The 57,671-nt window shown below is 59.8% G+C and carries 46 protein-coding genes and 2 tRNA genes (1 of these 48 running past the window's edge); 34 read left to right on the top strand and 14 right to left on the bottom strand.

Annotated features, from left to right (window positions below):
• Both parC and ACSFE6_RS14105 read left to right on the top strand, forming a co-directional pair.
• Positions 1-2,126: the 3' portion of a DNA topoisomerase IV subunit A gene (gene parC / locus ACSFE6_RS14110; protein WP_435428183.1), read on the top strand. Its footprint begins 139 nt before the window's first position; 2,126 of the gene's 2,265 nt are visible here — the last part of the coding sequence; its start codon lies beyond the left edge, outside the window; it ends in the stop codon at positions 2,124-2,126.
• 186 nt (positions 2,127-2,312) lie between these two features.
• Positions 2,313-3,026 carry a PqiC family protein gene (locus ACSFE6_RS14105; protein ID WP_435428182.1) on the top strand — a complete coding sequence of 238 codons (714 nt, stop codon included), beginning with the start codon at positions 2,313-2,315 and terminating at the stop codon, positions 3,024-3,026.
• Between the two features lie 251 nt (positions 3,027-3,277).
• On the opposite strand, the gene ACSFE6_RS14100 is transcribed toward ACSFE6_RS14105, so the two are convergent.
• Positions 3,278-4,798, bottom strand: a complete 1,521-nt coding sequence (locus tag ACSFE6_RS14100) for an AhpA/YtjB family protein (RefSeq protein WP_435428181.1) — start codon at positions 4,796-4,798, stop codon at positions 3,278-3,280.
• 135 nt (positions 4,799-4,933) lie between these two features.
• On the opposite strand from ACSFE6_RS14100, the gene serB reads away from it, so the two are divergent.
• Positions 4,934-6,148 (top strand): phosphoserine phosphatase SerB, encoded by a 1,215-nt coding sequence (serB, locus tag ACSFE6_RS14095; RefSeq protein ID WP_435428180.1) that lies wholly within the window; start codon positions 4,934-4,936, stop codon positions 6,146-6,148.
• A 128-nt stretch (positions 6,149-6,276) separates the two neighbouring features.
• Here the strand turns inward: serB and asd are convergent, their stop codons facing one another.
• From asd to ACSFE6_RS14080, 3 genes are read right to left on the bottom strand one after another with little or no spacing between them, the layout of a single operon-like run.
• Positions 6,277-7,137 (bottom strand): archaetidylserine decarboxylase, encoded by an 861-nt coding sequence (gene asd / locus ACSFE6_RS14090; RefSeq protein WP_435428179.1) that lies wholly within the window; start codon positions 7,135-7,137, stop codon positions 6,277-6,279.
• Positions 7,138-7,154: 17 nt separating this feature from the next.
• Positions 7,155-7,970 carry a thiosulfate sulfurtransferase gene (gene rhdA, locus ACSFE6_RS14085; protein WP_435428178.1) on the bottom strand — a complete coding sequence of 272 codons (816 nt, stop codon included), beginning with the start codon at positions 7,968-7,970 and terminating at the stop codon, positions 7,155-7,157.
• A 42-nt stretch (positions 7,971-8,012) separates the two neighbouring features.
• A complete protein-coding gene (locus tag ACSFE6_RS14080) occupies positions 8,013-9,551 on the bottom strand; it encodes an HDOD domain-containing protein (protein ID WP_435428177.1) in 1,539 nt (512 codons plus the stop codon).
• Between the two features lie 166 nt (positions 9,552-9,717).
• Here ACSFE6_RS14080 and motA point away from each other — a divergent pair, with 166 nt between their 5' ends.
• From motA to ACSFE6_RS14055, 5 genes are all read left to right on the top strand, one after another.
• A complete protein-coding gene (gene motA / locus ACSFE6_RS14075; RefSeq protein ID WP_435428176.1) occupies positions 9,718-10,569 on the top strand; it encodes a flagellar motor stator protein MotA in 852 nt (283 codons plus the stop codon).
• A gap of 3 nt (positions 10,570-10,572) precedes the next feature.
• The gene (motB, locus tag ACSFE6_RS14070; RefSeq protein WP_435428175.1) at positions 10,573-11,595 is read left to right on the top strand and encodes a flagellar motor protein MotB; all 1,023 of its coding nucleotides are present in this window, start codon (positions 10,573-10,575) and stop codon (positions 11,593-11,595) included.
• A gap of 406 nt (positions 11,596-12,001) precedes the next feature.
• Complete coding sequence (locus tag ACSFE6_RS14065) at positions 12,002-12,277, top strand: hypothetical protein (protein WP_435428174.1); 276 nt, start codon at positions 12,002-12,004, stop codon at positions 12,275-12,277.
• A 310-nt stretch (positions 12,278-12,587) separates the two neighbouring features.
• A complete protein-coding gene (locus ACSFE6_RS14060; protein WP_435428173.1) occupies positions 12,588-13,568 on the top strand; it encodes an ImmA/IrrE family metallo-endopeptidase in 981 nt (326 codons plus the stop codon).
• Positions 13,569-14,222 (top strand): hypothetical protein, encoded by a 654-nt coding sequence (locus ACSFE6_RS14055; RefSeq protein ID WP_435428172.1) that lies wholly within the window; start codon positions 13,569-13,571, stop codon positions 14,220-14,222.
• A 126-nt stretch (positions 14,223-14,348) separates the two neighbouring features.
• Here the strand turns inward: ACSFE6_RS14055 and rsgA are convergent, their stop codons facing one another.
• On the bottom strand, positions 14,349-15,380 hold the full coding sequence (rsgA, locus tag ACSFE6_RS14050; RefSeq protein ID WP_435428171.1) for a small ribosomal subunit biogenesis GTPase RsgA: 1,032 nt from the start codon (positions 15,378-15,380) through the stop codon (positions 14,349-14,351).
• 107 nt (positions 15,381-15,487) lie between these two features.
• Here rsgA and orn point away from each other — a divergent pair, with 107 nt between their 5' ends.
• Positions 15,488-16,030: an oligoribonuclease gene (gene orn / locus ACSFE6_RS14045; protein WP_096513705.1), complete on the top strand. Its 543-nt coding sequence runs from the start codon at positions 15,488-15,490 to the stop codon at positions 16,028-16,030.
• A gap of 222 nt (positions 16,031-16,252) precedes the next feature.
• On the top strand, positions 16,253-16,864 hold the full coding sequence (locus tag ACSFE6_RS14040) for a trimeric intracellular cation channel family protein (protein WP_435428170.1): 612 nt from the start codon (positions 16,253-16,255) through the stop codon (positions 16,862-16,864).
• Here ACSFE6_RS14040 and queG read toward each other — a convergent pair.
• Positions 16,846-17,925, bottom strand: a complete 1,080-nt coding sequence (queG, locus tag ACSFE6_RS14035; protein WP_435428169.1) for a tRNA epoxyqueuosine(34) reductase QueG — start codon at positions 17,923-17,925, stop codon at positions 16,846-16,848. The two genes, ACSFE6_RS14040 and queG, sit on opposite strands and share 19 nt — an antisense overlap.
• 63 nt (positions 17,926-17,988) lie before the next feature.
• Here queG and ACSFE6_RS14030 point away from each other — a divergent pair, with 63 nt between their 5' ends.
• The 12 genes from ACSFE6_RS14030 (at position 17,989) to ACSFE6_RS13975 (ending at position 32,995) form a co-directional block, all read left to right on the top strand.
• Positions 17,989-19,488, top strand: coding sequence for an NAD(P)H-hydrate dehydratase (locus ACSFE6_RS14030; protein ID WP_435428168.1), 1,500 nt, complete (start codon positions 17,989-17,991; stop codon positions 19,486-19,488).
• Positions 19,476-19,946: a tRNA (adenosine(37)-N6)-threonylcarbamoyltransferase complex ATPase subunit type 1 TsaE gene (gene tsaE, locus ACSFE6_RS14025; protein ID WP_433738402.1), complete on the top strand. Its 471-nt coding sequence runs from the start codon at positions 19,476-19,478 to the stop codon at positions 19,944-19,946. Before ACSFE6_RS14030 ends, tsaE begins: the two co-directional genes overlap by 13 nt.
• Positions 19,947-21,377 (top strand): N-acetylmuramoyl-L-alanine amidase, encoded by a 1,431-nt coding sequence (locus ACSFE6_RS14020; RefSeq protein ID WP_435428167.1) that lies wholly within the window; start codon positions 19,947-19,949, stop codon positions 21,375-21,377.
• An 8-nt stretch (positions 21,378-21,385) separates the two neighbouring features.
• A complete protein-coding gene (gene mutL / locus ACSFE6_RS14015) occupies positions 21,386-23,284 on the top strand; it encodes a DNA mismatch repair endonuclease MutL (RefSeq protein WP_435428188.1) in 1,899 nt (632 codons plus the stop codon).
• Positions 23,284-24,255 carry a tRNA (adenosine(37)-N6)-dimethylallyltransferase MiaA gene (gene miaA, locus ACSFE6_RS14010; RefSeq protein WP_435428166.1) on the top strand — a complete coding sequence of 324 codons (972 nt, stop codon included), beginning with the start codon at positions 23,284-23,286 and terminating at the stop codon, positions 24,253-24,255. Before mutL ends, miaA begins: the two co-directional genes overlap by 1 nt.
• Before the next feature lie 94 nt (positions 24,256-24,349).
• Complete coding sequence (gene hfq, locus ACSFE6_RS14005; protein WP_007902656.1) at positions 24,350-24,610, top strand: RNA chaperone Hfq; 261 nt, start codon at positions 24,350-24,352, stop codon at positions 24,608-24,610.
• A gap of 12 nt (positions 24,611-24,622) precedes the next feature.
• Positions 24,623-25,924 carry a ribosome rescue GTPase HflX gene (gene hflX, locus ACSFE6_RS14000; protein ID WP_435428165.1) on the top strand — a complete coding sequence of 434 codons (1,302 nt, stop codon included), beginning with the start codon at positions 24,623-24,625 and terminating at the stop codon, positions 25,922-25,924.
• A 96-nt stretch (positions 25,925-26,020) separates the two neighbouring features.
• On the top strand, positions 26,021-27,193 hold the full coding sequence (gene hflK, locus ACSFE6_RS13995) for an FtsH protease activity modulator HflK (RefSeq protein WP_435428164.1): 1,173 nt from the start codon (positions 26,021-26,023) through the stop codon (positions 27,191-27,193).
• Positions 27,193-28,062 carry a protease modulator HflC gene (gene hflC, locus ACSFE6_RS13990; protein WP_435428163.1) on the top strand — a complete coding sequence of 290 codons (870 nt, stop codon included), beginning with the start codon at positions 27,193-27,195 and terminating at the stop codon, positions 28,060-28,062. The genes hflK and hflC overlap by 1 nt, the downstream gene beginning before the upstream one ends.
• Before the next feature lie 312 nt (positions 28,063-28,374).
• Complete coding sequence (locus ACSFE6_RS13985; RefSeq protein WP_435428162.1) at positions 28,375-29,562, top strand: ATP phosphoribosyltransferase regulatory subunit; 1,188 nt, start codon at positions 28,375-28,377, stop codon at positions 29,560-29,562.
• A 54-nt stretch (positions 29,563-29,616) separates the two neighbouring features.
• Positions 29,617-30,909: an adenylosuccinate synthase gene (locus tag ACSFE6_RS13980; RefSeq protein ID WP_435428161.1), complete on the top strand. Its 1,293-nt coding sequence runs from the start codon at positions 29,617-29,619 to the stop codon at positions 30,907-30,909.
• A 151-nt stretch (positions 30,910-31,060) separates the two neighbouring features.
• Complete coding sequence (locus tag ACSFE6_RS13975) at positions 31,061-32,995, top strand: methyl-accepting chemotaxis protein (RefSeq protein ID WP_435428160.1); 1,935 nt, start codon at positions 31,061-31,063, stop codon at positions 32,993-32,995.
• Positions 32,996-33,091: 96 nt separating this feature from the next.
• Here the strand turns inward: ACSFE6_RS13975 and ACSFE6_RS13970 are convergent, their stop codons facing one another.
• From ACSFE6_RS13970 to ACSFE6_RS13955, 4 genes are all read right to left on the bottom strand, one after another.
• Positions 33,092-34,648 (bottom strand): ABC transporter permease, encoded by a 1,557-nt coding sequence (locus ACSFE6_RS13970; protein ID WP_435428159.1) that lies wholly within the window; start codon positions 34,646-34,648, stop codon positions 33,092-33,094.
• Complete coding sequence (locus tag ACSFE6_RS13965) at positions 34,648-35,658, bottom strand: extracellular solute-binding protein (RefSeq protein ID WP_435428158.1); 1,011 nt, start codon at positions 35,656-35,658, stop codon at positions 34,648-34,650. Before ACSFE6_RS13965 ends, ACSFE6_RS13970 begins: the two co-directional genes overlap by 1 nt.
• 306 nt (positions 35,659-35,964) lie before the next feature.
• Positions 35,965-36,051 (bottom strand) — tRNA-Leu (locus tag ACSFE6_RS13960).
• A 181-nt stretch (positions 36,052-36,232) separates the two neighbouring features.
• Positions 36,233-36,319 (bottom strand) — tRNA-Leu (locus tag ACSFE6_RS13955).
• Positions 36,320-36,545: 226 nt separating this feature from the next.
• On the opposite strand from ACSFE6_RS13955, the gene rnr reads away from it, so the two are divergent.
• From rnr to ACSFE6_RS13900, 11 genes are all read left to right on the top strand, one after another.
• Positions 36,546-39,182, top strand: coding sequence for a ribonuclease R (rnr, locus tag ACSFE6_RS13950; protein ID WP_435428157.1), 2,637 nt, complete (start codon positions 36,546-36,548; stop codon positions 39,180-39,182).
• On the top strand, positions 39,179-39,946 hold the full coding sequence (rlmB, locus tag ACSFE6_RS13945; RefSeq protein ID WP_435428156.1) for a 23S rRNA (guanosine(2251)-2'-O)-methyltransferase RlmB: 768 nt from the start codon (positions 39,179-39,181) through the stop codon (positions 39,944-39,946). The genes rnr and rlmB overlap by 4 nt, the downstream gene beginning before the upstream one ends.
• Positions 39,947-40,251: 305 nt before the next feature.
• Positions 40,252-40,674 (top strand): 30S ribosomal protein S6, encoded by a 423-nt coding sequence (gene rpsF / locus ACSFE6_RS13940; protein ID WP_010450485.1) that lies wholly within the window; start codon positions 40,252-40,254, stop codon positions 40,672-40,674.
• A 28-nt stretch (positions 40,675-40,702) separates the two neighbouring features.
• Positions 40,703-40,933, top strand: a complete 231-nt coding sequence (gene rpsR, locus ACSFE6_RS13935) for a 30S ribosomal protein S18 (RefSeq protein WP_002551829.1) — start codon at positions 40,703-40,705, stop codon at positions 40,931-40,933.
• A 36-nt stretch (positions 40,934-40,969) separates the two neighbouring features.
• On the top strand, positions 40,970-41,863 hold the full coding sequence (locus ACSFE6_RS13930) for a hypothetical protein (protein WP_435428155.1): 894 nt from the start codon (positions 40,970-40,972) through the stop codon (positions 41,861-41,863).
• 19 nt (positions 41,864-41,882) lie between these two features.
• Complete coding sequence (gene rplI / locus ACSFE6_RS13925) at positions 41,883-42,329, top strand: 50S ribosomal protein L9 (protein WP_007939577.1); 447 nt, start codon at positions 41,883-41,885, stop codon at positions 42,327-42,329.
• 132 nt (positions 42,330-42,461) lie between these two features.
• Positions 42,462-43,859, top strand: a complete 1,398-nt coding sequence (dnaB, locus tag ACSFE6_RS13920) for a replicative DNA helicase (RefSeq protein ID WP_435428154.1) — start codon at positions 42,462-42,464, stop codon at positions 43,857-43,859.
• Positions 43,860-44,050: 191 nt separating this feature from the next.
• Positions 44,051-46,351: a YgiQ family radical SAM protein gene (locus ACSFE6_RS13915; protein ID WP_435428153.1), complete on the top strand. Its 2,301-nt coding sequence runs from the start codon at positions 44,051-44,053 to the stop codon at positions 46,349-46,351.
• A 376-nt stretch (positions 46,352-46,727) separates the two neighbouring features.
• A complete protein-coding gene (locus ACSFE6_RS13910) occupies positions 46,728-50,003 on the top strand; it encodes a DUF2126 domain-containing protein (RefSeq protein ID WP_435428152.1) in 3,276 nt (1,091 codons plus the stop codon).
• Between the two features lie 88 nt (positions 50,004-50,091).
• On the top strand, positions 50,092-52,578 hold the full coding sequence (locus ACSFE6_RS13905) for a circularly permuted type 2 ATP-grasp protein (protein WP_435428151.1): 2,487 nt from the start codon (positions 50,092-50,094) through the stop codon (positions 52,576-52,578).
• Positions 52,578-53,468 carry a transglutaminase family protein gene (locus tag ACSFE6_RS13900; protein WP_435428150.1) on the top strand — a complete coding sequence of 297 codons (891 nt, stop codon included), beginning with the start codon at positions 52,578-52,580 and terminating at the stop codon, positions 53,466-53,468. Before ACSFE6_RS13905 ends, ACSFE6_RS13900 begins: the two co-directional genes overlap by 1 nt.
• Before the next feature lie 156 nt (positions 53,469-53,624).
• Here ACSFE6_RS13900 and ACSFE6_RS13895 read toward each other — a convergent pair whose 3' ends face one another.
• Entirely contained in the window at positions 53,625-53,804 is a 180-nt protein-coding gene (locus tag ACSFE6_RS13895; protein WP_435428149.1) for a hypothetical protein, read from the bottom strand.
• 68 nt (positions 53,805-53,872) lie between these two features.
• Positions 53,873-54,460: a TIGR00730 family Rossman fold protein gene (locus ACSFE6_RS13890; protein ID WP_435428148.1), complete on the bottom strand. Its 588-nt coding sequence runs from the start codon at positions 54,458-54,460 to the stop codon at positions 53,873-53,875.
• 344 nt (positions 54,461-54,804) lie between these two features.
• Between ACSFE6_RS13890 and azu the strand changes: the two genes are divergently transcribed.
• Positions 54,805-55,251: an azurin gene (gene azu, locus ACSFE6_RS13885; protein ID WP_435428147.1), complete on the top strand. Its 447-nt coding sequence runs from the start codon at positions 54,805-54,807 to the stop codon at positions 55,249-55,251.
• 173 nt (positions 55,252-55,424) lie between these two features.
• Here azu and nadE read toward each other — a convergent pair whose 3' ends face one another.
• Both nadE and pncB read right to left on the bottom strand, forming a co-directional pair.
• Positions 55,425-56,252, bottom strand: a complete 828-nt coding sequence (nadE, locus tag ACSFE6_RS13880; protein WP_435428146.1) for an ammonia-dependent NAD(+) synthetase — start codon at positions 56,250-56,252, stop codon at positions 55,425-55,427.
• A gap of 4 nt (positions 56,253-56,256) precedes the next feature.
• Entirely contained in the window at positions 56,257-57,483 is a 1,227-nt protein-coding gene (gene pncB / locus ACSFE6_RS13875; protein ID WP_435428145.1) for a nicotinate phosphoribosyltransferase, read from the bottom strand.
• Positions 57,484-57,671 lie beyond the last annotated feature (188 nt).

Genomic DNA, 57,671 nt, shown 5'->3' with positions numbered 1-57,671 from the left:
CGGTACAGCGGCGCATCGTCTACGCCATGAGCGAGTTGGGTCTGGACGCTGATTCCAAGCACAAGAAATCGGCGCGTACCGTCGGTGACGTGCTTGGCAAGTTCCACCCCCACGGCGACTCGGCCTGCTACGAAGCCATGGTGCTGATGGCCCAGCCGTTCAGCTACCGCTACACGCTGGTGGATGGTCAGGGTAACTGGGGTGCGCCAGACGATCCCAAGTCCTTCGCCGCCATGCGATACACCGAAGCACGCCTGTCGCGCTATTCGGAAGTCCTGCTCAGCGAACTGGGGCAGGGGACTGCGGATTGGGGCCCGAACTTCGATGGCACCCTCGATGAACCGTTGGTGTTGCCGGCACGTTTGCCGAACATCCTGCTCAACGGGACCACGGGTATCGCCGTGGGCATGGCCACCGATGTACCGCCGCACAACCTGCGGGAAGTCGCCAGTGCCTGCGTGCGTTTGCTCGATGAGCCGAAGGCGACCGTCGAACAACTCTGCGAACACATCCAGGGTCCGGATTATCCGACCGAAGCGGAAATCATTACGCCGCGCGCCGACCTGCTGAAAATCTACGAATCCGGTCGCGGTTCGGTGCGCATGCGTGCCGTCTATCACGTAGAAGACGGCGACATCGTCGTCACGGCGTTGCCGCATCAGGTGTCCGGGGCCAAGGTCCTGGAGCAAATCGCCGCGATGATGCAGGCCAAACCGTCGAAAGCGCCCCAGGTCGCGGACTTGCGCGACGAGTCGGACCACGAAAACCCTTGCCGCATCGTGATCATTCCGGTCAACAGTCGCGTTGATCATGACGCGCTGATGCAGCACCTGTTCGCCACCACCGACCTGGAGTCCAGCTACCGGGTCAACGTCAACATCATCGGCCTCGATGGCAAGCCGCAGCTGAAGAACCTGCGCGCCTTGCTGGTGGAATGGCTGGAGTTCCGCGTACAGACCGTTCGTCGCCGCCTGCAATTCCGCCTCGATAAGGTCGAGCGTCGCCTGCACCTGTTGGACGGTTTGCTGATCGCCTACCTCAACCTGGATGAAGTGATCCATATCATCCGCACCGAGGAGCATCCGCGGGCCAAGCTGATCGAGCGCTTCGCCCTGAGCGAAATCCAGGCCGACTACATCCTCGACACCCGGTTGCGTCAGTTGGCGCGCCTGGAAGAAATGAAGCTGCGCGCCGAGCAGGATGAACTGCTCAAGGAACAAGCCAAGCTGCAAGCCTTGCTGAGCAGCGAAGCCAAGCTGAAGAAACTGGTGCGCAGCGAGCTGATCAAGGACGCCGAAACCTATGGCGACGACCGTCGCTCGCCAATCGTCGAGCGCGCCGAAGCCAAGGCGCTGACGGAAACCGAGCTGCTGCCCAACGAGAAAGTCACCGTTGTACTGTCAGAAAAAGGCTGGGTTCGTTCCGCCAAGGGCCACGAGATCGATGCCACCGGGCTTTCCTACAAGGCCGGTGACGGATTCAAGGCTTTGGCGGCAGGACGCTCCAACCAGTTTGCAGTGTTTATCGACTCCACCGGTCGCAGCTACTCGGTCGCCGCGCATACGTTGCCATCGGCCCGTGGCCAGGGCGAACCGCTGACCGGTCGTCTGACGCCGCCACCGGGCGCAAGCTTCGAATGCGTGCTGATGCCGGAAGACGATGCGCTGTACGTCATCGCTTCCGATGCCGGATACGGCTTCGTGGTCAAGGGTGAAGACCTGCAGGCCAAGAACAAGGCGGGCAAGGCGCTCTTGAGCCTGCCGAACAACGCCAAGGTGATCCTGCCGCGCCCGGTGGCTGATCGTGAGCAGAACTGGCTGGCATCGGTGACCACCGAAGGTCGCCTGCTGATCTTCAAAATCAGCGATCTGCCACAATTAGGTAAGGGCAAAGGCAACAAGATCATCGGGATTTCCGGTGAGCGCGTGGCCAGTCGCGAAGAGTATGTCACGGACATCGCCGTCATACCGGAAGGCGCCACGTTAGTGTTGCAGGCCGGAAAACGTACCTTGTCACTGAAAGCGGACGACCTCGAACACTACAAAGGTGAGCGTGGACGTCGTGGTAACAAGTTGCCACGTGGCTTCCAGAGGGTAGATGCGCTGCTCGTCGAAAACCTCAATTGATCTCAATTAGGCGTCCCAGAGCGCTTGATCTTCGATTTAACGCGTAGATCGACGCTTTGGCGCTGGAGTCGGAACGCATATTCACGGATGATATGGCCTTTCAAGCGCCGGCGTGGCCGAGCGTTCTTCATATTTATTGAGTATTTTCACTGTGATCAGCCTTGTGGCGATCACCTGGATGGGACGATGACTGCTCTGCGCCTTCCTTTTATTTTGATGCTCGCTGGCGTTCTTGGCCTGGCGGGTTGCAGCGTTCACCAGCCGGTGTCGCTGTATCAACTGGACAGCGGAAGTCCGGTTCAGCCTGCGCAAAGCGCGGGCATGGCTGTATTGCTGGGCCCGGTAACCGTTGCTGACTACCTGCAGCGCGAAACCCTGTTGCAACGTCAACCCGATGGCAGCCTGCAAGCCTCGGTTGACGGTCGTTGGGCGGGGAGCCTGTCTTCGGACATCGATCAGCTGTTGCTGCGTCAGGTCGCTGGGCATCTGGACAGCCAGCGCGTGGTTCTGGCACCGGCAACCACAGGCTTCACCCCGGATGTTCAGGTGCTGTTGACCATCACCCGCCTCGATTCGGGTGAGCAGCAACCGGCGATCCTCGATGCCCAATGGCGTCTGATCGACCGCCGTGGTCAGGTGCGCGATAACCGCATCATTCATCTTCAGGAGCAACACGCCGGCAACACGGCGGCCCAGGTTCAGGCCCAGGGTGTGTTGTTGCAGAAGCTCGCTGAGCAGTTGTCGGTCGCGCTTAAGCCACTGGCCAACCAGCCACCAATCGCCGAAGCCCCGAAAAAGCCTGCAGCCAAGCCCGCGGCACCTGCCGCGGGAGCGGAAAAGCAGCCGAAGATTCCGATGGCAGCACCGATTCGCACGGATATGGAAGTGTTCCGCTTCTAAGCCTGGATGGATTCAAAACAAGGCCCGCATTGATGCGGGCCTTGTTGTTTCTGCAGGATGAAATCTCTGGTGTCTGTCCTGGCCTCTTCGCGGGCAAGCCCGCTCCCACAGGGTTCCGGGTTGTACTCCAAATCTGAGAACGCCATGGTCCATTGTGGGAGCGGGCTTGCCCGCGAAGAGGCCGGAACAGGCAACAAAAAAGCCCGCAGACGAGTGAACATCTGCGGGCTTTTTTATTGTTGGGCTATTGGTTAAGCCCGGCGCTCATGCATCCGCGCCAGCTGCCGCTCCAGCATCGATGGATAAGGCTCCATCAAGCGTTCCACACAGCACGCGCCTTCAGGGCTGGCAATCGGCCGGATTCGTGCGCGTTGACGGATCAGCGCATCATCACTGATCTTGCGCTCCACCAGCAGCAGGTTGCGGCTGTGTTGCGACAAGGCCAGGGCGTCCTGGGCAGGGTCGGTCAGCAACAGGTCGATCTGGCTCAGGCCGAACAAATCGTCGCCCAGGGTCAGGCCCAGCTGCAATTGCAGGGTAATGCCGCTGTCGGCGACTTCAATCTGCAACTGATGGCCCAGCGCCCGCAGCAGTTCACCGCAGCAGATCGCGTTGGTCAGGTAGTCGTCGCCGCTGTCTTCGGTGTGGAACAGCATCAGCGTGCTGCCATCGTTCAGCGTGTGCAGTTCGCTCTGGTAGAGCGAGGCGGCCTGGTCGAGGCAGTCGCGGTAGCGCTTGAGCAGTTCTTCCAGTCGAGCACGGGGCAGGCGCCGCAGTTGTTCCTGGGAGCCCAGCTGAACAGCCAGAATCGCGCTGTGCTGCGGTACGTTGGGCACCACGGGTTTGCCCAATGGCTTTGAGGCGTTGTCCGGCGACTCATCGAGAAGATCAGCGAATGCATCGTCATCATCGTCTTCGGCGGTGCTGACCGTACGGCGTGGGGCTGCTTTCATTGCAGGCACCGGGCGGCTTTCGTCGAAACTCGGGTCCCGCAGGTTGCGTATTTCGAAGCCAGGTTCGGCATCGTCGTAATCGCCGTCGTCGAATTCGGGTTCCGGCACAGGCTCAGGTTCGGCCGGTTCTGGCGCGAAGTTGGTGTGCAGTTGGCGCGCCAGGTCGCCGATCTCGTCCTGACGGTCGGTGGCCGGGGTGTACTCGTCGATATTGCGCAGCCACACCCGCAATTGCAGGAGAGGCGTGGAGAGGTGTCGACCCAGGCGCAGGCTAAAGGCCAGGGACAAGGCCAGCAGAATGGCGCTCAGAATGCCCATGCTTTGCAAGCTGATGGTCATCGGCTGCTGGAACTGATCCATGTCGAGGCTGATGCGCAGTTGACCGGCGGTCACGTCCTGGAACGTGATCTTGCTCTGGTAGATGCCTTCAGCCTCGCCCAGCAGGCCGTGCTTGGGGCGCTGACCGGACTCGGCAAGGATGCGGTTGTCCATGCTGTAGATGGCCGCGTGGGCAACCAGCTTGTTCTTGGTCAGGTTGTTGAGCAGCACATTGAGGCTGAGGATGTCGTTGGACACCAACAGCTCGGTGGCCGACGTGGCGGTCTGCGTGGTCAGGCTTTCGCCCAGCGCATCCGCCTGCTCGTGCATGGCCTGCTTGAACTGCAGGCCCATCACGCCGGCATAGATGACCAGGGCCAGGGCGACCAGGATCACGTTATGGCTGGCGATGCGCAATGCAATCGGTACACGGCGATGGCGCAGTGCCCGGAAGATCAGCAGAAAGAAGTTATCGGTTTTTACTGGCGTGGGCCGGTTCACTTGAGCTCGGCTCTTTTGTCCGTGAAGTTGACGCGCAGTATAGCGACAGGCCCTAGACCGTCAAAGCGCTCACGGTGCCCGATGGTCACTGAAAGTGGGTAGAATGCGGTTTTTTTCCACCTGCGGGGGTGCGCCTTGCGCGAAATCGTCCTGATAAACATCACTGGTGAGGACCGTCCGGGTCTGACCGCGGCCATTACCGGCGTTCTGGCCCGGGGTGGTGTGAACATTCTCGACATCGGTCAGGCGGTGATCCACGACACGCTGTCGTTTGGCATCCTGGTTGAAATTCCTGACACCGAACAGGGCAAGTCGGTCCTCAAGGACATCCTGTTCAAGGGCTATGAGCTCGATCAACAGGTGCGTTTCACGCCGGTGTCCGAAGAGGATTATCGGCAGTGGGTGGGCAACCAGGGTAAAAAACGCCACATCGTGACCCTGCTGACCCGCAAAGTGACCGCCGGCCAATTGCAGGCCGTGAGCTCGATCACTGCCAAGTACGGCCTGAACATCGATCACATCGATCGTCTGTCCGGGCGCATGCCACTGGATACGCCGGCCGACAAAGGCAAGGGTTGCATCGAGTTTTCCGTGCGCGGCGAAGCGGCTGATCCGCAGGCGCTGCGGGCCGAGTTCCTCAGTGTGGCCCAAGAGCTGAACGTCGACATCGCCTTCCAGGAAGATTCGCTGTTCCGTCGCAACCGTCGTCTGGCAGTGTTCGACATGGACTCGACCCTGATCGAAGCCGAAGTCATCGATGAACTGGCCAAGGCCGCTGGCGTCGGCGACAAGGTGTCGGAAATCACCGAGCGGGCGATGGCCGGAGAACTGGATTTTCGCGCCAGCTTCAAAGAACGCCTGGCCTTGCTCAAGGGGCTGGATGTCGGTGTGCTGGATTCGATCGGCGCCTCGCTGCGTCTGACCGAAGGTGCCGAAACCTTGTTCGCCGAGCTCAAGCGTCTGGGCTACAAGACGGCCATTCTGTCGGGCGGCTTCACCTACTTCGCCAAGCAATTGCAAGCGAAGCTGGGCATCGATTATGTATTCGCCAATGAACTGGAAGTGGTCGATGGCAAGGTCACCGGCGTGGCGATCGAGCCGATTGTCGATGCGCAGCGCAAGGCTGACCTGTTAAAGGAGTTGGCGCACAAGGAAGGCTTGCGTCTGGAGCAGACCATTGCGGTCGGCGACGGCGCCAATGACTTGCCGATGCTGGCGATTGCCGGGTTGGGCGTGGCGTTCCGTGCCAAGCCGCTGGTCAAGCAGTCGGCCAAGCAGGCGATCTCCACCCTGGGGCTCGATGGCGTGCTGTATCTGCTGGGCTTCCGCGATCGCGACGGCCAGCTGTAACACCGCAAAACAACTGTAGGAGCGAGCCTGCTCGCGATGGTCGTCAACGATGACGCGGGGGTTCTGAATGCCCGCGTCGCTCTCAGGTTCATCGCGAGCGAGCTCGCTCCTACAGTGTCGGTGTTCTATCAGGCTTTTGGCGAGCCCATGCCCTGACCCATCCGCACCGGCGAACCTGCCGCCAGTTCTTCAGCCCATTTCACCTGATCCGGCCCGAACAGCACGACAGCGGTCGAACCCAGCTTGAAGCGTCCCAGTTCCGCACCTTTTTCCAGGTGAATCGGTGCACGGGCGGCTTCGTCGTAACGGAAGGTCTTCAGCTCGCGTTTCGGCGGTGTGACCAGGCCGGCCCATACGGTTTCGATCGACGCCACGATCATCGCGCCCACCAGCACCACGGCCATCGGCCCGCGCTCGGTGTCAAAAATGCACGCCACACGCTCGTTGCGGGCGAACAGTTCCGGTACGTTTTCAGCGGTGGTCTGGTTGACCGAGAACAGGCGGCCCGGGATGTAGATCATCTCGCGCAGCGTGCCGGCCAGCGGCATGTGCACGCGGTGGTAGTCCTTGGGCGACAGGTAAATGGTGGCGAAATCACCGCCCATGAACGGCGCGGCATTGGCCGCGTCGCCGCCCAGCAGTTCCAGCACGCTGAAGCTGTGGCCTTTGGCCTGGAACACACGACCATGCTCGATCGGACCAAGCTGGCTGACCGCACCGTCGGCCGGGCTGAGGATGGCGCCCGGGGTTTCATCCAGAGGGCGGGCGCCGTCTTTCAGGGCACGGGTGAAGAAGGCATTGAAGTGCTCGTAGGCGGTCAGGTCCTCGACCAGTGCCTCGGACATGTTCACCTGATAACGCTTGGCAAACCAGGCGGTGAAGGCATTCTTGAACCAGCGCACGCGGCATTCGGCGATGCAGCCGGCCAGTCGCGAGAGCAAGTTGTGTGGCAGCAGGTACTGGCTGACGATAAACAGACGCTTGTTCATTAACTGTCCTTAAAACCTTAATTCTCTACAGGGGTGTCGGGATGGTTGCCCCATTCGCCCCAGGAACCGGCGTAGCCTTTGACCCGCGGATATCCGAGGGACTTGGCCACCAGGTAGGTGAAGCCAGAGCGGTGGTGAGTCTGGCAGTGGGTAATCACTTCTTTGTCCTTGCTGATCCCCAGTTGTTCGAGGATCTGCGGCATGTCGGTACGGATGCGCAGGTTACGCGCCTTGTCCATGCCCGCGGTCCATTCGAAATTCACCGCACCAGGAATGTGCCCGCCCTTGGCCGCCAACACTTTCTCGCCGGAGTATTCCAGCGGTCCGCGTGCGTCCCAGATCGCCAGGTCGGCAGCGCCGAGACGGCTTTGCAGGTATTCACGGGTGGCGGTGGGTTCATCGTGCAAGGTCAATGCAACCGGGCCTCCCACAGCAGGCGGGATCTGGATCGACATGGGCGAACCTTCCGCAAGCCAGGCCGGCAGGCCGCCGTTGAGATAGTGGTACTTGCTGTGGCCGATGACATCCAGCAGCCAGATAAAACGCCCGGCCCAGCCGCCGCCTTCGTCGTCATACACCACGTAGACCGCGCCGGGGTTGTGTCCCAGCTCACCGAACAAGGCTTCGAGCGCCGCTTGCGGCGGCATCAGCCCCGGCGCGGGCGCCTGGCCGAGCTGCGTGCGTTTAGGATCGACAAACCGCGCACCGGGAATATGCCCTTCGGTGTAGCGAGCGCTGCTGGTCAGGTCCACCAGAATCAATTCGCGGGACTCGAGGCGAGGGAGCAAGTCGCTCGGTTCGATCACCAGCGGCAAGCCAGAGAAGTCAGACATGTGAGGTCTCCAGGGCACAAAAGGGAGGATTGTAGCGCAGCGCTATTGGCCGCGGCGGCTAAAGTTATGCAGGGCTTTCTCGATGCACTGCGCGGTTTTGCCAAAGGCTTGTACGGTAATGTCCGAAAACGGCCCGCCACCCTGATCTGCCACGACGATCATGATCACCCGGCCATTGTTGACCAGAGAACGCAGCATCAGGTGTTCGCCACTGAACTGCGAACGCAGGCTGTTGGGCAGCAGGGCGGAGAACTGAGCGTTATTGACCGGTGTCAGGCGCACCTGAGCCTGTTGCGCGAGCAAGCGCTGCAGGACGGTGCTCTGGTTGACCGCGAAATTCAGTCCGGCCACTTCCTTCGGCAGTCCGGCGGTCTGGTGTACCCGCAGATTGGCGTGAGTGCGGTCGGCCATCAGGATCATCACCCGACGCATGCCGCACGCGACCAGCGCATCCCGGGCGGAGGTGGTCAAGTGCATGGCGTTGGTGAAGCGACTGGGCTCGAGCAGCAGCTCGGCGCATTGTTTGCGCCATTTTGCCAGGTCTTCGGCGGTCGGCGCCGGGGCGGGCAGCAGGCCTGCGTGGATTCGGTTCGTGCCCCACGGCCAGATCAGCGCGACGGCCGGGTGCCACAGGTCGGGCATGGCATGATGGCGCGCACTGTTGGCCGCCTGTTGATGCAGTTGCTGCTGCACTTCGTCCATCGGCATTTGCAGATAAAGACTGGTCAGGTATTGCCAGCGCCGACTGTGTGGGCTGACCCAGGCTTGCTGTGCCGAGAGCGCCAGGCCGTTGGCCAGCAGCACCGTGTTGGCCGGCTGATTGAGCCAACGGCGCAGGGTCGGATCGTCGTCCAGGCGGTTCTGCTGGCGCAACGGATGCTCGCTGTCGCGGGCAATGCGCAGGACTTTCACCAGTTCACGTTGCTCGCTGAGCAGCAATCGATAGCCTTGCTGAACCCAGATCGGCAGGCACCAGAGATCCACCAGAGCCAGGCTGATGTCCAGCAGGCGCATGCCGAACAATTGCTTTTCAACTTTGTGCGCCGGCTCGCCTTTATGGATTACCCGCAGTTCCCAGTCTTCGAGCAGTTGCGGATGCGCCAGGGCCAAAGGCCATAGCGGCGACAGAAACAACAAGCTGCCCCAATGGATGTCCTGCCACAGGCGCGCCAGGCGGCTGGCAAAAAAACCGTTGGCCTGTTGAGTGGCGTGCTGGCTGATCATCTGCAACTGGCGCAGGGCTTTTGGAATCGCGTCCATGGACAAGACGGGCAGGCGCTCAAGCAATTCTTCGGTGCGCTTGAGGCCGAGGCGGTTGATCGCGATTTCAAGGTTTTCCGCAGGCTCGCTCATGCTGCCGTGGGTGTGCCGGTTGGCTTCACGAATCACGCTCAAGGCCAGGGCCGGACTGTCCTGCATCAATTCGGCGATGTCACGCAGTGAGCTGCGGCTGTCGCGTATCGCCCGGCAGACACGGTCGTGACTGTCCTGGGGAATCGGCAGGCGCACGCCATCCAGAAGCTTGATCCAGCCTTCGAGTGTGGTGGGTTTTGGAGTTGGGACGTTCGTTTCGTTAACCATGTCTGGAGGCGATCATCATCAACATTACCTGGGCCCGAAGTGGGTCAAATTGGCTTTTCGCCTGAACTGCCTTTAGTCTGGCGCAGTTTTGCCGATAAGTAGAAGAAGAGATTTATTAACTTCCGAATATGACCTTGAACCCGACTCAGTAAGTGCTCTCCTACCTATGGCTAAAATAATCGGCATCATCGTCGTATTCGCGAGCGTGCTCGGCGGATACGTGCTCTCACATGGCAAAATCGCCGCCCTGATCCAGCCCTTCGAGGTCATGATTATCGGTGGTGCGGCTCTTGGCGCATTCCTCCAGGCCAACCCCGGCTACATGACGATGCACGTGCTCAAGAAGTCCCTGAGCATGTTCGGTTCGCGCTTCAATCATGGTTTTTACCTGGAAGTGCTGGGCCTGATCTACGAGATCCTCAACAAGAGCCGCCGCGAAGGCATGATGGCCATCGAAGGCGACATCGAAGATGCCGCCGCGAGCCCGATCTTCGCCAAGTACCCGTCGGTCCTCAAGGACGAACGCATGACCGCGTTTATCTGCGATTACCTGCGCATCATGTCCTCCGGCAACATGGCGCCCCATGAGCTCGAAGGCCTGTTCGACATGGAGCTGTTCAGCCTCAAGGAGGAATTGGAGCACCCTTCCCATGCCGTCAATGGCATTGCCGATGGCATGCCCGGTTTCGGTATCGTCGCCGCGGTACTGGGTATCGTGGTGACCATGGCTTCCCTGGGCGATGGCGACCAGAAGTCCATCGGCCTGCACGTGGGTGCGGCTCTGGTCGGTACCTTCTTCGGTATTCTCGCCGCCTACGGCTTCTTCGGCCCGCTGGCCCACTCCCTGGCTCACGACGCCAAGGAGGAATTGAACATCTACGAAGCCATCAAGGCCTCGCTGGTCGCTTCGGCGTCCGGCATGCCGCCATCGCTGGCCGTGGAGTTCGGGCGCAAGGTTCTGTACCCGGCGCACCGTCCTAGCTTTGCCGAGCTGGAACAAGCGGTTCGTGGTCGTTAAGTCATGGAGAACAATCAGCCGATAATCATCAAGCGCGTCAAGCGCTATGGCGGCGGGCATCACGGGGGGGCGTGGAAAATCGCCTTCGCCGACTTCGCCACGGCGATGATGGCGTTCTTCCTGGTGCTGTGGCTGCTGTCCACGGCAACGCCGGAGCAGAAACTCGCCATCGCCGGTTACTTCAAGGACCCGATCGGCTTCACCGAAAGCGGCACGCCGTACATCATCGATCTGGGCGGCACGCCAGAGTTGGCGCCGGAAAACACCCTTAACCCAGAGGTGAAGTCCCAGCCACAACCGGACAAAGTGACCGTCGACGCGGAACAGGTCGAAGGCATGGCCGAAATGGTGGAGAAGGAGCGCCTCGAACTGTTGCTGCAAGAGTTGCAGAACAAGGTTGAAGAAAATCCGCAGCTGCAGAAATTCAAAGATCAGATCCTGTTCGAAATCACTCCGGACGGTTTGCGCATCCAGATCGTGGATGCCGAGAACCGGCCGATGTTCGACTCCGGCAGTGCACGCCTGAAACCGTATTTCGAAGACATCCTGCTGGCCATGGCCGACACCATCAAGGCGGTGCCGAACAAGATCAGCATCAGTGGTCACACCGATGCCAAGCCATATAGCGGCCAGGGTGATTTCGGTAACTGGGAGTTGTCGGCCAACCGAGCCAACGCCGCTCGCCGGGCGCTGGTGGCGGGCAGTTATCCGGATGCGCAAGTGGCGCGGGTGGTGGGTTATGCCTCGTCGGCCCTGTTTGATCGCGAGCATCCGTTCAACCCGGTCAACCGCCGTATCGACATCGTCGTGCTGACCAAGAAAGCCCAGCGTGCGATTGAAGGTTCGCAAGGCGCAGAACCTACTCCGGATACCCCACCTGCGGCTCCGGATGCGCCGCCGGCCACACCGGTAGATCCGAACGCGTTGCCGGCGGACAAGGAGCCACTGCCGGCTCACGAGCTGCGCGAACGGTTGAATCTGTTCGACGATCCGGCACCGAAACCGGCTGAAGCGCCCAAGCAGTGACCCATGAAAAAGCCGACAGTGATGTCGGCTTTTTTGTATCTGTAAGAAATGAAATTAAGTCCATTGATTGCGGTAAATATCAACGAATGAGGCCATGTCCGAGAAAGGTGTAGGAAGTCTCCGAGACGCATAAACCGGGTTTTGCTTCGCTGGAGGCTCGCTTATAGTTTGCCCGTCGCCGACGAATCGGCGATCGACTTTAGCCGGTCGTAACAGATGATGCACAAGCGCCCGTATAATCGCGGCGCTTTTTGCTGCCTAGAATCTACATGTCTATGGTGGCTGTGCGTGGGACACCTCCTGGTGTGCCGGGTTCATCTGTCCGGTCGGCTAACCCGCGTACAGCTACCACCTAATTCGTTTAGCCGCGAAAAGGTGGGGGCACTTATCAGATGAGATTCAAGTCATGCCCAAATACCATCCCCTGCAAGGCAACTTCAGTGTCGGCCCAACGCTGTATATCGACACCGAGGCCCGCGCTTCCGATCTTCTTGAAACCGCCGTTCACCGACTCAAAGCTGCACGTAATCTGCTCAACAGCGTCACCTGCCTATGCGTCAAAGAAGCCGAAGGACACGACCTGGAGCATTTCGCCAATGCTGCACACATGTTGATCCAAGATGGTTGTGACGCCTTGGATGTGCTGGGCTGGACGCTGGAAAAATCTGCAGGCTCAAAATGAGAGAGCCGCGATGCTCTGGCTTTTGTGGGCTGTGTCTCGTCCTGGATAAGGGTTGAACCTATTTCTGGGCGAGACACCGTGGTTGCCAGCGCATCTACCGGCTAAAAAGGGAGAGGTGCAATTTCAACTCGAAAAAAATGTGATCTGGTGGTGGCGCTGGCTGACTACGACGAGCGGCATGGCCCGCATCTCGCATACCTTGCAACTGCTACAAAGAATCTATACTGTCCCGTGAGTTTTGCGGCAAGACATGATGTCTACTGCTTGAGCGACCCATTTCATGTGATGCCATTCTAGGGAGGAGGGATCTATGACCACAGTTCAGAATCTTTACTCCGCCTTAGACAAGCAGGGCATTTCGAAAAGAAAGCTCGCTCTTCTGCTGCCTGACTGGTGGACAGATGAGGTCGAGGCGTCACCTTCAGGTGTGCAGCAGGCCAAGGTCTATTTAGCCAAAGCATTAAGTTTGCGTATGCGTCCTTTCAGCGAGACGCCTCCGCGGATTGAGTTCGACCTACCAGCGGATAAGCGATTCAAAAAGTCTGCCAAAACCTCTGAAGCAGATGTGAATCTTGCGGTTGCCTTAGCTCGCAGCGCCTCCCGCCTCGCGCTTGCTGCGCTAGACACTCAATTTGTTCCGCCTCCACCGGACGCACTGGCGATTCGCGAGCACTTGCTTTTGTCGGGCGCTCCTTGGGTAGGTTTGTCTGCGTTACTCGACTATTGTTGGAGCATTGGCATCCCCGTCATCCATTTGGCTACACCTCTGCTTGGCCGAAAAATGGATGGAATCGCCATGGCAATCAATGGCCGGCCATCGATTGTGCTTTCTAATAATCGAAAAAGCGGCTTCTTGCTTTTCCATTTGGCACATGAGCTTGGGCATATTGCCTTGGGTCATGTCGGTACAAATGGAACGATTGTCGATGATGAAATCAAGGAAGGCGACGGGCTAGACAAAGATGCCGATGAGCTTGCCGCCGACCAGTTCGCGATTCAGTTACTGACCGGCAATGCTCATGGCAATTTAAAGCTTCAGCAGCTGGTCAAAGCGCCTGTGCTGGCGCGAATGGCAATGCAGTATGGAAGAGATCATCAAATCGATCCTACGCATATCGTTTTGAACTGCGCCCATAACAACAAGAGCATTTTTGCTCTGTGTGTTTCTGCCGCAAACTTCATTGCTGGAGAAAGCACAGACCAGGCGATGGTTGCAGATTTTGTTTTTCGGCAGCTTCGAGAAAATCTCAAGGACGACAGCGAGCATTTACTGCGGAAACTGATCGCATAAATGATTCTCCTCACCGACAACGACATATTGGTAAAGCTAGCTCAATGTGACTTGATTGAAGAAGCTTTATCAGTTTTTCAGTGTGGGCTTGCTGATTGCTACGTTCTAGAGAGTGCCAAGCACTCTCTCTACCTAAATGATGTGGAAAAGTGCGTATCCAAGCGCGTGGGTAGCTACCAATCCTATGATCGACTTTGCAATCTCGTTCAATCATGCCGCGTGCTTGGAGCGGCCGATGAAGATTTGGACTTCATGGACGAGTTGCTTCAAATCGACAGTATCGACGATGGCGAGCTTTTGCTGTTGATGCATGCTTTCTCTCTCTTTCAAAATCAACAGCCCTACTCATTTACCACGGGTGACAAGCGCGCACTCGTCGGTATCTTGATGTCGCAGTCAGATAGAGCAAAGCAGATACTTTTCCAGCGGGTGGAATGTGTCGAGTCAATCATTCTGAAGGCGATTCGAATCTATGGCTTCACCCATATCAGCACGAAGCTCATCCAGGCTCAGGCTCTTGTTACTGCAGAAAAATATGACAAGGTTCTGAGAATGGCTTTCGGTGTCGGACGTGACGAGCATCACTCCAATACCTGCCTTTCCCAATACCTCGCGCCCGTCGGTCAGTTCATCAAACCCATGATTCATGCTTAAGCACTACGGCCCTCCAGAGCACCGTAATACTCAAGGAGGTCTACTTGATGTATGTATTCAATCAACATGATGACCCACAAAAAAAGCCGCGATGATCGCGGCTTTTTCATGTCTGCGGGAAGCGACTCAATAACCGTTTTCCGGCAAGCTGGCGATGATCGAGCGATAGCTGTTCATCCGTTGTTGCTGAACGCGGCCGTCTTCCAGGGCCTTGAGCAGGGCGCAGCCCGGTTCGCGATCATGCTTGCAGTCGCGGAAGCGACAGGTACCGAGCAGGTCATTGAACTCGATGAAGCCGGCTTCGACGTCGGCACGGCTGACATGGCCCAGGCCGAATTCGCGGATGCCCGGGGAGTCGATCAGTTCGCCGCCGCCGGGGAAGTGGAACAGGCGCGCGGTGGTGGTGGTGTGCGTGCCCTGACCGGACAGCTCGGACAGCGGGCCGACGCGGGTTTCGACGTCTGGTAGCAAGCTGTTGACCAGCGATGACTTGCCTACTCCGGACTGGCCGACGAATACGCTGATGCGCCCATCCAGTTGCTGCTGCAGTTGCTCCATGCCGTTGCCGTGGTGAGCCGACACTTCAAGCACCGGATAACCGAGCGTGCGGTAAACCGCCAGCAAGGCATTCAGCGCCGGGGCGTTGTTTTCGTCGATCAGGTCGAACTTGTTCAGCAACAGCAGTGGCTTGATCCCGGCGTGCTCGGCGGCCACGAGGTAGCGGTCGATCAGGTTGGCGTGGGGCTCGGGCAGCGGCGCGAAAACGATGACGATCATGTCGACGTTGGCTGCGACGGGTTTGAGCTGGCCGCGGCTGTCCGGGCGGCACAGTTCGGTGTTGCGCGGCAGTTGCGCGACAATCACGCCGATGCCCTGGTTGCCGGCACGCCAGACCACCTGGTCACCGGTCACCAGTGCCGGCAGGTTGGCGCGCAGGTGGCAACGGAACACCTGGCCGGCCAGCTCGCCATCGCGGGCCTCGACTTCGACCTGAACGCCGAAGTGCGCGATCACCAGGCCGTGCTGTTCCGGGCCGAGGTCGCCACCCTCGAGTGCCTGGACAGCCGAGGACTCGCGTTTGGCGGCGCGGGCAGCGCGTTCGCCCTGAATCTTTTCGATGCGCCAGTTTTGACGACGATTGAGTTGGCGTTTGGCCATGGGTGTTCCGTATCAAGAATGTAGCGATTAGGTAAAACGGCGGCGAGTTTAGCACGCCCGGCCACCGGGCTAGGCTAAACTGCGCAGCATTGCCTAGGAGCCGACACATGCAAAATTCGCAAAACCTGATCTGGATCGACCTGGAAATGACGGGGCTGGACCCGGACAACGACGTCATTATCGAAATGGCCACCATCGTGACTGACAGCGATCTGAACACCCTGGCCGAAGGCCCGGTGATCGCGATCCATCATAGCGACGAAGTGCTCGCTCGCATGGATGAGTGGAATACCCGCACCCACGGTAACTCGGGCCTGACCCAGCGCGTGCGCGAAAGCCGCATCAGCATGGCCGAAGCGGAAGCCGAAACCATCGCCTTCCTGGAAAAGTGGGTGCCGAAGGGCAAGTCGCCGATCTGCGGCAACAGCATCTGCCAGGACCGCCGTTTCCTCTATACGCACATGAAATCCCTGGAAAGCTATTTCCACTACCGCAACCTCGATGTATCGACCCTGAAGGAGTTGGCGGCACGCTGGGCGCCGGATGTGCGCGACAGCTTCAAGAAGGGCAGCACCCACCTGGCCCTGGACGACATCCGCGAGTCCATTGCCGAGTTGCAGCACTACCGCCAGCATTTCATCAAATCCTGATTCAGCTCGGCGAGGGCTTTTGTGGCGAGGGAGCTTGCTCCCGCTCGGCTGCGCAGCAGTCGCAAAGTCTGCGCGTGCGGTGTGGCTGAAGAGTGCGGGGGAGCGCTTCGCACTCCAGCGGGAGCAAGCTCCCTCGCCACGGTTTGGTGTTGGATGTTCTGCCCTCTTTTGGTGCCGACGCTAAATGGCTAGACTGCGCGCCCTCTTGCAAGGACCGCCACCATGTTGCTGATGCTTTACCTGATCGCCATCACCGCCGAAGCCATGACCGGAGCGCTGTCGGCGGGTCGTCGCGGTATGGATTGGTTTGGCGTGGTGCTGATCGCGTGTGTCACGGCATTGGGTGGCGGCTCGGTGCGCGATGTGTTGCTCGGGCACTACCCGCTGACATGGGTCAAACACCCGGAGTACCTGGTGCTGACAACCATCGCGGCGATGCTCACGGTGTTCACCGCTCGTTGGATGCGCCATTTGCGCTCGCTGTTCCTTGTGCTGGACGCGGTCGGACTGGTGGCCTTCACCCTGATCGGCTGCATGACCGCCCTGGAAATGGGGCACGGTATGCTCGTAGCGTCGGTCAGTGGTGTGATCACCGGGGTCTTCGGCGGCATCCTGCGCGATATTTTCTGCAACGACATTCCACTGATTTTCCGCCGTGAACTCTACGCTAGCGTCTCGTTCGCGGCGGCGTGGTGCTACATGTTTTGCCTTTGGCTGAACGTACCGGGAGAGCAGGCGATTCTGATCACGCTGTTCGGTGGTTTTTTATTGCGCTTGCTGGCGATCCGTTTTCATTGGGAAATGCCGAAGTTCGTCTACAACGACGAGGCCTGACGGTCGGCATGTTGCTGCAACGCCCATTCGACATGCTCACGCACCATCTCGGATGGACAATCGCGCCGCGCCTTCAATGCCTCCAGCACCGGAATCGTTGACGGCGCATTGCCCAGCCCGACGGCCAGATTGCGCAACCAGCTTTCGTAGCCTGCCCGTCTGAGCGGGGAGCCCTCAGTGCTGCTCAGAAACCTGGCTTCGTCCCACATGAACAGCTCAGCCAGATCGGCGTTGTCCAGGTTGTGCCGTGGTTTGAAGTCGCTTTCGCCGGACGGACGGGCGAAGCGGTTCCATGGGCAGACGATCTGGCAGTCATCGCAGCCGAACACCCGGTTGCCAATCAACGGTCGCAGTTCCTCAGGGATCGAGCCCTTGAGCTCGATGGTCAGGTAAGAGATGCAGCGTCGGGCGTCCAGCACATAGGGGCCGACAAAGGCGTTGGTCGGACAGATGTCCAGGCAGGCGCTGCAACGACCGCAATGTTCGGTGACGTGGGGCGGGTCTACCGGCAGCGGCAAATCAACGAACAGTTCGGCGAGGAAGAAATAACTTCCTGCCTTGCGATTCAAGATCAGGGTGTTTTTGCCGATCCAACCCAGGCCGGCCTGTTCCGCGATGGCTTTTTCCAGCACCGGGGCACTGTCGACAAAGGCGCGATAGCCGAACGGACCGATGTGCGCCTGAATTTTTTCCGCCAGTTGTTGCACGCGCTTGCGGATCAATTTGTGGTAATCGCGGCCCAAGGCATAGCGCGAGACGTAGGCTTTTTCCGGTTGGGCCAGCAATTGCGCCATTTTGGTGTCGCCCGACAGGTAGTCCATGCGCAGCGAAACGACGCGTAAGGTGCCCGGCACCAGCTCTTCCGGGTGTGAGCGTTTGCTGCCATGGGCGCCCATGTAGTCCATTTCGCCGTGGTAGCCGGCGTCGAGCCAGCGCTGCAGGTGCTGCTCATGCTCGGCCAGATCGAGACCGCTGATGCCGACTTGCTGGAAGCCCAACTCGCGGCCCCAGTCCTTGATGGATTGGGCGAGGGCGGGCAGGTCTGTGGTAATAGCGGGCATGAGGCGAGAGAAACCGAAGCTGAGGTGCGTATAATTCTGCCAGACATCGGAGCCCGAAGACGCATGCCGCACACTAAAGATGATTTACCCGACGCGCTGTACAGTGCCGCCCAGGTCCGAGGGCTCGATGCGAGCCTGATTGCGGCTGGCACACCGGGCTTCGAATTGATGCAGCGTGCAGCGCGGGCAACCTGGCGTGCGTTGGTCCGCCAGTGGCCGGCGGCGAGCGAATTGACGGTGGTGGCCGGTCACGGCAATAACGCGGGGGACGGCTATCTGGTGGCGGTGCTGGCCAAGCGCGCCGGGTGGTTGGTACGGGTTCTGGCGGCGGGCGATCCGCAGCAACTGCGCGGTGATGCGGCATCGGCCCATGCCGAGGCCGTGTCCGCATGCGTTTCCATCGAAGCCTGGACTGACAATTCCGAACTACGCGGTCTCGTGCTGGACGCCTTGCTCGGTACCGGTCTCAACGGTGATGTGCGTGAGCCATACGCCAGTGTCATCGCCGCGATTAATACCAGTGGGCTTGCAGTCATCGCGGTGGATATCCCGTCAGGCCTATGTACCGACACCGGTCGTATTCTCGGCTGCGCAGTGCGAGCTGATCTGACGGTCACGTTCATTGGCTTGAAACTGGGCTTGTTCACCGGCCATGCGGCAGACGTGGTGGGCGAACTGGTCTTCAACGACCTGCACGCTGATCCGCAATTGATTGGAGTCGCACCGACCAGTGCCCGTCGCTTGGCACCCGGCAATCTGCCGCGCTTGGCTTCCCGGGTGCCGACGTCTCATAAAGGTACGTTCGGCCATGTACTGCTGATCGGAGGAGATCGCGGTCTGGGTGGCGCGATCCTGCTAAGCGCACAAAGTGCGCTACGTAGCGGTGCCGGAATGGTGTCGCTCGCGACACGTCCGGAGCATGTTCCGGCGGCACTGGCGCGAATCCCGGAAGTCATGGCACTGGGAACGTCGTCGGCCAATCAGCTCATGGGGTTGCTGGAAAAGGTTTCCGTGCTGGTGGTCGGTCCGGGCCTGGGTCAAGGCGCTTGGGGGCGCAGCCTGTTGTCGGTCGCCGCCAACGCGTCGCTGCCGCAAGTTTGGGACGCCGACGCACTGAATCTGTTGGCCGAAGAGCATGTGAATTTGCCAAATGTCAGTGTGATCACTCCGCATCCGGGTGAAGCTGCCCGTTTGTTGGGCGTGAGTACTGCTCAGGTTCAGGCCGATCGTCCGGCGGCGGTCCGTGCGTTGAGCAAAAAATATACAGCAGTTGTGGTGCTCAAGGGCGCAGGTAGCCTGATCTCCAGTCCCGACGGACGGTTGGCGGTGTGTCATCAAGGCCATCCGGCCATGGCCACTGCGGGGTTGGGCGACGTGCTGGCCGGTCTTGTAGGCGCGCTGCTGGCCCAGGGCATGGACGCGTACGATGCGGCCTGTCTGGCGGTCTGGCTGCACGCCAATGCCGGCGAACAACAGGGTAAATTTGGCCGCGGGCTGGCGGCCAGTGATCTGATTCCAGCCATTCGTCAGTTGTTGGAGGAGCAAGCACCGTGTCTGAAGTAACCCTGTACCTGGCTGATGAAGAGGCAATGACGGCGTTTGGCGCCCGCATCGCCCAAACCACAAAAGGGCACGGCCTGATCTTTCTTGAAGGCAACCTGGGAATGGGGAAAACCACACTGTCCCGAGGCATCATCCGGGGGCTGGGGCATGTCGGGGCGGTGAAAAGCCCGACCTTCACCTTGGTCGAACCCTACGAGATTGGCGACATTCGCGCCTTCCATTTCGACTTGTATCGTCTGGTCGACCCGGAGGAGCTGGAATTTCTCGGTATTCGTGACTATTTCGAAGACGACGCCCTTTGCCTGATTGAATGGCCCGATAAAGGTGCAGGCTTTTTGCCAAAGCCCGACCTGACCATTACCATTAGCCCGCAAGGCAGCGGGCGTTCGCTGAAAATTTTATCCCAGGGCTCGCGTGGCGAGTCGTGGTGTGCCGCATTGGCATTGGAATCCAAATAGATGATGGGGTTAGGTATGCGCTTTCGCGCGTTGGTTGCTGCCGTAGGGGTGTTGTTTTTGGCGGTGACCGTCGACGCTGTGGCCGAGACGAAGGTCAACAGCGTTCGCTTGTGGCGGGCGCCGGACAATACACGGCTGGTGTTTGACCTGACCGGTCCCGTGCAGCACAGCGTCTTTACCCTGACAGCCCCGGATCGCCTGGTGATCGACATCAATGGCGCAACCCTGGGTGCACCGTTGAACGTCAATAGCGCCAATACGCCGATCACGGCCATGCGCTCGGCCCAGCGCACGCCGACTGACCTGCGGGTGGTGATCGACCTGAAAAAACCCGTCACCCCGAAAAGCTTCTCCCTGGCCCCCAATGCCCAGTATGGCAACCGGCTGGTGGTCGACCTCTTTGATAATCCGGCAGATGCCGCGCCGCCGCCAGCGCCGACGCCGTCGGTCGCTACTGTTCCGGCCGTGCCGGTCACCCCTGCCGAGCCGGCAATCAAGTTGCCGCCGGCGCCTGCGGGCAAGCGCGACATTATCGTGGTGATCGACGCCGGTCACGGCGGTGAAGACCCGGGTGCTTCCGGCTCCCGCGGCCAGCGCGAGAAAGACGTGGTGCTGCAGATCGCCCGCGAGCTGCAGCGTCAGGTCAATGGCATAAAAGGCTTCCGCGCCGAGCTGACCCGTACTGGCGACTACTTCATTCCGTTGCGCGGCCGTACCGAAATCGCCCGCAAGAAGGGCGCCGACCTGTTCGTCTCGATTCACGCTGACGCCGCGCCCTCAGCCGCCGCTTTCGGTGCTTCGGTGTTCGCCCTGTCTGATCGCGGTGCCACGTCTGAAACCGCCCGTTGGCTGGCGGACAGTGAAAACCGCTCCGACCTGATCGGTGGTGCCGGCAACGTCAGTCTCGACGACAAGGACCGCATGCTCGCCGGCGTGCTGCTCGATCTGTCGATGACGGCGTCCCTGACCTCCAGCCTGAACGTCGGCCAGAAGGTATTGAGCAACATCGGTCGGGTTACGCCGCTGCACAAACAGCGGGTCGAACAAGCCGGGTTCATGGTGCTCAAATCACCGGATATCCCGTCGATCCTGGTGGAAACCGGGTTCATCTCCAACGCCAACGAAGCCTCGAAGCTTGCAGCGACGAGCCACCAGCAGGCGCTGGCGCGCTCCATCAGCAGCGGTGTGCGGCAGTTCTTCCAGCAAAACCCGCCACCGGGCACTTACATTGCCTGGCTGCGCGACTCCGGGAAAATCGCTCAGGGGCCGCGTGACCACCGGGTAAGCCCGGGTGAGACGCTGGCGATGATCGCCGTGCGTTATCAGGTGTCGCCGGCCACGCTGCGCAGTGCCAACAAACTGGCGAGTGACGAGCTGAAAGTCGGTCAACATTTGACCATTCCTGGTACTGAACTGGCGGCCAAGGAATGAACCAGGTGCTGACCAATGCTGCTCGCATCGAGCTGCTCAGCCCACGGCTGGCGAACCAGATTGCCGCCGGTGAGGTGGTCGAGCGCCCGGCTTCGGTAATCAAGGAGCTGCTGGAAAACAGCCTCGACTCCGGTGCCAAGCGTATCGATGTCGATGTAGAGCAGGGCGGCGTCAAGCTGCTGCGGGTGCGCGATGACGGGAGCGGTATTTCTGCCGATGACCTGCCGCTGGCCCTGGCGCGACACGCCACCAGCAAGATCCGTAATCTGGAAGACCTCGAGCAAGTCATGAGCCTGGGCTTTCGCGGTGAGGCGCTGGCGTCGATCAGTTCCGTGGCACGCCTGACCCTGACATCCCGCACCCGCGATGCGGACCAGGCCTGGCAGGTCGAAACCGAAGGTCGCGAAATGGCGGCCCGGGTGCAGCCGGCAGCGCATCCGGTGGGTACCTCTGTCGAAGTTCGCGACCTGTTTTTCAACACGCCGGCCCGACGCAAGTTTCTCAAGACCGAGAAAACCGAATTCGATCATCTGCAGGAAGTGATCAGGCGCCTGGCCCTGGCGCGCTTCGATGTGGCATTCCATTTGCGCCACAACGGCAAGACCATCCTTAGCCTGCACGAGGCCCATGATGATGCGGCCCGTGCCCGGCGTGTATCGGCGATTTGCGGGCCCGGCTTCCTGGAGCAGGCGCTGCCGATCGAAATCGAACGCAATGGCTTGCATTTGTGGGGCTGGGTCGGGTTGCCGACATTCAACCGCAGTCAGGCGGACTTGCAGTATTTCTTCGTCAACGGCCGTGCCGTACGCGACAAGCTGGTAGCCCACGCGGTGCGCCAGGCTTATCGCGATGTGCTGTTCAATGGCCGGCACCCGACCTTCGTGCTGTTTTTCGAAGTCGACCCGGCGGGCGTAGACGTCAACGTGCACCCGACCAAGCACGAAGTACGGTTCCGTGACGGGCGCATGGTCCACGATTTTCTATATGGGACCTTGCACCGCGCCTTGGGTGACGTGCGGCCGGAAGATCAACTGGCTGCACCGGTCGCGACTGCCATTGTGCGGCCCACAGGTCTAGAGGCGGGTGAGTTCGGACCCCAGGGTGAAATGAGTCTGGCAGCCAATGCGCTGCTGGAGCAGCCTCAAGCGCAACCATCCTTCAACACGCCGTCGAGCTCCGGTTCTGGCGGGGGTTATCAGTATCAGTACACCCCGCGTCCGCAATCCGCGGTTCCCGCCGCTGAAGCCCAGGCTGCCTATCGCGAATTCTTTGCGCCGCTGCCCGAAGCCAATGCGACGGCATTGCCAGCCGGGCAGGGCGATATTCCGCCGCTGGGTTATGCGCTGGCGCAGCTCAAAGGTATCTACATTCTTTCGGAGAACGCCCAGGGCCTGGTGCTGGTGGACATGCACGCCGCTCACGAGCGGATCATGTATGAGCGTCTGAAAGTTGCCATGGCCAGCGAAGGTCTGAGCGGTCAGCCGCTGTTGGTGCCGGAGTCCCTGGCGGTCAGCCAGCGTGAAGCCGATTGCGCCGAAGAACATGTCGCCTGGTTCCAGCGCCTGGGCTTTGAATTGCAACGTCTTGGCCCGGAAACCCTGGCCATCCGGCAGATCCCGGCACTGCTCAAGCAGGCTGAAGCCAATCGACTGGTCAGCGATGTATTGGCCGACCTGATGGAGTACGGCACCAGTGACCGGATTCAGGCGCACCTGAACGAACTGCTCGGAACCATGGCCTGCCATGGCGCAGTTCGAGCGAATCGGCGCCTGGCAATACCGGAAATGAACGGTCTGCTGCGCGACATGGAAAACACCGAGCGCAGCGGTCAATGCAACCATGGCCGACCGACCTGGACCCAGCTGGGCCTGGACGATCTGGACAAACTGTTCTTGCGCGGTCGTTGATGAGCCAGCACCCCCCTGCGATTTTCCTGATGGGCCCGACCGCCGCCGGCAAGACCGACCTGGCCATCGAACTCACCAAGGTTCTGCCCTGCGAACTGATCAGCGTCGATTCGGCGCTGGTCTACCGAGGCATGGACATTGGCACCGCCAAGCCTTCGAAAGAGCTTCTGGCGCAGTTTCCGCACCGACTGATCGACATTCTCGACCCGGCCGAGAGTTATTCGGCCGCGGACTTTCGCCGTGACGCCCTTGAAGCCATGGCCGATATCACCGCGCGCGGAAAAATTCCGCTGCTGGTCGGCGGCACGATGCTCTACTACAAGGCTTTGCTCGAAGGTCTGGCCGACATGCCGGCCGCCGATCCGGACGTGCGCGCGCAGATCGAAGAAGAAGCCGCACGCCTCGGCTGGCAAGCCCTGCACGAACAATTGGCGGTGATCGATCCGGTGTCTGCCGCGCGCATTCACCCGAACGATCCGCAGCGTCTCAGTCGAGCACTGGAAGTTTATCGTGTCAGCGGTCAAAGCATGACTGCCCTTCGCTTGCAACAATCTGTGCAAAGTACTGAAGCAGCGGCTTCGGGACGGCAACAATTGCCCTATACTGTCGCGAACTTGGCGATTGCCCCGGCAAATCGCCAGGTACTGCACGAGCGAATTAAACAAAGATTCACTTTAATGTTGGAACAGGGATTCATCGACGAGGTCGTAGCCCTGCGTAAGCGAAGTGACCTGCATGCCGGGTTGCCGTCTATACGTGCAGTAGGCTACCGACAAGTCTGGGATTACCTGGATGGCAAGCTGACGTCAGCCGAGATGCAGGAGCGTGGAATCATCGCCACGCGCCAGTTGGCAAAGCGTCAGTTCACCTGGCTACGCAGTTGGGCTGATTTACACTGGCTGGACAGCCTCGATTGCGACAATCTGCCACGCGCCTTGAAATACCTGGGGACCATCTCCATATTGAGCTGAGTCCTTGCAATTGCCGTCTATCCTTGGGGGTGTGACGGTCACAAGCCATTTGTTTACCTATTTTTTATATTGAATCCTTAAAGGAGTGCGGCACATGTCAAAAGGGCATTCGCTACAAGACCCTTACTTGAATACTTTACGTAAAGAGAAAGTTGGGGTGTCCATCTATCTGGTCAACGGTATCAAACTGCAAGGCACGATCGAGTCGTTCGACCAATTCGTTATCCTGCTGAAAAACACCGTCAGCCAAATGGTCTACAAACACGCTATCTCTACAGTAGTGCCGGTTCGTCCAATTCGTCTGCCTAGCGCAACCGAATCCGAAGCAGGTGATGCTGAGCCAGGTAACGCCTGATAGGAGTCTCCTTTGTTCTTTGAGCGCCACGGTGGTGGTGAGCGAGCCATTCTCGTTCACTTGGATGGTCAGGACCCTGAGGCGCGCGAAGATCCGCAGGAGTTTCAGGAGTTGGCAACGTCGGCTGGCGCCGAGACCGCCGCGTTTTTCAACGTGCCGCGTAATCGGCCAACCGCCAAATACCTGATAGGCAGCGGCAAGGTCGAGGAACTGCGCGACCTGGTCAAAGCCGAACAGGCAGATCTGGTAATTTTCAATCACATCCTCACGCCCAGTCAGGAGCGTAACCTCGAACGTGTCTTCGAGTGTCGCGTGATCGACCGCACGGGTTTGATTCTCGATATCTTTGCCCAACGCGCCCGCACCCATGAGGGCAAGCTCCAGGTCGAACTGGCTCAGCTTGAGCATATGAGTACACGACTGGTTCGTGGCTGGACTCACCTTGAGCGGCAGAAGGGGGGTATCGGTCTGCGCGGTCCGGGTGAAACCCAACTGGAAACCGACCGGCGTCTGTTACGGATTCGTCTGCGGCAGATCAAGGGGCGCCTGGAAAAGGTTCGCAGCCAGCGTGAGCAATCGCGTCGTGGTCGTAAACGGGCGGACATTCCGACGGTTTCACTGGTGGGGTATACCAACGCCGGCAAATCGACGCTGTTCAACTCGGTGACCGAATCCGACGTGTTCGCTGCCGACCAGTTGTTCGCCACTCTTGACCCGACCCTGCGTCGACTCGAACTCGATGACCTCGGACCAATCGTGCTGGCAGACACCGTGGGCTTCATTCGCCACTTGCCACACAAGCTGGTCGAAGCATTTCGGGCTACGCTCGAAGAGTCGAGTAACTCCGACCTGCTGCTGCACGTGATCGACTCCCATGAGCCCGAACGCATGGCCCAGATCGAACAGGTCATGGTGGTGCTCGGCGAGATCGGGGCGCAGGACTTGCCGATCCTCGAGGTATACAACAAACTCGATTTGCTCGAGGGCGTTGAGCCGCAGATCCAGCGTGATGCCGATGGCAAGCCGCAGCGGGTCTGGTTGTCGGCCAAGGACGGTACAGGTCTGGACCTGCTCAAGCAGGCCGTGGCCGAGTTACTGGGCGATGATTTGTTTGTTGGCACCTTGCGCTTGCCGCAACGTTTTGCTCGACTGCGTGCGCAGTTTTTCGAGCTCGGTGCGGTACAAAAAGAAGAACATGACGAAGAAGGCCTCTGCTTGCTGGCTGTTCGTTTGCCACGGGCCGAATTGAATCGGCTGGTGAGTCGCGAAGGTTTGCAGCCGCTGGATTTCATCGAGCAACACACTTTGCAATAAAAGCCTGAGAAAGCGGTTGTGTCGTGGTGACAGGCATTCTGTAGCATTGGTCGGCGCGCCGTGGGTGCGTCTTTGCTTTATCAGATGGAGAGCGCTATGGCTTGGAATGAGCCGGGTGGCAACTCGAATAATCAGGATCCTTGGGGTGGCAAGCGCCGTAACAACGGCGATCGCAAGGGACCGCCAGATCTCGACGAGGCCTTCCGAAAGCTGCAGGAAAGCCTGAACGGGTTGTTCGGTGGTGGAAAGAAACGGGGTGATGACGGCGGTGGGCCGGGCAAGAGTGGCGGCTTCGGCGGCCTGCTCGGCATTGGCTTGGTTGTGCTGGCGGCCGTGTGGCTGTACAGCGCGGTTTATGTAGTGGATGAGCAGGAGCAGGCCGTGGTGCTGCGCTTCGGCAAGTACTACGAAACCGTCGGTCCGGGCCTGAACATCTATTTCCCGCCGATCGACAAGAAGTACATGGAAAACGTCACGCGTGAGCGTGCGTACACCAAGCAGGGTCAGATGCTGACTGAAGACGAAAACATTGTCGAAGTGCCGCTGACCGTGCAATACAAGATCAGCAACCTGCAGGACTTCGTGCTGAGCGTCGATCAGCCGGAAATCAGCCTGCAGCACGCGACCGACAGCGCCTTGCGCCATGTGGTGGGTTCCACCGCGATGGACCAGGTATTGACTGAAGGCCGTGAATTGATGGCCAGCGAAATCAAGGAGCGTCTGCAGCGCTTCATGGATACCTATCGCACCGGTATCACCGTGACCCAGGTCAACGTGCAGAGCGCAGCGGCACCGCGTGAAGTGCAGGAAGCCTTCGATGACGTGATCCGTGCCCGTGAAGACGAACAGCGTTCGCGCAACCAGGCTGAGACCTATGCCAACGGCGTCGTGCCGGAAGCCCGTGGTCAGGCCCAGCGCATTCTCGAAGATGCCAATGGTTACCGTGACGAAACCGTCTCACGCGCCAAGGGTGAGGCTGATCGCTTCACAAAACTGGTCGCCGAGTATCGCAAGGCCCCTGAAGTTACTCGCCAGCGTCTGTACCTGGACACCATGCAGGAAGTCTTCAGCAGCACTAGCAAGGTTCTCGTGACCGGCAACAAGAATGGCCAGAGCAACCTGTTGTACCTGCCTTTGGACAAGATGGTTGAAAGTGGTCGCAGCACCAGCACTCAGGTGACCAGTGCGGCAGCCACCAGCAATGAAGCGAATGCACGTGCGGCTTCTGATCTACAGCAACAGCAAGCACGTACCAGGGAGAGTCGCTGATGAGCAATAAATCGCTGATCGCCCTTATTGTCGGCGTCGTCGTGGCGATCGCTGCCTGGAACTGCTTCTACATCGTGGCTCAGACCGAGCGCGCGGTGTTGCTGCAGTTCGGTCGCGTGGTCCAGACCGATGTTCAGCCTGGCCTGCATGTGAAGGTGCCTTACGTTAACCAGGTGCGTAAGTTTGACGCACGCCTGATGACGCTGGATGCGCCGACACAACGCTTCCTGACGCTGGAAAAGAAAGCCGTGATGGTCGATGCCTATGCCAAGTGGCGCGTGAAGGACGCAGAGCGTTACTACACCGCGACTTCCGGCCTCAAGCAGATTGCCGACGAACGTCTTTCCCGTCGCCTGGAGTCGGGCCTGCGTGACCAGTTCGGTAAACGCACCCTGCACGAAGTGGTATCGGGTGAGCGTGATGCGCTGATGGCGGATATCACGGCTTCGTTGAACAAGATGGCTGAAAAAGAGCTGGGCATCGAAGTAGTCGATGTTCGGGTCAAGACCATCGACCTGCCGAAGGAAGTGAACCGCAGCGTGTTCGAGCGGATGAGCACCGAGCGTGAGCGTGAAGCTCGCGAGCACCGCGCCAAGGGTAACGAGCTGGCAGAAGGCATCCGTGCCGATGCCGATCGTCAACGCCGCGTGCTGCTGGCTGAAGCCTATCGTGAATCCGAAGAGATTCGCGGTGACGGCGATGCCCAGGCTGCTGCGATCTACTCCAAGGCCTACGGTCAGGATCAGGAGTTCTACGCGTTCTACCGTAGCCTGCGTGCCTACCGTGAAAGCTTCGCGAACAAATCCGACGTCATGGTCCTCGACCCAAGCAGTGACTTCTTCCATTACCTGGAAAAAGCCAAGCCTTGATACGACGTTGACCTGAATCATCCCGCCGGGCGGCTAATACCTCTGGCGGGGTGATCCTTTGGGAAAACGTGTGTATGATGCGGCAGCCGGGAAATTCCCGGCTTTTTTGCGTCTGCACGTTTGATTGCTGTTTTTGTGCAGCTGCACGGGCTGAATGGCCCGACAGGTTTTATGAGGGAAGTGCTTGGCGAAGCCCATTTCAGGCTTTTCGCTTCGTCGCTCATGCGCGTGGTTTGTGCTGGACCGAGCATTTTCTGCTTCACTCAAGGCTCGCCCAAAGGCTTGCCGCCCGGATCATAGGGGAATGGCGTAATGGCAACGGTAGACCGCTGGCTGCTGCCAGATGGCATCGAAGAAGTACTGCCACCGGAAGCGGCGCGCATAGAAGTCGCGCGTCGTCAGGTGTTGGATCTGTTCCAGAGCTGGGGTTACGAGTTTGTCGTGACTCCCCATATCGAGTACCTGGAATCCCTGCTGACCGGCGCGGGCCAGGACCTGGATCTGCGTACATTCAAGGTCATCGACCCGCAGTCGGGCCGGCAGATGGGGTTCCGGGCTGACATCACGCCGCAAGTGGCTCGCATCGATGCGCACACCCTGCGTCGCGAAGGTCCGAATCGTCTGTGCTATGCCGGTAGCGTATTGCATGCCCAGCCACGCGCCCTGTCGTCCTCGCGCAGCCCGATCCAATTGGGTGCCGAGTTGTACGGCGATGCCAGTCCGAGCAGTGACGTCGAAGTCATCAGCCTGATGCTGGCCATGCTGCAACTGGCCGATGTGCCGGACGTGCACATGGACCTGGGGCATGTGGGTATCTACCGCGGCCTTGCCCGCGCCGCCGGTTTGTCCGGTGAAGTTGAACAGCAGTTGTTCGATGCATTGCAACGTAAAGCCATCGATGAGGTCATTACCTTGACCGAAGGCTTGCCGGCCGATCTGTCGGCCATGTTGCGGGCGTTGGTCGATCTGTGTGGCGGTCGCGAAGTGCTGCAGGCCGCCCGTGAACGCCTGGCCAAGGCCCCGGCCCCGGTTCTGGCGGCACTGGACGATCTGCTGGCGATTGCCGAGCGCCTGTCTGCGCGTTTCCCGGACCTGCCACTGTATTTCGACCTGGGCGAATTGCGCGGTTACCACTACCACACCGGTGTGGTGTTCGCCGTCTTCGTACCGGGTGTAGGCCAGTCCATTGCCCAGGGCGGTCGTTATGACGACATCGGCGCCGACTTTGGTCGTGCTCGCCCGGCAACCGGTTTCTCTACCGATTTGAAAACCCTGGTGACCCTGGGGCGTGCTGAGATCGAGCTACCGTCTGGCGGTATCTGGATGCCTGACAGTACGGATGCGGCACTCTGGCAGCAGGTTTGCCAGTTGCGCAGTGAGGGTCAGCGTGTCGTTCAGGCCTTGCCTGGACAACCTTTGGCCGCCGCCCGTGAAGCGGACTGCGACCGGCAATTGATTCTGCAGAACGGGCTTTGGCAAGTATCGCCACTGGCTTCTTGAGTTTTCCTGCCGGCCACCGCCGGCACCAAGTTTGCGCGAATGAGGACAAGTGTTATGGGTAAGAATGTCGTAGTCCTGGGCACCCAATGGGGTGATGAGGGCAAAGGCAAGATCGTTGATCTGCTGACCGAACATGCTGCCGCCGTAGTGCGCTACCAGGGCGGCCACAACGCTGGCCACACCCTGGTGATCGACGGCGAAAAAACCGTCTTGCACCTGATCCCGTCGGGCGTGCTGCGCGAAGGCGTGCAGTGCCTGATCGGCAACGGCGTGGTGGTAGCACCTGACGCCCTGCTGCGGGAAATCAACAAGCTGGAAGAGAAAGGCGTGCCGGTGCGTGAGCGTCTGCGTATCAGCCCTTCCTGCCCGCTGATCCTGTCCTATCACGTTGCGCTGGACCAGGCTCGTGAAAAGGCGCGTGGCGAGCTGAAGATCGGTACTACCGGTCGCGGCATCGGCCCTGCTTACGAGGACAAGGTTGCGCGTCGCGGTCTGCGCATCGGCGACCTGTTCCATCGCGAGCGTTTCGCCGCCAAGCTGGGCGAGTTGCTGGACTACCACAACTTCGTACTGGTCAATTACTACAAAGAGCCTGCAATCGACTTCCAGAAGACCCTGGACGAGTGCATGGAGTACGCCGAGCTGCTCAAGCCGATGATGCTCGATGTCACCGCCGAGCTGCACCAGCTGCGTCGTGCTGGCAAGGACATCATGTTCGAGGGCGCCCAGGGTTCCCTGCTGGACATCGACCACGGTACCTATCCGTACGTCACCAGCTCCAACACCACCGCGGGCGGCATCGCCACCGGTTCCGGTGTGGGGCCGATGTTCCTGGACTACATCCTCGGTATCACCAAGGCCTACACCACTCGTGTCGGTTCGGGTCCGTTCCCGACTGAACTGTTCGACGACGTTGGCGCGTTCCTGGCCAAGCGTGGTCACGAGTTCGGTGCTACCACGGGTCGTGCTCGTCGTTGCGGCTGGTTCGACGCCGTCATCCTGCGTCGCGCCATCGACGTCAACAGCATCTCGGGCCTGTGCCTGACCAAGCTGGACGTACTGGACGGCCTGGAAACCATCAACATCTGTGTTGGCTACAAGAACGCCGATGGCGCGGTTATCGATGCACCTACCGACGCCGACAGCTACATCGGCCTCGAGCCAGTGTACGAGCAGATGCCAGGCTGGAAAGAGTCCACCCTGGGTGCCAAGACCCTGGAAGAGCTGCCACAGGCTGCACGCAACTACATCAAGCGCGTTGAAGAGTTGGTCGGTGCGCCGATCGACATTATTTCGACGGGCCCGGATCGCAACGAAACCATCGTTCTGCGTCACCCGTTCGCTTAATAAGTCGTTGATGTAAAACACAAAGGCCCCTTCATCGGGGCCTTTGTCGTTTTTGCCTGTTGGACGGCATGACCTTTGCACCGAACATTAGAAAAAAGCATAGCTTCTGGCGTGCTATCAATTTAATGGCGCCAAAGCAGGGGGATCTCCAGTGTCAGCCGTTCTCTCACTGTTACAAAGCCGTCTCTTGCGGCCTGTATTCGTTACTCTCGGTATCGCCCTTTTGGTGCAGGTGCTGGTGGCTGTCGCTCTGACCCGGAGCACGGTGACCGCGCTTGAGGCTGATCTGGGCATTCGCCTGGGAGCTGACAGTCAGAAGCTTTCCAGCGAGCTTGAGCAGGCAGGACGAGAAGTTACGTCGAGTCTCGACAGCCTCTCCACCAGCACGCGTCAGCGCCTTACGGCCGGTTTGTCCTCGCGACTGAAGGAAGAGCAGGCGCAATTACGCGCGACCCTGGAAAAGGATCTGAAGGACTCCGCCAACGATATGGCGCAGCTTCTGGCTTCGGTCGCACCACGCGCCATGTGGGACAGTGACGTCCCGACGCTCTCGGAATTTGCCCGTCGGGCACAGCGTAATCCCAATGTGTTGTTCGTGGTCTACGACGACGCGACAGGTCAGCACCTGACGCGCTATCTCAACCGGGAAAACCCGATCAACAAGGCGTTGCTGGAGAAAGGGCAGGGCGAGCGAGCGCTGGACAAAGTGCTGGACGCAGCGAAGAACGACCCTTCGGTCTACTACCTGGAAGCCTCGATCAATCCCAATGGCGTGGAAATCGGCAAGGTCTTGATGGGCATCTCGACGGCCTCGGTGGAAACCGACCTGGCGGCCCTCGACAAGCGCTTCTCGGCCCTGATCGCCAGCAGTGATCAGTTGGTAGGTGACAGTCTCAAGGGCGCGGCGGCAGACAGCGCGACAGCCATGCGGGCGCGTTTGCAGTCGGCGCAGTCCACGGCGTCTGAAATGAAAGCCAATACCACCGGAACGGTGCAGGAAGCGGCGGCCACCTTGCGCTGGCGCATCGGCATGGGACTGGCGGTGGTGGGTGCCGGTGTTCTGCTGCTGCTCGCCGTGGTGCTGGGGCGTCGGGTGGTCAATCGCTTGAAGATGTTGATTGGTGCCATGGATGACCTGGCGGCCGGCGAAGGCGATCTGACCAAGCGCGTGCAGATCAATAGCAAGGATGAAATTGGCGATATGGCCTCGGCGGTCAATCGCTTTGTGGATAAGTTGCAGCCGATCGTGCGCGAGGCAGGCGATGTGGCCCAGCGCACCGGCGTGGAAATCGGTGCCATGACCCTGCGCAATGCCGGGGCAGACGCGGCTGCGGGCATGCAGCGCGACGAGGTGGCCGAGAGCCTGCGTGCGTTGTCGCAAATGGCGGACGAGGCCCAGTCCGAGAGCCAGGCGATGCAGGCGGCATTGAAGCAGGTGGTGGATATTCGTCAGGCCACCGACGAAAACACTCGAACTTCGGCGAAGGTCGGCAGCCTGATTGAGGCGCTGGCCGGGCAGGTCGATACCGGTGCGCAAGTGATCGAGCGGCTGGCGCAACAAAGCGAACAGATTGAAGTGGTGTTGACGGTCATTCATGGAATCGCCGAGCAAACCAACCTGCTGGCGTTGAACGCAGCTATCGAAGCGGCGCGAGCGGGCGAGACCGGGCGCGGGTTTGCCGTAGTGGCCGATGAAGTGCGGGCGCTGGCGAGCAAGACCCAAAGCTCCACTGGCGATATTCAGGCGCACATCGTGGCACTGCAGCAAGGCGCACGTGAGGCGGTGGCGGCGATCGGGCAGGCGGGGCGTCAGGCGAGCGAAGGTTTGTTGGTGCTGCGTGACAGTGCGCGGTTACAGCAATCGGTGCAGGCATCGGTGGAGCAGGTGCATGCGGCGATTGGTCTGGCGACTCAAGCCGCAGCGCATCAGGCACAGGGTGCTCAGGCCGTGCGTGGTCGCGTGGAAACCATTCATGCGCAGGCCGAGAAGGCGGCTCAGGCGGTGGTAGAGACGACGGCCAGCGGCAAGGTGCTGGATGGTCTGGCGGCGCAGTTGAAGGCGAGCCTGGGGCAGTTCAGGGCCTAAGATTTTCTTTGATTGAGCGGGCCTCTTCGCGAGCGGGCTCGCTCCCACATTGGAATGCGTTCTCCTGTGGGAGCGAGCCTGCTCGCGAATGCTAATTCAACGGCTCAGATACATCCGCGTCGTCAGCAGATAAACCGGCACACCCGACACTAGAATCAACAACGCCGCATAAGGCGCCGCCGCCGCAAACTCCACATTCGCGGTATGCGCCCAAACCTCTGTCGCCAAGGTGTTGAGCCCGGTCGGACTCAGCAGCAGCGTTGCCGTCAGCTCTTTCATCGCGTCCAGAAACACCAGGGCAAACGCCGCACCCAATGCAGGGAAAATGATCGGCAGCGTTATCCGGCAAAACGCGGTAAACGATGAGGCGCCCAGTGTGCGGGCTGCCTCTTCCAGTTGCGGTGCGGCTTTGTTCAGCGCAGTACGGATCGGTGCCTGGGCCAGAGGCAGAAACAGCAGCGCGTAAGCAATTAATAGGAGGGCCGACGTCTGGTAAAGCATTGGCACATAGTGCAGGGCGAAATACACCAAGGTCAGGGCAATCACCAAGCCGGGTAGCGCATGCAACAGATACGGCAAGCGTTCGGCCCAGATTGCCAGTTGTCCCTTGTAGCGCACCACCAGCAGTCCTACCGGTACGGCGAGTACCAGGCACAGTGCTGCGCCACCCAGAGATAGCGCGAGGGACGACAGCAGTGCCTCGCTGATGGCTGCAACGGGAAAGGCCGCCGATGAGCCCACGGCCAGCCAGTACGCCAGCATGCCCAGCGGAATACCGCTGCCGATGACCGCCAGCATCAGGCAGTACAGTTGCCCGGCAACCACCCAGGGGCCCAGTCGAACCTGTTCCGCTTGCCGCGCCGCACCTTGCCCGGTGCGCACGTGTCGGCCCTTGCCACGAACTCGCAGTTCCAGCCATAGCAGCGCCAGGCACAGCAACAGCAGTACTGCGGAAAGCATGGCTGCGTTAGCGTTGCTGAATTCCAGTTCGAACTGTTGATAGATCGCGGTGGTGAAGGTTTGCAGGCCAATGATCGACAGTGCGCCGAATTCCACCAGCATGTGCAGGGCTATCAGCAGTGCACCCGCGAGCAGCGATGGCCAGAGCAGGGGGAGGGTGACTTTGAAGAACACACCGCAGCGGTTCTGTCCCAATGTCCGGGCCGACTCTTCCAGGGAAGGGTCGAGGTTGCGCAGGGTCGCCGCCACGGGCAGGAAAATCAGTGGGTATTTAGACAAAGTCATCACGAGAATCGCCCCGCCCAGTCCTTCGAAGTGCGCGCTCAGCGAAACCCATGTGAAGCTGCTGACGAACGCCGGTACGGCGAACGGCAAACACAAGATTACTCCCCACAACCGCCGTCCTGGCAGATTGCTGCGTTCCAGCAGCCACGCCAGGGATAGGCCGATCACGCCGCAGGTCAGCGTAACGCCGACCATCAATGCCAAGGTGTTGCGCAACAGGCCGAACACATAGGGCCGCCACAGCAGGTGCAGCGCTTCGGCCCAGCCGGCTTGCCAGGCCTTGAGCCCGACATAGGCCAGAGGCAGCAGGCTGAGCACTACCAGCAGCAATACCGGCAACATAAGCCAGATCGATGGTCGTTTGCGTCGCGGCACATAGCCGCCACGGGCGGATAACGATGCGCTCATCAGTTCAGGCCAACGTCGCGTTCCAGGTCCAGGGCTTCTTCGGCGTTACCAAGATCGGCTGGAGTGACTTTCGGTGCTTCCAGTTCACTGAACGGCTTGAGGCCGCGATCCGATTCCATGCCTTTGTGCAGTGGGTATTCGGCGGTGGTCTGGGTGATCACGCGCTGACCTTCCTCGCTGGCCATGTAGGCAAGCAATTGCTGGGCTTCTTTTGGACGTTTGCTGGATTTCAGCACGGCCGCACTGGAAACGGTGATCAGTCCGCCGACGTCGCCGCCCGTGAAGTAGTGCAGTTTCGAGTCGAGCTGGCCTTTTTCGCGTTGCAGGGCGAACCAGTAGTAGTTGTTGACCAGCACGGTGGCCACTTCGCCATTTTCCACGGCTTTGAGCGCGACCATGTTGTTGCTGTAGGTCTTGCCGAAGGCGCGCAGGCCGGTCAGCCATTCTTCGGCGGCGTCCATGCCGTGCACCTTGATGATCGCGACGGCCTGTTCCTGGAATGCGCCGCTGGTGGGCACGAAGCCGACCTTGCCTTGCCATTTCGGGTCGGAGAACTCCATGACCGACTTCGGCAGATCTTTTTCATCGATCAGCTTCGGGTTGAAGGCGACCACTCGCACCCGGGCAGTCACGCCAATCCAAGTGCCGTTGCCGGCGACGTATTCTTTGGGCAGCACCGCCAGGGTTGCATCGTCAGCCTTGGCGAGCAGGCCTTGCTCACCGAGCTTGTTCAGTGGCGGAGACTCTTCGGTGTAGATCACATCGGCGGGAGAGCGATCGCCTTCCTCAACGACCTGGCTGGCAAGTTGGTTGCTGCTGCCCTTGCGGACATTGACGTGAATGCCGGTCTTGGCTTCGAAGGCCTTGGCGACAGCGTCACCGACTTCCTTGTGTTGGCCATTGTAGAGGGTCAGGGAAACCGGGTCGGCGGCTTGGGTGAGGGGAGTGGCGAGTGCCAGGCCGAGCAGGGTGATGGTCAAGCCGCGGCGCAGGGTATTTCGAAACATCATTCGCAGGGTTCCTCACTGTCGCATTGCAAAAACTTGCAACAATGATAAACGATATTCTTTCTCAAATGCGCTTTGCGATGTTGGCATGAGTTTGATAAGGAGCTGGCATTGCTTCTGTAGGAGCGAGCTTGCTCGCGATGAGTGCGAACGAATACGAGGGCTGTCTGCAGAAATGCGTCGCCCACACATCCATCGCGAGCAGAGCTCGCTCCTACAGGGAGCGGGGATGTTTTTAAATGCCAGAAACGCAAAAACCCGCTTTCGCGGGTTCTGTGAAATTCAAGGTCGTAACCGTGAATTTTGAATTGGTGCCCAGAAGAAGACTCGAACTTCCACGACCGTAAGGTCACCAGCACCTGAAGCTGGCGTGTCTACCAATTTCACCATCTGGGCAATCATCTTCAGCGTTGCCGCTGTTGATGTGGCGCACTATACGGACCGCATTTTGATCTGTAAACCCCTGATTTAATTTTAATAAATCAGTTCTGACAAAATGCGCGTCCAGAATGCAAAAAACCCGCTTTCGCGGGTTTTTGTGTGAGTCTTGAAACTGATCTAGTCTCAAGCTCGAAATTGGTGCCCAGGAGAAGACTCGAACTTCCACGACCGTAAGGTCACCAGCACCTGAAGCTGGCGTGTCTACCAATTTCACCACCTGGGCAGCTTCGACAATGTGTCTGCGTTGTCGATGGCGCGCACTATACGGAGCGCCTTTTTAACTGTAAACCCCTGCCGCCAAAAAAAACGGTTTTTTTTACGGGCGGTGTTCAAAACGCCTTTCAGGCATCGACACAGGGCTTCAGAAGGGCCTTATATAGCTTGAAATTTCCCGTTTCATGATGCCTATGCCAAACTAACCCGCATATAGACAAGGTGAAAACTCTCTAATGGCCGATTGGCAGTCCCTCGATCCCGAGGCCGCTCGTGAAGCGGAAAAATATGAAAACCCTATTCCCAGCCGCGAACTGATCCTTCAGCACCTTGCTGATCGGGGTTCGCCTGCTGCCCGCGAGCAACTGGTCGAAGAATTTGGTCTGACCACTGAAGACCAGATCGAAGCCCTGCGCCGCCGTCTGCGCGCCATGGAGCGCGATGCTCAACTCATCTACACCCGTCGTGGCACGTATGCGCCGGTGGACAAACTCGACCTGATTCTCGGTCGGATCAGTGGTCACCGCGACGGCTTCGGCTTCCTGGTGCCGGATGACGGCAGTGACGATCTGTTCCTGAGCCCTGCGCAAATGCGTCTGGTGTTCGACGGTGACCGTGCTCTGGCCCGTGTTTCCGGCCTGGATCGCCGTGGTCGGCGCGAAGGCATGATTGTCGAAGTGGTGTCCCGTGCCCACGAAACCATCGTCGGTCGCTACTTCGAGGAAGGCGGCATCGGTTTTGTCGTCGCCGACAATCCGAAAATCCAGCAGGAAGTGCTGGTGACTCCGGGTCGTAACGCCAATGCCGATATCGGTCAGTTCGTCGAAGTGAAGATCACGCACTGGCCGACGCCACGCTTCCAGCCGCAAGGCGACGTGATTGAAGTCGTGGGTAACTACATGGCGCCGGGCATGGAAATCGACGTCGCCCTGCGTACCTATGACATTCCTCATGTCTGGCCGGAGGCTGTGCTCAAGGAGGCCGCCAAGCTCAAGCCGGAAGTCGAAGAGAAAGACAAAGAGAAGCGCATCGACCTGCGACATCTGCCGTTCGTCACCATCGACGGCGAAGATGCTCGCGACTTTGACGATGCGGTCTATTGCGAAGCCCGTCCGGGCAAGCTGCGCCTGTTCTCCGGCGGCTGGAAGTTGTACGTGGCTATCGCCGACGTTTCCAGCTACGTGAAACTGGGTTCGGCGCTGGATGCCGAAGCCCAGGTCCGCGGCAACTCGGTGTACTTCCCCGAGCGCGTGATTCCGATGCTGCCCGAGCAGCTGTCCAACGGTCTGTGCTCGCTGAACCCGCTGGTCGATCGTCTGGCCATGGTTTGCGAGATGACCATTTCCAAGTCTGGCGAAATGACCGACTACTGTTTCTACGAAGCGGTCATTCACTCCCATGCGCGCCTGACCTACAACAAGGTCAGCGCCATGCTCGAAACGCCGAAAGCCACCGAGGCTCGCAAGCTGCGTGGCGAGTACACCGATGTCGTGCCTCACCTCAAGCAGCTGTATGCGCTGTACAAGGTGTTGCTGGCTGCCCGTCATGTGCGTGGTGCGATCGATTTCGAAACCCAGGAAACCCGGATCATCTTCGGCTCCGAGCGCAAGATCGCCGAAATCCGGCCGACCGTGCGCAACGATGCGCACAAGCTGATCGAGGAATGCATGCTGGCGGCCAACGTGGCCACCGCCGAATTCCTGAAAAAGCACGAAATCCCGGCGTTGTACCGCGTCCACGATGGTCCGCCGCCTGAGCGTCTGGAAAAACTGCGCGCTTTCCTTGGCGAGCTTGGCCTGTCCCTGCACAAAGGCAAGGAAGGTCCATCGCCGAAGGACTACCAGGCCCTGTTGGCCAACATCAAGGATCGTCCGGACTTCCATCTGATCCAGACGGTGATGCTGCGCTCGTTGAGTCAGGCGGTGTACAGCGCCGATAACCAGGGTCACTTTGGCCTGAATTATGAGGCATACACCCACTTCACTTCGCCGATTCGCCGCTACCCGGACTTGCTCACGCACCGGGCGATTCGCAGCGTCATCCATTCGAAGCAGGACACCCCGCACGTTCGCCGTGCCGGTGCGATGACCATTCCGAAGGCGCGCATTTATCCGTACGACGAAGCGGCACTGGAGCAGCTAGGTGAGCAGTGCTCGATGAGCGAGCGTCGAGCCGACGAAGCGACCCGCGACGTCGTGAACTGGCTCAAGTGCGAGTACATGAAAGATCGCGTGGGCGAGTCGTTCCCGGGCGTGATCACGGCGGTCACCGGCTTCGGTCTGTTTGTCGAACTGACGGATATTTACGTCGAGGGCCTGGTGCACGTCACCGCGCTGCCGGGCGACTACTACCACTTCGATCCTGTGCACCACCGCCTGGCCGGTGAGCGTACCGGTCGCAGCTTCCGCCTTGGCGACACCGTTGAAGTGCGGGTCATGCGCGTCGATCTCGACGAGCGCAAGATCGACTTCGAAATGGCCGAGAAAACCCTTACAGCGCCAATCGGGCGCAAGAAGCGCGGCACGGAAACCGTCGCTCCGGCGGCGTCTTCCACAAAAGCAGCTGCAGAGCCCGCTCCGGCGAAAATCGGTCGTCGTCCTGCCAAGGAAAAGGCAGTCGAAGCCTATCGACCGAGCGATGCGGCGGCGAAAAACGCCGAAGTGCGCAAAAGTCGTGAAATGAAAAAGGCGCTGCTGGCCGACGCGAAAAACGGTGGTAAAGCGGCGTCTGCGGGAAAGACCGGGCGGTCGGCGCCTGACAAGGCTGTCGGCGGCAAGCCAGCCAAACCGAGCAAACATCGTAAAGGTCCGCCAAAAGCGGGCTCAGCCCCAGCCAAAAGCGGCGGGGCACGTAAACCTAAGGCCAAGTCATGAGTCAGTTGGAAAAAATCTATGGCGTGCACGCTGTAGAAGCGTTGCTGCGTCACCACCCCAAGCGCGTCAAGCAGATCTGGCTGGCCGAAGGTCGCGGTGATCCGCGGGTACAGACGCTGATCGAGTTGGCCAACGAAAACCGTGTCCAGGTCGGTCAGGCCGAGCGCCGTGAGATGGACGCCTGGGTTGAGGGCGTACATCAGGGTGTGGTGGCAGAGGTAAGCCCTAGCCAAGTCTGGGGCGAGGCGATGCTCGACGAGCTGCTCGATCGCACTGAAGGTGCTCCGTTGTTGCTGGTGCTCGACGGCGTGACTGATCCGCACAACCTCGGCGCTTGCCTGCGTTCTGCCGATGCGGCGGGTGCACTGGCGGTGATCGTTCCGAAAGACAAATCGGCAACCCTGACGCCGGTGGTGCGAAAAGTTGCGTGTGGTGCGGCGGAAGTGATTCCGCTGGTTGCCGTGACCAACCTGGCGCGGACCCTGGAAAAGCTCCAGCAGCGCGGCTTGTGGATTGTCGGCACAGCGGGGGAGGCTGAGGTCAGCATTTATGACCAGGACCTGACCGGCCCGACCATTCTGATCATGGGCGCCGAAGGTAAAGGCATGCGTCGCTTGACTCGCGAGCATTGCGATTACCTGGTGCACCTGCCAATGGCCGGTAGTGTCAGCAGTCTCAACGTGTCCGTGGCGACTGGGGTCTGCCTGTTCGAGGCGCAGCGTCAGCGTGGGGCGAAAGCCGCGGCGGCCGCCAAGAAGTCTTGAGCCTGCTGTAATCCCTGTGGGAGCGAGCCTGCTCGCGAAAGCGGTGTAACATTCAGCATCAGTGTTGAATGTTAAGTCCTCTTCGCGAGCAGGCTCGCTCCCACAGTGTTTTGTGGTGTGGCATAAGTTGGTGGCTGTTCAAATAATCACCAATTACCTTGCACCTCTTCAGTCCCTTCTCTACAATTGCGCCCCTTGCTGTGACGGCAGGCGCGCATGTGCCTCGTCCACGCAAGTCCATAAGTGTCATTCACTCCTTGTCTGACCGCTTCTGAGCGGCAGGCTACAACCCGTAAGGAGCATTCATGCGTCATTACGAAATCATCTTTTTGGTCCACCCGGATCAAAGCGAGCAAGTCGGCGGCATGGTTGAGCGTTACACCAAGCTGATCGAAGAAGACGGCGGCAAAATCCACCGTCTGGAAGATTGGGGCCGTCGTCAACTGGCCTACGCAATCAACAATGTTCACAAGGCTCACTACGTGATGCTGAACGTTGAGTGCACCGGCAAGGCCCTGGCCGAGCTGGAAGACAACTTCCGCTACAACGATGCAGTGATCCGTAACCTGGTCATCCGTCGCGACGAAGCCGTTACCGGCCAGTCCGAGATGCTCAAGGCTGAAGAAAACCGCAGTGAGCGCCGTGAGCGTCGCGACCGTCCTGAGCACTCCGACGCTGAAGGCGTTGAGGGTGATGACAGCGACAACAGCGATAACGCTGACGAGTAATCCACGGACCTTTTAAGGAGCCTATCAAATGGCACGTTTCTTCCGTCGTCGTAAATTCTGCCGCTTCACCGCTGAAGACGTGAAAGAGATCGATTACAAAGATCTCAACACTCTGAAAGCCTACGTATCCGAGACCGGCAAAATCGTTCCAAGCCGTATCACCGGTACCAAAGCTCGTTATCAGCGTCAGCTGGCCACCGCTATCAAGCGCGCCCGCTTCCTGGCCCTGCTGGCCTACACCGACAGCCACGGCCGCTGAGACCGGGTAGTCGACTCGTAGCAAAGGATTGAATGTATGCGTGCCTTGGCTGAGTTCATCATGCGGGGTCGCATGCAGGCCACTCTGGTAGTGGCTGGATGCGCGGCATTGCCGCTGTTGTATTGGTTGGGTGCTGCCGCCGGATGCCTTGTGCTCCTGCGGCGCGGATTGAGGGACGCCCTGGGCGTTCTTGCTCTGGGAATGCTGCCGGCATTGATCTGGTGGCTTTACTCCGACGACCCGCGGGCGCTTCTGGTGCTGCTGGGGTCTGCGAGCCTTGCGTTGGTTTTGCGCGCAAGCGAGTCCTGGAACCGCGTGCTGCTGGTCAGCATAGCGATGGGAGTGGTGTTTTCAGTGGTGCTGGGGACGGCTTTTGGTCCCCAGATCGAGATGCTGGCGCAGGCTTTGATCAAAGTCATGCCGTCGCTACTCGGTGAGGTCTACCAGAAGATGTCGGTAGACGAGCAAGCGCGTTTCGCGTCCCTGATTGCACCGATCCTGACCGGCCTGATAGCGGCCTTGTTGCAAATCGTCAGTGTGCTGAGCCTGATTGTCGGGCGCTACTGGCAGGCGTTGTTGTACAACCCCGGTGGTTTCGGTCGCGAGTTTCGCGCCGTCCGAATCCCGCTGGGGCCCGCGATGTTGCTGCTGGCGGGTATGGTTGTGTCACCGAACCTCGGTGTCCAGATGTCCATGCTTGTGCCGTTGTGCAGCGTACCGCTGGTTTTCGCCGGGCTAGCCCTGATTCACGGGCTGGTGGCGCAAAAGCGACTGGCCAGGTTCTGGCTGGTGGGGTTGTACGTCACGCTGTTGCTGTTCATGCAGCTGATCTATCCGTTGCTGGTGGTTTTGGCCATCGTCGACAGCCTGATTGATTTTCGCGGTCGTCTGGCGCCGAAAGACGCCGATAACGCGAACGGTGAAGGTTAAAAGTTAAGAGGATTTCCACATGCAACTGATCCTTCTGGAAAAAGTCACCAACCTGGGCAACCTGGGTGACAAAGTGAACGTTAAGGCTGGTTACGGTCGTAACTACCTGCTGCCTTACGGTAAAGCTACCGCTGCGACCCCAGCCAACCTGGCTGCGTTCGAAGAGCGTCGCGCTGAGCTGGAAAAAGCTGCAGCAGACCGTAAAGCATCGGCTGAAAGCCGTGCCGCCCAACTGGCTGAGCTGGAAGTGACCATCACTGCCACCGCTGGTGACGAAGGCAAGCTGTTCGGTTCGATCGGCACCCACGACATCGCTGATGCACTGACCGCCTCTGGCGTTGAAGTTGCAAAAAGCGAAGTTCGTCTGCCGAACGGCACTATCCGCAACGTAGGTGAATTCGACGTAGCCGTGCACCTGCACGCTGAAGTTGAAGCCACCGTACGCGTTGTCGTGGTAGCAGCTTAAGCAGTACTTGTCGGCTGGCACCCTCGGGTGCTTGCCGGTAACATCGGGCACGATCCTGTTTACAGGTCGTGCCCTTTGTCTTTCTGGTACTTCCGTTTTTAAACCCCTGCTTTCCTGAACAACCAAGTGGCCATGAACGAAATCTCCGCTCCCGAGCAATACGATCTGCAAACCGCCGCGCTGAAGGTGCCGCCGCATTCCATCGAAGCCGAACAGGCTGTGCTCGGTGGTCTGATGCTGGACAACAACGCCTGGGAACGCGTGCTCGATCAAGTCTCCGACGGTGATTTTTATCGACATGACCACCGCCTGATTTTCCGTGCGATCGCCAAACTGGCTGATCAAAACATGCCGATCGACGTCGTGACCCTGTCCGAACAACTGGACAAGGAAGGTCAGACTTCGCAGGTCGGTGGCCTCGGATATCTTGGCGAGCTGGCGAAAAACACGCCGTCCGTCGCCAACATCAAGGCCTATGCGGCGATCGTTCGCCAGCGCGCGACCCTGCGGCAATTGATCGGCATCAGCAACGAAATTGCCGATAGTGCCTTCAATCCGGAAGGCCGCACCGCTGAAGAGATTCTCGATGAAGCTGAACGGCAGATCTTCCAGATCGCCGAGGCCCGGCCAAAAACCGGCGGCCCGGTGGGTGTGAATGAGCTGTTGACCAAAGCCATCGACCGTATCGATACGCTGTTCAACACCGACAACGCCATCACTGGCCTGTCCACGGGCTACACCGACCTCGACGAGAAGACCAGCGGTCTGCAACCGGCTGACCTGATCATCGTCGCCGGCCGTCCGTCCATGGGTAAGACCACCTTTGCGATGAACCTGGTGGAGAACGCCGTGTTGCGTAGCGACAAGGCTGTTCTGGTTTACTCGCTGGAAATGCCAGGTGAATCGCTGATCATGCGTATGTTGTCGTCCCTCGGCCGCATCGATCAGACCAAGGTGCGTTCCGGTCAGCTGGAAGACGATGATTGGCCGCGCCTGACCTCGGCGGTCAACCTGCTCAACGACCGCAAGCTGTTCATCGACGATACCGCCGGCATCAGTCCGTCGGAAATGCGCGCGCGTACCCGACGTCTGGTGCGTGAACACGGCGACATCGCCCTGATCATGATCGACTACCTGCAACTGATGCAGATTCCGGGTTCCAGCGGTGACAACCGGACCAACGAGATTTCCGAAATCTCCCGGTCCCTGAAGGCCCTGGCCAAGGAATTCAACTGCCCGGTGGTGGCGTTGTCCCAGCTCAACCGCTCCCTGGAACAGCGGCCGAACAAGCGCCCGGTGAACTCCGACTTGCGGGAATCCGGAGCGATCGAGCAGGACGCCGACGTGATCATGTTCGTGTACCGGGACGAGGTGTATCACCCGGAAACCGAACACAAAGGCATCGCCGAAATCATTATCGGCAAGCAGCGGAACGGTCCGATCGGCTTTATCCGCCTGGCGTTCATCGGTAAATACACCCGATTCGAGAACCTGGCTCCAGGTAGCTATAACTTCGACGACGACGAGTAAGTCAAGTAGCGCCTAAAAGGGCCCCTTCGCGAGCAGGCTCGCTCCCACTTTGGAATGCGTTCCTTTGTGGGAGCGAGCCTGCTCGCGAAGAGTTCACCGCCAATTTCCGACCATGGCCGTCGGAATTGGTCAAAATTTGTGCTATATTCCGCGCCCGCGAAATTCAATGAAAGCCCACACCGGTTATCGACATGCAAGCAGCCAAGCCGTTATTTGACTATCCAAAGTACTGGGCCGAGTGTTTCGGACCAGCGCCATTCCTGCCGATGAGCAGGGAGGAGATGGATCAGCTCGGCTGGGATTCCTGCGACATCATCATCGTCACCGGTGATGCCTACGTCGATCACCCGTCGTTCGGCATGGCGATCATTGGCCGGCTGCTGGAGGCCCAGGGCTTCCGCGTCGGGATCATTGCCCAGCCGAACTGGCAGTCCAAAGACGATTTCATGAAGCTCGGCGAGCCGAATCTGTTTTTCGGTGTCGCGGCCGGCAACATGGACTCGATGATCAACCGCTACACCGCGGACAAGAAAATCCGTTCCGATGACGCCTACACGCCGGGAGGCCTGGCGGGCAAGCGTCCGGACCGTGCGAGCCTGGTCTACAGCCAGCGCTGCAAGGAAGCCTACAAGCACGTACCGATCGTGCTCGGCGGTATCGAAGCATCCCTGCGCCGCATCGCCCACTACGATTACTGGCAGGACCGGGTCCGCAACTCGATCCTGATCGACGCCAGCGCCGACATCCTGCTGTACGGCAACGCCGAGCGTGCGATCGTCGAAGTCGCCCAGCGCCTGTCCTACGGCCACAAGATCGAAGACATCACCGATGTGCGCGGTACGGCGTTCATCCGCCGCGACACACCAAAAGACTGGTACGAAGTCGACTCCACCCGCATCGACCGTCCGGGCAAGATCGACAAGATCATCAACCCGTACGTGAACACCCAGGACACTGCCGCCTGCGCCATTGAGCAAGAGAAGGGGCCGGTCGAAGACCCGCAGGAAGCCAAGGTCGTGCAGATCCTGGCCAGCCCGAAGATGACTCGCGACAAGACCGTGATCCGCCTGCCGTCGGTAGAGAAAGTCCGTAACGACGCGGTGCTTTATGCCCACGCCAACCGCGTGTTGCACCTGGAAACCAACCCGGGCAACGCCCGTGCGCTGGTGCAGAAACATGGCGAAGTTGACGTTTGGTTCAATCCGCCACCGATTCCAATGACCACTGAAGAAATGGACTACGTGTTCGGCATGCCTTATCAGCGCATTCCGCACCCGGCGTACGGCAAGGAAAAAATCCCGGCCTACGAAATGATCCGTTTCTCGGTGAACATCATGCGTGGCTGCTTCGGCGGCTGCACCTTCTGCTCGATCACCGAGCACGAAGGCCGGATCATCCAGAACCGTTCCGAAGAGTCGATTATTCGCGAAATCGAAGAAATTCGCGACAAGGTTCCCGGTTTTACGGGTGTGATCTCTGACCTGGGCGGCCCGACCGCGAACATGTACCGCATCGCCTGCAAGAGCCCGGAAATCGAATCCGCGTGCCGCAAGCCGTCGTGCGTGTTCCCTGGCATCTGCCCGAACCTGAATACCGACCACTCGTCGCTGATCCAGCTGTATCGCAGCGCCCGCGCCTTGCCGGGTGTGAAGAAGATCCTGATCGCTTCCGGCCTGCGTTACGACCTCGCGGTCGAGTCCCCGGAATACGTCAAGGAACTGGTGACCCACCACGTTGGCGGCTACCTGAAGATCGCCCCGGAGCATACCGAGGAAGGTCCGCTCAACCAGATGATGAAGCCGGGCATCGGCAGCTATGACAAGTTCAAGCGGATGTTCGAGAAGTATTCGAAGGAGGCGGGGAAAGAGCAGTACCTGATCCCGTACTTCATCGCCGCTCACCCGGGCACCACCGACGAAGACATGATGAACCTGGCCCTGTGGCTCAAGGGCAACGGTTTCCGTGCCGACCAGGTGCAAGCGTTCTACCCGTCGCCGATGGCCACTGCCACCGCGATGTATCACTCGGGCAAGAACCCGCTGCGTAAAGTGACCTACAAGAGCGACGCGGTCACCATCGTCAAGAGTGAAGAGCAACGTCGCTTGCACAAGGCGTTCTTGCGCTATCACGACCCGAAAGGCTGGCCGATGCTGCGTGAAGCATTGATCCGTATGGGCCGCAGCGATCTGATCGGGCCGGGCAAGCACCAGTTGATCCCGTTGCACCAGCCGTCCACCGACAGCTACCAGAGTGCCCGTCGCAAGAACTCGACGCCGGCCGGCAGCCACAAAGTGGGCAAGGAAACCACCAAGATCCTGACCCAGCACACCGGTCTGCCACCGCGCGCCAGCGATGGCGGCAACCCGTGGGACAAGCGTGAACAGGCCAAGGCAGCGGCGTTTGCCCGCAACCAGCAGGCGGCCAAGGAGCGCAAGGATGCCGCGAAGGGCAAGGGGCCGAAGCCGGCTCGCAAGCCGGTCGTACCGCGCTAAGCCTTTTTGAGCTGAACAAAACGCCAACCTTCGGGTTGGCGTTTTGCATTTCTGAAACAGTGACAATCATTGTGGCGAGGGAGCTTGCTCCCGTTCGGCGGCGAAGCCGTCGCAAAACCGGAAATGTAAGGTTCAGCATGTATCGGGAGCAGAGTCAGGGCCGCTTCGCGCCCCAGCGGGAGCAAGCTCCCTCGCCACAAGATCGGCTGCATACACCTCACCGCCACAAATACGTGCAACTCTCCCTAAGCATTTTCCTGCATCGCCCGATTTTGGTGCTGTACTGCCTCCTGTAATCGGAGAAAGCGCCAGCACCGCCGGATGGCATAAGTCTTGCGCGCTTTCGAATTCGCCCAAGGCTCGCAGGAGGCACGCCGTGTCGATTCATGTCGCATTGCACCATGTCACGCATTACCGCTATGACCGCGCCGTCGAGCTCGGTCCGCAGATCGTTCGCCTGCGCCCGGCCGCCCACAGTCGCACGCGGATACTGTCCTATGCGCTGAACGTCTCGCCCGAGCAGCATTTCATCAATTGGCAGCAAGACCCGCAGGGTAACTACCTGGCGCGGTTGGTGTTCCCGGAGAAAACCGATGAGCTGCGGATCGAAGTCGATCTGCTGGCGGAAATGGCGATCTTCAATCCCTTCGACTTCTTTCTTGAACCCTACGCGGAAAAAATCCCGTTCACCTATGCTGCGGACGAGCGCAAGGAATTGGCGCCGTACCTGGAAACCCTACCCCTGACGCCAAAGTTCAAGGCGTATCTGGACGGTATCGACCGCACGCCGCTGCCTGCCGTGGACTTCCTTGTTGCGCTCAACCAGCGCCTGAGCGAAGACATCGACTACCTGATTCGCATGGAGCCGGGTGTGCAAACGCCCGAGCAAACCCTCGAGCAAGTGTCCGGCTCGTGCCGCGATTCCGCGTGGCTGCTGGTTCAGTTGCTGCGCAACCTCGGGCTGGCAGCACGTTTTGTCTCGGGCTACCTGATCCAGTTGACCGCCGATGTGAAGAGTCTCGATGGCCCTTCTGGCACGGAGGTGGATTTCACCGACCTGCATGCCTGGTGCGAGGTGTACTTGCCGGGGGCCGGCTGGATAGGCCTGGATGCGACATCTGGGCTATTTGCCGGTGAAGGACATATTCCGTTGGCCTGTAGTCCCGATCCGTCCTCTGCGGCCCCGATCAGTGGCTTGGTGGAGCCGTGCGAGTGTGAATTCAGCCACGAAATGTCGGTAGAGCGGATTTGGGAGGCACCACGGGTGACCAAGCCCTACACCGAAGAGCAGTGGCTGGCGATTCAGGCGCTGGGGCGGCAGATCGATGCCGATCTGCTGGAAGGGGACGTGCGCCTGACCATGGGCGGCGAGCCGACGTTCGTGTCCATCGATGACCCGGATGGCGCCGAGTGGAACACGGCGGCACTGGGACCGAACAAGCGCCGGCTGTCCGCCGAGCTGTTCCAGCGTATGCGTAAGCGCTACGCGCCTCAGGGCCTGGTTCATTTCGGTCAGGGCAAGTGGTACCCCGGCGAGCAACTGCCGCGATGGTCGCTCAACTGCTATTGGCGTCGCGACGGTGTGCCGATCTGGCAAAACAGTGCGCTGATCGCTGACGAACAGGAAGACTATGGCGCCAATGGCGAGTTGGCCGGACGTTTCCTGGCCAGTGTCGCCGAGCGCCTGAACATTCCGACGCGTTTTGTGTTTCCGGCCTACGAAGACCATTTCTATTACCTATGGCGCGAAGGCACGTTACCGCAGAACGTCAGCGCCGAAGACTCGCGTCTGGAAGAACCGCTGGAGCGTGCGCGACTGCGCAAGGTCTTCAGTCAGGGTTTGGACAAGGTTATCGGTCAGGTGCTGCCGCTGGCGCGCACCGCCAAGGGCGATCAGTGGCAAAGCGGACGCTGGTATCTGCGTGACGAGCACTGTCGACTGGTACCGGGGGATTCGCCCTTGGGTTATCGCCTGCCGCTCGGTTCTCAGCCTTGGGTGAAAGCGGCGGAGTATCCGTTCATCCATCCACAGGACCCGAACCAGGATTTCCCGGCCCTGCCCGATACCGCGCAGTTGAACACCCATGGTGCGTCAGCCGAGTCGCAGGAACGTGCACCGAAGATTGACGAGTCCGCCGACTGGCTGACGCGCACGGCGTTCTGCGCCGAGGCGCGCGAGGGCCGGCTGTATTTGTTCATGCCACCGTTGGAGCGGGTCGAGGACTATCTGGAACTGGTCGCTGCCATCGAGGCCACTGCCGAAGAACTGCATTGCCCTGTCTTGCTGGAAGGCTATGAGCCGCCCAGCGATCCACGTTTGAGCAACTTCCGCATCACCCCTGACCCGGGTGTGATCGAGGTCAACGTGCAGCCATCGGCGACCTGGGATGAGCTGGTCGAGCGTACCGAATTCCTCTACGAGGAAGCTCGACAGACCCGATTGAGCACCGAAAAATTCATGATCGATGGCCGGCACACTGGTACCGGGGGCGGTAACCATTTCGTGCTGGGTGGCGCGACACCAGCTGACTCGCCGTTTCTGCGTCGCCCGGATTTGCTGCGCAGCTTGATCAGTTACTGGCATAACCACCCGTCACTGTCCTACCTGTTTTCCGGACTGTTCATCGGTCCGACATCCCAGGCACCACGCATCGATGAGGCGCGCAACGACGCCTTGTACGAACTGGAAATCGCCTTTGCGCAGATGCCTGAGCCCGGCGAGGAATGCCCGTCGTGGCTAGTCGACCGGCTGCTTCGCAACCTGCTGATCGATGTCACTGGCAACACCCATCGTGCCGAGTTCTGCATCGACAAACTCTATTCCCCGGACGGCGCGACGGGACGCTTGGGCTTGCTGGAACTGCGGGCCTTTGAAATGCCACCCCATGCACGCATGAGCCTGGCCCAGCAGTTATTACTGCGAGTGTTGGTTGCACGGTTCTGGCGTGAGCCTTACGCACCGCCGAAATTGGCGCGTTGGGGCACCGAGCTGCATGACCGATTCTTGTTGCCGCATTTCATCGAGCAGGATTTCGCCGACGTCATCGTCGATCTCAATGCCGCTGGTTATCCGGTGCGGGCCGAGTGGTTTGCGGCGCATCTGGAGTTCCGTTTTCCCAAGGTGGGCGATTACGCCGTCAATGGCATCGCGCTTGAACTGCGCCAGGCACTCGAACCGTGGCATGTGCTGGGGGAGGAGGGCGCGATGGGGGGCACGGTGCGTTATGTGGACTCGTCCCTGGAACGCTTGCAGGTCAAGCTCACCGGTCTACCGTCCCAGCGCTATGTGCTGACCTGCAATGGCATCCCGGTGCCGTTGCAGCCCACGGGACGTGTCGGTGAGTTCGTCGCAGGCGTGAGATTTCGCGCCTGGCAACCGGCGAATTGTCTACAGCCGACCATCCCGGTCCACGCGCCGCTGGTGTTCGACCTGCTTGATACGTGGATGGGCCGCTCGCTAGGCGGTTGCCAGTACCACGTCGCGCATCCGGGCGGACGCAACTACGAGACCTTGCCGGTGAATGCCAACGAAGCGGAGAGCCGGCGCATGGCGCGTTTCTTCCGGCTCGGACATACGCCAGGGAAACTTCCTGTTCCGACGCTGGACATCAATGATGAGTTGCCGATGACACTCGATTTGCGACGCTTCTAAACCGTACGCGACGTCCGGATTTTTCGTCTATCCGGGCGTCATGAGCCTGCGTTAGTCTGACTGTTCCCTGCTGTCTGCCGAGCTTTCCATGCCTGACCTGCTAGACCGCTACCCGCTGACGGCGGGCACCTATCACGAACTGCTCGACGACAGCGGCGCGGTGCGTCCGCACTGGCGGCGGTTGTTCGATCAATTGCAGCGCAGCACGCCAGCGCAACTGGTGCAGCGTCAGGCGCTGCTGAGCCGGCAGATTCAGGAAAACGGCGTTACCTATAACGTCTATGCCGATCCCAAGGGCGCCGATCGACCCTGGGAGCTGGATCTACTGCCCCACGTGATTGCGGCCGATGAGTGGGAGCAGTTATCGACCGGTATCGCCCAGCGCGCCCGATTGCTCAATGCGGTGCTGGCCGACCTGTACGGACCGCAACGGCTGATTGCCGAAGGTTTATTGCCCGCCGAGCTGGTGTTCGGCCACAACAACTTCCTCTGGCCCTGTCAGGGCATCAGCCCGCCTGACGGGACGTTTCTGCATCTGTATGCCGTGGATCTGGCACGCACGCCCGACGGCCGCTGGTGGGTCACGGCGGATCGCACTCAAGCGCCTTCGGGTGCTGGCTATGCGCTGGAAAACCGCACCATCGTCTCCCGGGCTTTTCCCGAGTTGTACCGCGATTTGAAAGTGCAGCATCTGGCCGGCTTCTTCCGCACGCTTCAGGAAACCCTGGCCCACCAGGCACCCAGCGATGAAGAGGTGCCACTGGTGGTACTGCTGACGCCGGGGCGTTTCAACGAAAGCTATTTCGAACACCTGTACCTCGCTCGCCAGCTCGGTTATCCGCTGGTGGAAGGTGGCGACCTGACGGTACGTGATGCCACGGTCTATCTGAAAACCCTCAGTGGCCTGCGCCGGGTTCATGCGATCATGCGCCGGCTCGACGACGACTTCTGCGACCCGCTGGAACTGCGTACCGATTCGGCGCTTGGCGTGCCGGGCCTACTGGATGCCGTACGGCAAGGGCGGGTGCTGGTGGCCAACGCCTTGGGCAGCGGCGTGCTCGAGTCGCCGGGATTGCTGGGCTTCCTGCCGAAAATCAGCCAGTTCCTGTTGGGTGAAGAACTGATATTGCCGTCGATTGCGACCTGGTGGTGCGGCGAAGCGCCGGTACTGGCCCAGGCCTTGGATAAATTGCCGGAATTGTTGATCAAACCGGCGTTTCCGTCCCAGAGCTTTGCCCCGGTCTTTGGTCGGGATTTGAGTGAAAAACAGCGTCATGATCTCGCCGAACGCATGCGGGCGCGGCCATATGCTTATGTTGCGCAAGAACTGGCGCAATTGTCCCAGGCGCCGATCTGGCAGGCCGAAGGCGGGCAGTTGCAACCCCGGGCCATTGGCATGCGCGTGTATGCGGTGGCCAGCCACGATGGCTATCGCGTGTTGCCGGGCGGCTTGACCCGGGTTGCCGCCGAGGCCGATGCCGAAGTGGTGTCGATGCAGCGTGGCGGGGCGAGCAAGGACACCTGGGTGTTAGGCGATCGAGCGCCCAGCGGCGAACAGTGGAAAGCCCAGCGCAACATTGGCGTGCACGATCTTGTGCGACGCGATCCCTACCTGCCGTCGCGGGTGGTGGAAAACCTGTACTGGTTCGGCCGTTACTGCGAGCGTTGCGATGACAGCGCGCGCTTGCTGCGGATCATGCTGGCCCGTTATGTCGACGGCGACGACCCTCAGGCGCTGCAGGCCGCGGTTGAACTGGGGGAGCGATTGATGTTGTTGCCCGATGAAGGCGAGCTGCCGGAGCGACTGCTCGCGGCGATTCTCGGCGAAGACTGGCCGTTCAGCCTGCGCTCCAACCTTCAGCGGTTGCAATGGGCCGCCTCGCAGGTGCGCGGCAAACTCTCGCGGGAAAACTGGCAGGCGCTGGTGGAGTTGCAGCGCGAAGCCATGGAGCTGGAAACCGATGAACCGGATTTCGGCGAACTGCTGGATTTCCTCAACCGCCTAGTGATGTCCCTGGCGGCATTGTCCGGTTTTGCCCTCGACGACATGACCCGGGACGAAGGATGGCGCTTCCTGATGATCGGTCGGCGGATCGAGCGCCTGCAATTCCTCAGTGGCAGCCTGGCGGCGTTTCTGCGTGGCGCCGGGGTGTTCGATCAGGCCGGTCTCGAATGGCTGCTGGAGCTGGGCAACAGCAGCATTACCTATCGCTCACGGTATCTGGCGGTGGCGCAGTTGATTCCGGTACTCGACCTGTTGCTGCTGGATGAGCAGAACCCCCACGCGGTGCTGTTCCAGTTGAAACTGGTGACCCGAACCCTCAAACGCCTGAACGACGACTTTGATGCGCCTCGGGAAGCAGGGCTGCCGCATTTGGTGGAGCGGCTGGCGCGTTTCGATCTCGGTTGTCTGGAAAACCCGCTGTTCGGTGAGGCCAGTGTGCGCGCAGCGCTCGAAGGTTTGGCCGATTTGCTGCAAGAAATTGCCGATGCCAGCGGGCAAGTATCCGATCGCCTGGCCTTGCGCCATTTTGCCCATGTCGATGATGTCAGCCAGCGCACGGTGTCCGTTTGATGAGCGCTCGATACCAGATTTTCCACGACACCCATTACCACTACGACAGTCCGGTGTCCCTGGCCCAGCAACTGGCGCACTTGTGGCCACGCGCCTGCACTTGGCAGCGCTGCACCGAGCAGCAGTTACAGATCAGCCCGGACCCGACGACCCGCCGTGATGAGCTGGATGTTTTTGGTAACCCGCTGACTCGGCTAGCATTCGAACGCCCCCATGATGAGTTGCTGGTCAACGCCAGCCTCACCATCGAAGTGCTGCCCCGACCGACGCCGGATTTCAACCTGTCGCCAGCCTGGGAAGAAACCCGCAACGCGTTGACCTACAGCAGCCATCCACTTTCGTCCGAGTTGCTCGAAGCGTGCCGTTACCGGTTTCAGTCGCCTTATGTGCATTTGAAGCGCAACTTCGTCGAGTTTTCAGAAAGCTGCTTTCCGTCGGGCCGACCGTTGCTGTTGGGTGTTCAGGCATTGATGGAGAAAATCTTCAACGAATTCACCTTCGATGCCGAAGCGACCCAAGTGGCGACGCCACTGGTGGAAGTGCTGGAGCGTCGGCGTGGCGTCTGTCAGGACTTCGCCCACCTGATGCTCGCCTGCGTACGTTCCCGGGGCCTGGCCGCGCGGTATGTCAGCGGCTACCTGCTGACCCAGCCGCCACCCGGCCAGCCCCGACTGATCGGTGCCGATGCGTCCCATGCCTGGGTCTCGGTGTATTGCCCGGTGGCGGGCTGGGTCGATTTCGATCCGACCAACAATGTGCAGCCGGCGCTGGAGCACATCACCCTGGCCTGGGGGCGGGATTTTTCCGATGTATCGCCGTTGCGTGGGGTGATTCTGGGGGGAGGCAATCACGACCCGGAAGTTCGGGTCACCGTGATGCCATTGGATTAACGCAGATCCGCTGTAGGAGCGAGCTCGCTCGCGATGAACCCGTGAGCACTGCGGGGTATCAGGCGCCCCGCGTTATCGTTGACGACCATCGCGAGCAAGCTCGCTCCTACAAGTGGGATTGTGAAGGCCTGATCAGGTCATCCGGCCCGGAGGGTCTCAGGCGTCGGGCGCCTGCTCTTTCGGTGCATCAACATCCTCTTCTGCCGCGACTTCACCCTCAGGGTTCAGTGCCGCCTCTTCAGCCATCGCTTTCTTGCGCTGGAGCTTTTCCTCTTTCTTCTGCTCCTTGGCCAAGTCGCGCTGACGTTTGGCGAAGGAATAATTGGGTTTAGCCATGGGCGTTCCTCTGGGGTCGAAGGTGAGGTTGAGCGGCGCGTATTCTGCCCTGTATCGGTGCCGGGACGTTAGTCGGGTTTTTGCTCGACCCACTTCGGCGCTACGCTCGGTTGCCAGCTATCGAGGGCGTCGAGCAGCGTTTGCGGCGATTCGCTCACTTGCAGCATGTCACGGTGCGCCCCACGAACGAAGCCTTCGCCGACGATGTGATCGAGAAAACCGGTGAGCTTGCTGTAGAAGCCGTTCACTTCCAGCAAGCCCAGTGGTTTGCCGTGGTAACCCAATTGACCCCAGGTCCAGACTTCGAACAGCTCTTCCAGGGTGCCCAGGCCACCCGGCAATGCGATGAAGGCATCGCTGAGTTCGGCCATCCGCGCCTTGCGCGCATGCATGCCGTCGACCACTTCCAGCCGGGTCAGGCCGCCATGGCCGATTTCCTTGTCCTTGAGACTCTGCGGGATGATGCCGATCACTTCGCCGCCGGCTGCCAGCGCGGCGTCGGCCACGATGCCCATCAGGCCCACGGCGCCACCACCGTAGACCAGTGTCAGCTTGCGTTCGGCCAATGCCTGGCCCAAGGCCACGGCCGCTTCACGATAAGCCGGGTTGGTGCCGGTGCTGGCACCACAAAATACACAGATGGATGCTAAAGACATGCCTTACTCCAGGGTCGATCAGGGCCACAGAGTAAAGGCAGGCGCTCGGCGCTCCAAGGGCTAAACTTCGCGTTTGGGTGTTTCGTACGTACCACTGGCTCCGCAGGCGTAGGCGGCCAGCAAACTGCACAACAGGCTATTGAGGGACATGACAGGCACTCCGTTAGGTGATGACGGTCTGATCATAGGCCCGGGCCAGACGCCTGGCTGGTAGATTGTCTTGATGGGTCCCATAGCCCAAAAGTTGTATACAATTTTTGATTCAGGTCATATGAACTTGCGAAGTTTTCAGGCAGTCTTCTGTCCATTCGCAATTCCCGATAACCCTGCCTTGGAGATTCACCATGTTTGCCAAACTTGTTGCGGTATCCCTGTTGACACTGGCCAGCAGCCAATTGATGGCTGCGGAGTGCAAAGTCACCGTTGACTCCACAGACCAAATGTCCTTCAACACCAAGGCCATTGAAATCGACAAGAGCTGCAAAACGTTTACCGTCGAACTGACCCATTCCGGCAGCCTGCCGAAGAACGTCATGGGCCATAACCTGGTGATCAGCAAAGAAGCCGACATGCAGCCGATCGCCACTGACGGCCTGAGCGCCGGTATCGACAAGAACTACCTGAAAGAAGGCGATGCCCGCGTTATCGCTCACACCAAAATCATCGGCGCCAAGGAAACCGACTCGGTGACCTTCGATGTGTCGAAGCTTGATGCCAACGAGAAATACGGTTTCTTCTGCTCGTTCCCGGGCCACATCTCGATGATGAAAGGCACGGTGACCCTGAAGTAATCAGGCACACCGCGTTATCGTTCTTCGCGAGCAGGCTCGATCCCACAGGTTTAGCGCCGTCAATGTGGGAGCAAGCCTGCTCGCGAGGGGGCATCAGCATCGATAGAGCTGTTGGCCAAAGAAAAAGCCCGCTGAGGATCACTCCTCAGCGGGCTTTTTCATTTATCCACGCCTCAAGGCGCGAACGGCATTACGCGCTTGTGATGGGTCTTGTTGTACGTATCGCAGATGATCTTGAACGCTTCCTCGCGCACCGGGTTGCCGTGCAGGAAGGCGTCGATCTCGGCGTAGGTAACACCGTGGGAAGCTTCGTCCGGCTTGCCGGGCGACAGGTCCTCGAGATCGGCGGTCGGGATCTTTTCCACCAGCGATTCCGGCGCGCCGAAGCTGCGGGCAATCGCCCGGACCTGGTTTTTCACCAGGCCGCTGAGCGGCGCCAGGTCGCAGGCGCCATCGCCGAACTTGGTGAAGAAGCCCATGACTGCTTCCGCCGCATGGTCGGTGCCGATCACCAGGCCTTGGGTGGCGCCGGCGATGGTGTACTGGGCGACCATGCGCATCCGTGCCTTGGTATTGCCGAGCACGAAATCCACCGACACCGCATGTTTGCCTTCGAACGCTGCGACTTCATTGGCCAGGGCCTTGACCGCCGGGCCAATGTTCACGGTGTGGCGCTCGTCCGGTTTGATGAAATCCACCGACGCCTGAGCATCGTGTTCATCGAACTGGGTCTCGTAAGGCAAGCGCACAGCGATGAACTTGTAGTTGCCATCCCCTGTACTCTGGCGCAGTTCACGCATGGCACGCTGGGCCAGCAGGCCGGCGGTCAGGGAATCGACGCCGCCGCTGATGCCGAGTACCAGGGTTTTGAGCCCGGAATTGACGAGGCAGTCCTGGATGAAGGTAATCCGCCGGGCGACTTCAGCTTCGAGGGCGGCCTCGTCGGCGAACGGTGGTTGAACCTTGAGCTGCTCAGCAATCTCACGCTGTACGGCTTGCATGAATTCACTCCTTGCTTGATGTGCCTGAAAGGGCGGCAGGTACTTGGAAAACGTGTCGCAAATAGGCGACGAAATTCGGGTCTTTGCAGTGAGTCTTGCCAGGCTCGTCGGAGATCTTCGCCACCGGCGCGCCGTTGCAGGCCGTCATTTTAAGCACGATGCTCATCGGTTCGACACCCGGAATATCACAGGTCAGGTTGGTGCCGATACCGAAGCTGACATTGATCCGACCACGCAACGCCCGGAATATCTCCAGGGCCTTGGGCAGCGTCAGGCTGTCGGAGAAGGTCAGCGTCTTGCTCATCGGGTCGATGCCGAGCTTGTGATAGTGGGCGATGGCTTTTTCCGCCCACACCACCGGATCACCCGAGTCATGGCGCAATCCGTCGAAAAGCTTGGCAAAAAACAGGTCGAAATCGCCGAGGAAGGCATCCATGGTGATGCAATCGGTCAGAGCGATCCCCAGCAGGCCGCGATACTCACGGACCCAGCAATCGAGGGCGGCATTCTGGCTGTCGATCAGACGGGGGCCGAGTTGTTGGTGCGCCATGATCCATTCGTGGGCCATGGTACCCAGTGGCTTCATGTCCAGTTCCCGGGACAGGTGCACATTGCTGGTGCCGACGAAACGGCCCGGGAAATCGTGCTTGAGCACGTTCACCACTTCTTCCTGCACTCGGTAGGAAAAGCGCCGGCGGGTGCCGAAATCGGCGACCTGCAGCTCTGTCAGCTCATCGGCCGAGGCATTGGCAGACAACCAATCGAATTTGCGATAGAGCTGCTCACGGGCCTGTTCGAGGACGATTTCCCGGTAGCGATAGCGGTTACGCACTTCGCTGACGATCGCCAGCATGGGGACTTCGAACAGGATCACATGCAGCCACGGACCACGCAGGCGGATGAATAGCTCACCGTTTTCGATGCCCGTATGAACGTAGCGCAGATTGAAGCGGAACAAGCCGAGGAAACGCAGGAAGTCAGGCTTGAGGAAGCTGATACGCTCCAGAAAACTCAACTGGTCGGCGCTCAGGCTCAGCTCGGCCAGACGCTCCATCTGGAATCGGATCTCGGCCAGGTACGGGCGCAGATCCTCACTGTTCCGGCAACGAAACTCCCATTCGACTTCCACGTTCGGGTAGTTATGCAGCACCGCCTGCATCATCGTCAGTTTGTAGAAGTCGGTGTCGAGCAGGTTCTGCACGATGCGATCGGCAAACATACTCTCGCTCATAACGGGGGTTCTCCAGCGTTGCAGCGGTATTGATCAATGGCGCTAGTGGCGCATATCAATGGTGAAAATTGCCAGCATTTTTTTGGTCACAGCAATTCCTCTGTGGGAGCGGGGGGGGGGGGGGGGGGGGGGAGTGTGGCGATTTCCTTGAGGTTGGTAGATTTCCCGCTTCTCCTCACTCCTCCTCC

Origin of the sequence: Pseudomonas baetica (genome assembly GCF_051216495.1) — a bacterium.
Classification (GTDB): domain Bacteria; phylum Pseudomonadota; class Gammaproteobacteria; order Pseudomonadales; family Pseudomonadaceae; genus Aquipseudomonas; species Aquipseudomonas baetica_B.
Note: the sequence above shows the minus strand (reverse complement) of the source record. Positions and strands in the feature narration are given on the sequence as shown.

Excerpts from the sequence above, each read along its gene's own strand:
- ACSFE6_RS14080 (WP_435428177.1), bottom strand. The coding sequence starts at position 9,551 with ATGGTTAACGAAACGAACGTCCCAACTCCAAAACCCACCACACTCGAA.
- ACSFE6_RS13890 (WP_435428148.1), bottom strand. The coding sequence starts at position 54,460 with ATGTCTTTAGCATCCATCTGTGTATTTTGTGGTGCCAGCACCGGCACC.
- ACSFE6_RS13895 (WP_435428149.1), bottom strand. The coding sequence starts at position 53,804 with ATGGCTAAACCCAATTATTCCTTCGCCAAACGTCAGCGCGACTTGGCC.
- ACSFE6_RS14060 (WP_435428173.1), top strand. The coding sequence starts at position 12,588 with ATGACCACAGTTCAGAATCTTTACTCCGCCTTAGACAAGCAGGGCATT.
- ACSFE6_RS13915 (WP_435428153.1), top strand. The coding sequence starts at position 44,051 with ATGCAAGCAGCCAAGCCGTTATTTGACTATCCAAAGTACTGGGCCGAG.
- orn (WP_096513705.1), top strand. The coding sequence starts at position 15,488 with ATGCAAAATTCGCAAAACCTGATCTGGATCGACCTGGAAATGACGGGG.
- rlmB (WP_435428156.1), top strand. The coding sequence starts at position 39,179 with ATGAGTCAGTTGGAAAAAATCTATGGCGTGCACGCTGTAGAAGCGTTG.
- hfq (WP_007902656.1), top strand. The coding sequence starts at position 24,350 with ATGTCAAAAGGGCATTCGCTACAAGACCCTTACTTGAATACTTTACGT.
- ACSFE6_RS13980 (WP_435428161.1), top strand. The coding sequence starts at position 29,617 with ATGGGTAAGAATGTCGTAGTCCTGGGCACCCAATGGGGTGATGAGGGC.
- ACSFE6_RS14030 (WP_435428168.1), top strand. The coding sequence starts at position 17,989 with ATGCCGCACACTAAAGATGATTTACCCGACGCGCTGTACAGTGCCGCC.
- rpsF (WP_010450485.1), top strand. The coding sequence starts at position 40,252 with ATGCGTCATTACGAAATCATCTTTTTGGTCCACCCGGATCAAAGCGAG.
- dnaB (WP_435428154.1), top strand. The coding sequence starts at position 42,462 with ATGAACGAAATCTCCGCTCCCGAGCAATACGATCTGCAAACCGCCGCG.
- rsgA (WP_435428171.1), bottom strand. The coding sequence starts at position 15,380 with ATGGCCAAACGCCAACTCAATCGTCGTCAAAACTGGCGCATCGAAAAG.
- ACSFE6_RS14065 (WP_435428174.1), top strand. The coding sequence starts at position 12,002 with ATGCCCAAATACCATCCCCTGCAAGGCAACTTCAGTGTCGGCCCAACG.
- rnr (WP_435428157.1), top strand. The coding sequence starts at position 36,546 with ATGGCCGATTGGCAGTCCCTCGATCCCGAGGCCGCTCGTGAAGCGGAA.
- ACSFE6_RS14020 (WP_435428167.1), top strand. The coding sequence starts at position 19,947 with ATGATGGGGTTAGGTATGCGCTTTCGCGCGTTGGTTGCTGCCGTAGGG.
- motA (WP_435428176.1), top strand. The coding sequence starts at position 9,718 with ATGGCTAAAATAATCGGCATCATCGTCGTATTCGCGAGCGTGCTCGGC.
- ACSFE6_RS13900 (WP_435428150.1), top strand. The coding sequence starts at position 52,578 with ATGAGCGCTCGATACCAGATTTTCCACGACACCCATTACCACTACGAC.
- hflC (WP_435428163.1), top strand. The coding sequence starts at position 27,193 with ATGAGCAATAAATCGCTGATCGCCCTTATTGTCGGCGTCGTCGTGGCG.
- ACSFE6_RS14040 (WP_435428170.1), top strand. The coding sequence starts at position 16,253 with ATGTTGCTGATGCTTTACCTGATCGCCATCACCGCCGAAGCCATGACC.
- hflK (WP_435428164.1), top strand. The coding sequence starts at position 26,021 with ATGGCTTGGAATGAGCCGGGTGGCAACTCGAATAATCAGGATCCTTGG.
- pncB (WP_435428145.1), bottom strand. The coding sequence starts at position 57,483 with ATGAGCGAGAGTATGTTTGCCGATCGCATCGTGCAGAACCTGCTCGAC.
- ACSFE6_RS14105 (WP_435428182.1), top strand. The coding sequence starts at position 2,313 with ATGACTGCTCTGCGCCTTCCTTTTATTTTGATGCTCGCTGGCGTTCTT.
- ACSFE6_RS13985 (WP_435428162.1), top strand. The coding sequence starts at position 28,375 with ATGGCAACGGTAGACCGCTGGCTGCTGCCAGATGGCATCGAAGAAGTA.
- nadE (WP_435428146.1), bottom strand. The coding sequence starts at position 56,252 with ATGCAAGCCGTACAGCGTGAGATTGCTGAGCAGCTCAAGGTTCAACCA.
- motB (WP_435428175.1), top strand. The coding sequence starts at position 10,573 with ATGGAGAACAATCAGCCGATAATCATCAAGCGCGTCAAGCGCTATGGC.
- ACSFE6_RS13930 (WP_435428155.1), top strand. The coding sequence starts at position 40,970 with ATGCGTGCCTTGGCTGAGTTCATCATGCGGGGTCGCATGCAGGCCACT.
- azu (WP_435428147.1), top strand. The coding sequence starts at position 54,805 with ATGTTTGCCAAACTTGTTGCGGTATCCCTGTTGACACTGGCCAGCAGC.
- ACSFE6_RS14055 (WP_435428172.1), top strand. The coding sequence starts at position 13,569 with ATGATTCTCCTCACCGACAACGACATATTGGTAAAGCTAGCTCAATGT.
- rplI (WP_007939577.1), top strand. The coding sequence starts at position 41,883 with ATGCAACTGATCCTTCTGGAAAAAGTCACCAACCTGGGCAACCTGGGT.
- ACSFE6_RS13965 (WP_435428158.1), bottom strand. The coding sequence starts at position 35,658 with ATGATGTTTCGAAATACCCTGCGCCGCGGCTTGACCATCACCCTGCTC.
- rpsR (WP_002551829.1), top strand. The coding sequence starts at position 40,703 with ATGGCACGTTTCTTCCGTCGTCGTAAATTCTGCCGCTTCACCGCTGAA.
- miaA (WP_435428166.1), top strand. The coding sequence starts at position 23,284 with ATGAGCCAGCACCCCCCTGCGATTTTCCTGATGGGCCCGACCGCCGCC.
- ACSFE6_RS13970 (WP_435428159.1), bottom strand. The coding sequence starts at position 34,648 with ATGAGCGCATCGTTATCCGCCCGTGGCGGCTATGTGCCGCGACGCAAA.
- asd (WP_435428179.1), bottom strand. The coding sequence starts at position 7,137 with ATGAACAAGCGTCTGTTTATCGTCAGCCAGTACCTGCTGCCACACAAC.
- queG (WP_435428169.1), bottom strand. The coding sequence starts at position 17,925 with ATGCCCGCTATTACCACAGACCTGCCCGCCCTCGCCCAATCCATCAAG.
- rhdA (WP_435428178.1), bottom strand. The coding sequence starts at position 7,970 with ATGTCTGACTTCTCTGGCTTGCCGCTGGTGATCGAACCGAGCGACTTG.
- ACSFE6_RS13905 (WP_435428151.1), top strand. The coding sequence starts at position 50,092 with ATGCCTGACCTGCTAGACCGCTACCCGCTGACGGCGGGCACCTATCAC.